The 48,379-nt window shown below is 41.9% G+C and carries 47 protein-coding genes and 2 pseudogenes; 28 read left to right on the top strand and 21 right to left on the bottom strand.

Going from position 1 to position 48,379, the window contains the following annotated elements; all coding sequences use genetic code 11:
- From AB5706_RS20415 to AB5706_RS20295, 25 genes are all read left to right on the top strand, one after another.
- Positions 1 to 468: DUF7666 domain-containing protein (locus tag AB5706_RS20415; protein WP_368366296.1), on the top strand; the 468-nt coding region annotated here is incomplete at its 5' end.
- The gene (locus AB5706_RS20410) at positions 465 to 1,514 is read left to right on the top strand and encodes a DUF5688 family protein (protein WP_173772408.1); all 1,050 of its coding nucleotides are present in this window, start codon (positions 465 to 467) and stop codon (positions 1,512 to 1,514) included. The genes AB5706_RS20415 and AB5706_RS20410, both read left to right, overlap by 4 nt.
- 85 nt (positions 1,515 to 1,599) lie before the next feature.
- Positions 1,600 to 2,592 (top strand): DUF5688 family protein, encoded by a 993-nt coding sequence (locus tag AB5706_RS20405; RefSeq protein ID WP_173772409.1) that lies wholly within the window; start codon positions 1,600 to 1,602, stop codon positions 2,590 to 2,592.
- A 45-nt stretch (positions 2,593 to 2,637) separates the two neighbouring features.
- Positions 2,638 to 3,618 carry a DUF5688 family protein gene (locus AB5706_RS20400; RefSeq protein WP_173772411.1) on the top strand — a complete coding sequence of 327 codons (981 nt, stop codon included), beginning with the start codon at positions 2,638 to 2,640 and terminating at the stop codon, positions 3,616 to 3,618.
- Between the two features lie 62 nt (positions 3,619 to 3,680).
- Positions 3,681 to 4,820: a hypothetical protein gene (locus tag AB5706_RS20395; RefSeq protein ID WP_173772413.1), complete on the top strand. Its 1,140-nt coding sequence runs from the start codon at positions 3,681 to 3,683 to the stop codon at positions 4,818 to 4,820.
- A 25-nt stretch (positions 4,821 to 4,845) separates the two neighbouring features.
- Entirely contained in the window at positions 4,846 to 7,008 is a 2,163-nt protein-coding gene (locus AB5706_RS20390) for a PcfJ domain-containing protein (RefSeq protein WP_173772415.1), read from the top strand.
- A 33-nt stretch (positions 7,009 to 7,041) separates the two neighbouring features.
- Positions 7,042 to 7,344 (top strand): hypothetical protein, encoded by a 303-nt coding sequence (locus AB5706_RS20385; protein ID WP_173772417.1) that lies wholly within the window; start codon positions 7,042 to 7,044, stop codon positions 7,342 to 7,344.
- Between the two features lie 292 nt (positions 7,345 to 7,636).
- Positions 7,637 to 9,349: a hypothetical protein gene (locus AB5706_RS20380; RefSeq protein ID WP_173772342.1), complete on the top strand. Its 1,713-nt coding sequence runs from the start codon at positions 7,637 to 7,639 to the stop codon at positions 9,347 to 9,349.
- A gap of 34 nt (positions 9,350 to 9,383) precedes the next feature.
- Positions 9,384 to 9,581, top strand: a complete 198-nt coding sequence (locus AB5706_RS20375; protein ID WP_118580248.1) for a helix-turn-helix domain-containing protein — start codon at positions 9,384 to 9,386, stop codon at positions 9,579 to 9,581.
- Between the two features lie 67 nt (positions 9,582 to 9,648).
- Entirely contained in the window at positions 9,649 to 10,938 is a 1,290-nt protein-coding gene (locus tag AB5706_RS20370) for a tyrosine-type recombinase/integrase (protein ID WP_173772344.1), read from the top strand.
- A gap of 120 nt (positions 10,939 to 11,058) precedes the next feature.
- Complete coding sequence (gene mutS / locus AB5706_RS20365; protein ID WP_243881964.1) at positions 11,059 to 13,683, top strand: DNA mismatch repair protein MutS; 2,625 nt, start codon at positions 11,059 to 11,061, stop codon at positions 13,681 to 13,683.
- A gap of 98 nt (positions 13,684 to 13,781) precedes the next feature.
- On the top strand, positions 13,782 to 15,959 hold the full coding sequence (mutL, locus tag AB5706_RS20360; RefSeq protein WP_173772346.1) for a DNA mismatch repair endonuclease MutL: 2,178 nt from the start codon (positions 13,782 to 13,784) through the stop codon (positions 15,957 to 15,959).
- A gap of 12 nt (positions 15,960 to 15,971) precedes the next feature.
- Entirely contained in the window at positions 15,972 to 16,922 is a 951-nt protein-coding gene (gene miaA, locus AB5706_RS20355) for a tRNA (adenosine(37)-N6)-dimethylallyltransferase MiaA (protein WP_368366295.1), read from the top strand.
- A 95-nt stretch (positions 16,923 to 17,017) separates the two neighbouring features.
- Positions 17,018 to 18,295, top strand: coding sequence for a methionine gamma-lyase family protein (locus AB5706_RS20350; protein WP_173772350.1), 1,278 nt, complete (start codon positions 17,018 to 17,020; stop codon positions 18,293 to 18,295).
- 105 nt (positions 18,296 to 18,400) lie between these two features.
- Positions 18,401 to 19,591: a BaiN/RdsA family NAD(P)/FAD-dependent oxidoreductase gene (locus AB5706_RS20345; protein WP_173718921.1), complete on the top strand. Its 1,191-nt coding sequence runs from the start codon at positions 18,401 to 18,403 to the stop codon at positions 19,589 to 19,591.
- 14 nt (positions 19,592 to 19,605) lie between these two features.
- Positions 19,606 to 21,204 carry an NAD(P)/FAD-dependent oxidoreductase gene (locus AB5706_RS20340; RefSeq protein WP_173772353.1) on the top strand — a complete coding sequence of 533 codons (1,599 nt, stop codon included), beginning with the start codon at positions 19,606 to 19,608 and terminating at the stop codon, positions 21,202 to 21,204.
- Between the two features lie 220 nt (positions 21,205 to 21,424).
- Complete coding sequence (radC, locus tag AB5706_RS20335) at positions 21,425 to 22,138, top strand: RadC family protein (protein ID WP_330602712.1); 714 nt, start codon at positions 21,425 to 21,427, stop codon at positions 22,136 to 22,138.
- An 84-nt stretch (positions 22,139 to 22,222) separates the two neighbouring features.
- Positions 22,223 to 23,236 carry a rod shape-determining protein gene (locus AB5706_RS20330; RefSeq protein WP_148463010.1) on the top strand — a complete coding sequence of 338 codons (1,014 nt, stop codon included), beginning with the start codon at positions 22,223 to 22,225 and terminating at the stop codon, positions 23,234 to 23,236.
- Between the two features lie 55 nt (positions 23,237 to 23,291).
- Entirely contained in the window at positions 23,292 to 24,290 is a 999-nt protein-coding gene (mreC, locus tag AB5706_RS20325; RefSeq protein ID WP_173772354.1) for a rod shape-determining protein MreC, read from the top strand.
- Entirely contained in the window at positions 24,280 to 24,807 is a 528-nt protein-coding gene (gene mreD, locus AB5706_RS20320) for a rod shape-determining protein MreD (RefSeq protein ID WP_173772356.1), read from the top strand. Before mreC ends, mreD begins: the two co-directional genes overlap by 11 nt.
- Positions 24,808 to 24,863: 56 nt before the next feature.
- Entirely contained in the window at positions 24,864 to 27,689 is a 2,826-nt protein-coding gene (locus AB5706_RS20315; protein ID WP_368366298.1) for a penicillin-binding transpeptidase domain-containing protein, read from the top strand.
- Positions 27,690 to 27,819: 130 nt separating this feature from the next.
- Positions 27,820 to 28,602 carry a septum site-determining protein MinD gene (gene minD, locus AB5706_RS20310; protein WP_118580227.1) on the top strand — a complete coding sequence of 261 codons (783 nt, stop codon included), beginning with the start codon at positions 27,820 to 27,822 and terminating at the stop codon, positions 28,600 to 28,602.
- Positions 28,603 to 28,693: 91 nt separating this feature from the next.
- Positions 28,694 to 28,936 carry a cell division topological specificity factor MinE gene (gene minE, locus AB5706_RS20305; protein ID WP_118580224.1) on the top strand — a complete coding sequence of 81 codons (243 nt, stop codon included), beginning with the start codon at positions 28,694 to 28,696 and terminating at the stop codon, positions 28,934 to 28,936.
- A 4-nt stretch (positions 28,937 to 28,940) separates the two neighbouring features.
- Positions 28,941 to 30,101: an FtsW/RodA/SpoVE family cell cycle protein gene (locus tag AB5706_RS20300; RefSeq protein WP_148463016.1), complete on the top strand. Its 1,161-nt coding sequence runs from the start codon at positions 28,941 to 28,943 to the stop codon at positions 30,099 to 30,101.
- The gene (locus AB5706_RS20295) at positions 30,098 to 31,153 is read left to right on the top strand and encodes a D-alanyl-D-alanine carboxypeptidase family protein (protein ID WP_173772358.1); all 1,056 of its coding nucleotides are present in this window, start codon (positions 30,098 to 30,100) and stop codon (positions 31,151 to 31,153) included. The genes AB5706_RS20300 and AB5706_RS20295 overlap by 4 nt, the downstream gene beginning before the upstream one ends.
- A 40-nt stretch (positions 31,154 to 31,193) precedes the next feature.
- On the opposite strand, the pseudogene AB5706_RS20290 reads toward AB5706_RS20295, so the two are convergent.
- Positions 31,194 to 31,244: pseudogene (locus tag AB5706_RS20290) on the bottom strand (DUF6783 domain-containing protein); the annotation flags it as partial.
- Here AB5706_RS20290 and AB5706_RS20285 point away from each other — a divergent pair.
- Positions 31,221 to 31,334, top strand: a pseudogene (locus tag AB5706_RS20285) (DUF6783 domain-containing protein); the annotation flags it as partial. The pseudogenes AB5706_RS20290 and AB5706_RS20285 sit on opposite strands and share 24 nt — an antisense overlap.
- Positions 31,335 to 31,558: 224 nt before the next feature.
- Positions 31,559 to 31,978: a twitching motility protein PilT gene (locus tag AB5706_RS20280; RefSeq protein ID WP_118580215.1), complete on the top strand. Its 420-nt coding sequence runs from the start codon at positions 31,559 to 31,561 to the stop codon at positions 31,976 to 31,978.
- Between the two features lie 45 nt (positions 31,979 to 32,023).
- Here AB5706_RS20280 and AB5706_RS20275 read toward each other — a convergent pair whose 3' ends face one another.
- The 12 genes from AB5706_RS20275 to AB5706_RS20220 all read right to left on the bottom strand — a co-directional run bounded on the left by AB5706_RS20275 (position 32,024) and on the right by AB5706_RS20220 (position 42,672).
- Entirely contained in the window at positions 32,024 to 32,161 is a 138-nt protein-coding gene (locus tag AB5706_RS20275; protein WP_368357286.1) for a DUF6783 domain-containing protein, read from the bottom strand.
- Between the two features lie 65 nt (positions 32,162 to 32,226).
- Positions 32,227 to 33,282, bottom strand: coding sequence for a tyrosine-type recombinase/integrase (locus AB5706_RS20270; protein WP_148463018.1), 1,056 nt, complete (start codon positions 33,280 to 33,282; stop codon positions 32,227 to 32,229).
- Between the two features lie 286 nt (positions 33,283 to 33,568).
- Positions 33,569 to 34,015, bottom strand: coding sequence for a D-aminoacyl-tRNA deacylase (gene dtd, locus AB5706_RS20265; protein WP_148463019.1), 447 nt, complete (start codon positions 34,013 to 34,015; stop codon positions 33,569 to 33,571).
- 1 nt (position 34,016) lies between these two features.
- Entirely contained in the window at positions 34,017 to 35,456 is a 1,440-nt protein-coding gene (locus AB5706_RS20260) for an AI-2E family transporter (RefSeq protein ID WP_368366294.1), read from the bottom strand.
- Positions 35,457 to 35,721: 265 nt separating this feature from the next.
- Complete coding sequence (locus tag AB5706_RS20255) at positions 35,722 to 36,360, bottom strand: cytidylate kinase-like family protein (RefSeq protein WP_118580203.1); 639 nt, start codon at positions 36,358 to 36,360, stop codon at positions 35,722 to 35,724.
- Between the two features lie 106 nt (positions 36,361 to 36,466).
- Positions 36,467 to 37,381, bottom strand: a complete 915-nt coding sequence (locus tag AB5706_RS20250; protein ID WP_368366293.1) for an RluA family pseudouridine synthase — start codon at positions 37,379 to 37,381, stop codon at positions 36,467 to 36,469.
- Between the two features lie 57 nt (positions 37,382 to 37,438).
- Positions 37,439 to 37,987: a signal peptidase II gene (gene lspA / locus AB5706_RS20245; RefSeq protein WP_368366292.1), complete on the bottom strand. Its 549-nt coding sequence runs from the start codon at positions 37,985 to 37,987 to the stop codon at positions 37,439 to 37,441.
- A gap of 6 nt (positions 37,988 to 37,993) precedes the next feature.
- Positions 37,994 to 39,085: a 3-dehydroquinate synthase gene (aroB, locus tag AB5706_RS20240; protein ID WP_368366291.1), complete on the bottom strand. Its 1,092-nt coding sequence runs from the start codon at positions 39,083 to 39,085 to the stop codon at positions 37,994 to 37,996.
- A 29-nt stretch (positions 39,086 to 39,114) separates the two neighbouring features.
- On the bottom strand, positions 39,115 to 39,867 hold the full coding sequence (locus AB5706_RS20235; RefSeq protein ID WP_368366297.1) for an RNA-binding protein: 753 nt from the start codon (positions 39,865 to 39,867) through the stop codon (positions 39,115 to 39,117).
- 5 nt (positions 39,868 to 39,872) lie between these two features.
- Positions 39,873 to 40,502, bottom strand: a complete 630-nt coding sequence (locus tag AB5706_RS20230) for a cell division protein SepF (RefSeq protein WP_195379840.1) — start codon at positions 40,500 to 40,502, stop codon at positions 39,873 to 39,875.
- Positions 40,503 to 40,517: 15 nt separating this feature from the next.
- Positions 40,518 to 41,222, bottom strand: a complete 705-nt coding sequence (locus tag AB5706_RS20225; protein WP_173718929.1) for a YggS family pyridoxal phosphate-dependent enzyme — start codon at positions 41,220 to 41,222, stop codon at positions 40,518 to 40,520.
- Between the two features lie 34 nt (positions 41,223 to 41,256).
- The gene (locus tag AB5706_RS20220) at positions 41,257 to 42,672 is read right to left on the bottom strand and encodes an HlyD family efflux transporter periplasmic adaptor subunit (RefSeq protein WP_368366290.1); all 1,416 of its coding nucleotides are present in this window, start codon (positions 42,670 to 42,672) and stop codon (positions 41,257 to 41,259) included.
- Positions 42,673 to 43,065: 393 nt separating this feature from the next.
- Here AB5706_RS20220 and lexA point away from each other — a divergent pair, with 393 nt between their 5' ends.
- Positions 43,066 to 43,686 carry a transcriptional repressor LexA gene (gene lexA, locus AB5706_RS20215; RefSeq protein ID WP_173718930.1) on the top strand — a complete coding sequence of 207 codons (621 nt, stop codon included), beginning with the start codon at positions 43,066 to 43,068 and terminating at the stop codon, positions 43,684 to 43,686.
- Between the two features lie 68 nt (positions 43,687 to 43,754).
- On the opposite strand, the gene rsfS is transcribed toward lexA, so the two are convergent.
- From rsfS to rplU, 8 genes are all read right to left on the bottom strand, one after another.
- Positions 43,755 to 44,123 carry a ribosome silencing factor gene (rsfS, locus tag AB5706_RS20210; RefSeq protein WP_118580185.1) on the bottom strand — a complete coding sequence of 123 codons (369 nt, stop codon included), beginning with the start codon at positions 44,121 to 44,123 and terminating at the stop codon, positions 43,755 to 43,757.
- Positions 44,124 to 44,317: 194 nt separating this feature from the next.
- The gene (gene yqeK, locus AB5706_RS20205; protein WP_118580182.1) at positions 44,318 to 44,923 is read right to left on the bottom strand and encodes a bis(5'-nucleosyl)-tetraphosphatase (symmetrical) YqeK; all 606 of its coding nucleotides are present in this window, start codon (positions 44,921 to 44,923) and stop codon (positions 44,318 to 44,320) included.
- 2 nt (positions 44,924 to 44,925) lie between these two features.
- Positions 44,926 to 45,561 (bottom strand): nicotinate-nucleotide adenylyltransferase, encoded by a 636-nt coding sequence (gene nadD / locus AB5706_RS20200; protein ID WP_226815140.1) that lies wholly within the window; start codon positions 45,559 to 45,561, stop codon positions 44,926 to 44,928.
- Positions 45,545 to 45,838 carry a ribosome assembly RNA-binding protein YhbY gene (gene yhbY, locus AB5706_RS20195; protein WP_118580179.1) on the bottom strand — a complete coding sequence of 98 codons (294 nt, stop codon included), beginning with the start codon at positions 45,836 to 45,838 and terminating at the stop codon, positions 45,545 to 45,547. The genes nadD and yhbY overlap by 17 nt, the downstream gene beginning before the upstream one ends.
- Before the next feature lie 36 nt (positions 45,839 to 45,874).
- Positions 45,875 to 47,167: a GTPase ObgE gene (obgE, locus tag AB5706_RS20190; RefSeq protein WP_118580176.1), complete on the bottom strand. Its 1,293-nt coding sequence runs from the start codon at positions 47,165 to 47,167 to the stop codon at positions 45,875 to 45,877.
- A 63-nt stretch (positions 47,168 to 47,230) separates the two neighbouring features.
- Positions 47,231 to 47,518 carry a 50S ribosomal protein L27 gene (rpmA, locus tag AB5706_RS20185; protein ID WP_015542711.1) on the bottom strand — a complete coding sequence of 96 codons (288 nt, stop codon included), beginning with the start codon at positions 47,516 to 47,518 and terminating at the stop codon, positions 47,231 to 47,233.
- 5 nt (positions 47,519 to 47,523) lie between these two features.
- Positions 47,524 to 47,847: a ribosomal-processing cysteine protease Prp gene (locus AB5706_RS20180; RefSeq protein WP_173735552.1), complete on the bottom strand. Its 324-nt coding sequence runs from the start codon at positions 47,845 to 47,847 to the stop codon at positions 47,524 to 47,526.
- Between the two features lie 12 nt (positions 47,848 to 47,859).
- On the bottom strand, positions 47,860 to 48,165 hold the full coding sequence (rplU, locus tag AB5706_RS20175; RefSeq protein WP_118580170.1) for a 50S ribosomal protein L21: 306 nt from the start codon (positions 48,163 to 48,165) through the stop codon (positions 47,860 to 47,862).
- Positions 48,166 to 48,379: the final 214 nt, after the last annotated feature.

Raw genomic sequence — 48,379 nt, 5'->3', positions numbered from 1 at the left:
TATGGGATCAATGAGACAACGGAAGCAAATTGCAGACAGAATGGATTCCATTGTGCGGAAAATCCGCTGGATTGTCTTGTTCACTATCCGAATTGGAGGAACTCCAGGTATTTTGTAGTGAAAGCATTTGGAGATCTGGATGAAGATGACAGGGATACGAAAATTTCATGCACCAAGATAGAACTGATAAAAGAATTGGATTTTCCAACACTTTTACTACGGGGAGCAGCGTATATGGCAATACATCCGGACCGCCCATGGTGCAGCCTGGTTTGTAAAGAAACAGGTGTGGGCAATAATGGATTTGTAATTGTACGCGGCAAACAACCAAAAGCAAAAGGAAGGAAAAATGACCTTCTTATTCTTGTCCAGGAAGAACCTGACAGCAATGAGATTATATATGTAAACCAGCTCTGTGTGGATGGCACAAGATATAAGGAAAATCAATGGTACGGAATTGCAGATTGAAAATTGAATGCTGGATCAGCGGTCATAGAGAAGCCGCAGAAAGGATTATTACGATGAAGTTAGGATATTTGGAATTTGTTGAGGTATTAAGAAAACAGCTTTTGAATGCTTTGAACTTACAGGAACAGCAAATATTTTTTAAAAAGAAAGCCATAGATAATAAGGATCGCTTATTTGTGGAGGCATTTGAAAATTCAAGTGGAAAACAACTGTGCGGTATTGACGTGAAAGATTTATATGAGCGTTGTATGGAAGGGAGTTCGATGGAGTCAATTTTATATTCTGTACAGGAGGAAATCGAGAAACTAAAAATGGTTAGCATGTTAGAGGGCAAGATGACTCCTGACAGTTATCAAAAAATCAAAAAATACCTTTTTGTAAAACCTCTTAACAAGAAAGAGCATTCGCTTGAGATGGAAGATGCCGTGCATGAGGATGTTGGCGATATCGCTTGTGTCCTGTATATGATGCTTAGTAACACGAACGAGTATTTTACAGACATAAAGATAAAAAATCAGCATTTGGAACAATGGGAAATGACAAAAGAGGCTGTTATGGAAGAGGCACTTAAAAATACCTGCCAGATGGCACCCCCTCTCATTTGTACTAATGATGAGAACAAGTGGGGAGGATCCTTTATGGAGAATGGAGCATTCTGCTTATCGAAAAGTGATAAAGTTATGGGGGTTCGACTTTCCACAAATACAAAAGAATATGGAGCGATTTCCGTATTTTACCCTGGTGTCCTTCAAAGACTGGCACAGCTTATGGGAAGTGATTTGTACATTTTATTTACAAGTGGGAATGAAAGTACAATTTACAGTGCAAATGAGAGTAATTTAGAAGATATTAAGACTGAACTCAATGAAATGGTGATTGAGTATAGGAATGCTATGGTGTTTAAGTGTAGGAATGGTATGGTGTTTGAAGAAAAATTATTGTCAGAAGAACTCTACTACTATAGCAGAATCGAAGATAAGATTTCTGTATATATGGAAAAAGTAAAGGTTAACTTTACTACGGTTAATTTAAAGGAAGTGCACTGATTATTAGAAAAGGTAGATAAGGCTGCGTAATAGTTAAGTGGTAAGCAGTATCTGTATAATCCTAACGAAAGGAAATGAAAAAATTATGAGTGAAATTTTAAGTTATGAGAAGTTTGTCGAAAACTTAAGAGCGTATCTGTTAGATGCTTTAAATCTGCAAGAAGAGCGAATTTATTTTAAAGTAAAAGATGAAGCGGGAATGACTCCAGAGGGAGACCGCTTATTTGTTGAGTGCAATGTAAGCCCAGAAGGTAAAGAAGTGTGTGGAATCCATACGGAAGAGTTATATGAGGATTATCTGGATGGTATTTCCATAAAAAGAATTGGAGATACTGTTACAGATGAAATCCTGAAATTAAAAGATGCAGGGTTTTTCAAAAAAGTACAGGATGTAAATAATTATCCCAAAGTAAAGGGAGACCTGTTTATACGGCTTTTAAACAAAAAGAAACATGAAAAGGCACTGGAAAATGCCGTGTATAAAGAAGTGGATGGCATAGCCTGTGTTTTGTATATGAAAGTTGGACAGAGGGATGGATGTATCTCCAGCATGAAAATCCACAAATCCAGTCTGGCAGACTGGGGAATGGATGAGGACGAAGCTTACGAGAATGCTTTGTCGAATACATATTCCCTTACTCCCCCAAGAATTTATAAGTGGGAACGACTGCTTTTTAATCCTGCTTATGAGGGCGAAGACTTTATGGACATGAATTATGAAGAAAATATTGTGGAAAGAAATGCTGGTAGCTGTCTTTCTACAAGTATTCGTACCAATGGGGCTGTGGCTGTTTTTCTGCCGGATGTGGCACAAAGGATCGCAGACCTTATGGATGATGATTTCTACATTGTATTTACAAGCGTCCATGAGGCAATGATTCATCCTAAGAGGATGTTCTGTCCGGAAGATCTTGAAAGAATTTTAAAAGAGACACTTAAAGAGGCTACCCCGGACGAAGATTATCTGTCAGATGAAATATATTACTATGACAGAGGTGCCCGGAAAATAATGAAATGGAAAAAGGTGGTATCAAAGGTAACTTTACCGGCAAGCTGTGTTGAAAGGCTTCCGTTGTAAATAGCAATGATAAGGTTTTACGGATTATAAGAAAGGAAACTTTATATGTGTCAGGGTTTAACGTATGAAGAATTTGTCCAGAAATTACGGAAATGGATCATAAAAGCTGCTCATCTTCCAGAGGACTATGTTTTCTTTAAGAAAAAAGAAAAGACCGGAATAACCGCAAATGGGGACCGGTTATTTGTAGTCTGCGCTGAAACGGATTCCGGAAAAGACATCTGCGGGATTTTTGTGGAAGAACTTTACCAGGATTATGTAGAAGGAACTTCTATGGAAAACATAGAAGCAAGGGTGAAGTGTGACCTGGATAGAGCAGGAAATATGGAAAATACCAGATATCTGAATGACTATGAAAAAGTCAGGGAACATCTCTTTCTGGGGCTTTTGAACCTGGAAAAACACAGGCATGAACTGAAAAATGCCGTATATAAAACAATGGGGGACATTGCAATCACGTTATATGTGCATGCAGGAACCTTGAAGAATGGGATTACATATTTGAAAGTCAGATCGGAATATTTGGAGACATGGGGCTTGGAAAAAGACGATGTTTTACACGATGCTCTTTTAAACAGTTATCGTATATTGTCTCCAAGAATCTATGATTTCAAAAAAATAATGTACACTCCGGGGTATGCTGGTGATGACTTCATGAATGTGGATCCCTATTTTATTTCAGATAAAAAAAAGAAGGAGGGAATCTGTCTTAGCGTAAAAGGACTCACAAATGGAGCTGTGGCAGTCCTGTATCCAGAAGTGATAAAAAAACTGGTGGAATTAATGGATGGGGATTTTTATGTGGTATTTAGCAGTGTGCATGAAGCCCTGATACACAGCTCAAAACTTTGCAGCTTAGAAGAACTTGAGAATTTATTAAGAACTTCCAATTCGAGAATGACATTCCAAAAGGAGTTTTTAACAGATAAGGTCTATTATTACTGCAGGGAAAAGGATAAATTTATTATGCTTCAAGGCAGTCTGAAAATGTTAGTTACAACAATCCGTATGGATGAGGAAAATTAAATGATAAGGAACGAGATGCGGCAGGAATTTCCTGCCGTATCTTTTGTTAAGAGGAGAAGAAAATGTCCGAGGGATACGAATACAATTTGTTGACACAGGAGCTGCTTCTTCAAGGATATACGGCGGAACACTATCCGGACTATGTTCGAATCGGAAACGGAAGGCTGGGAAAGTCACCACTTGAAAATTCATGCGGCGGTTTTATATATACCAAAGATTATCTGGAAAAGAAAGCATTTATGTCTGGCTGTGGTCTATACGTGAGTTGGGAAAAATGTATTAACGATATAGATTACCTGGAGGAAACATTCTGCTTTGAAAATGATAATGTCGTTTTTCGGTGTCCATGGCATAAGAAAAATTGTGAACAGAATCATCCCTTATTAAGGGAAGATAACTTCGGCTTCTGTGCCTGCCATATGGTATCAGATTACCAGTATGAAAAAAGTGCAGAATATTTGGAAGACCAGGCAGATCGGAAAAAGGAAGAATTGTTTCAGAAATTTAAGGAACAGCATAAAAACTGTATTTGTAAGATGCATATGTCTTATAACTACGAGAAGCAGGAATGGAGCCTGCAATATAATCCGATGAGGTGCATGTGCGGACCAGGAGAGTATTGTATGCTGCGGGGCAGACCTCTTTCCAAAAAGACAGGGAATATATACTACGATTTAAAGGTATCTACAATCCGAAAAGATGATACCTTTTTTGCCGGGGAGCCTGTAGTGACGATCACAAGGGGAAAGAAATTTTTGCAAAGCAAGGTTTCGGTCGATATCTGTGAGGAAATTGTAAAAAGAAAACAGGAGGATATTTTTGATAAGGAATGGTGGAATGGCTATTCTATGCAGGCCTTGTACGATCCGGATTTGAAGGTGGAAATTCTGAATGTTAGAGTTGCTACGCGATTGACGCGAGATAAGGCACAGGATACTGAGGATAAAAAAGCCGGAATATACATTGGCTATGAAGCAGACTTTGCGAAAGCGAAGAAGAAGTGGAAACAGAAACGAAAAGAGAAACGCTTGGAGCAGACAAAAAGAAAGATTGTGCAAAAGGGCTGGGAGTCTCTGAATGATACAGAACAAAGATTTATGAAGAAGAGACTTTCTGCCGAACAGATTGAAGCTTTGCAACAGGAGTGGGTTACGGCAAATGAGCATAAGGATGAGGCTGAGCAGTTAACCCTGGATTTATAAAATAACTTCGGAAAGGACAAATTAGATGGAAAAACGAAAGCTTAAAAAAATGAAGGTATTGGAACCATCGGAGGAGATGGTTCTGGCGGCAGAAAGTGATATTCCAGCTATCGGAAATATGGCTTATGAGAGAATGGAATATCCAATTGGTTTGTTCATTCAGGCAGAAATGGACGAAAATATCTTAAAAATTGGTTTTTTTGTTACAGATATTTTGACTGCTGGCGGAAGAAGACCTTTATATACCCTGTTCATTGATAAGGAAAATGATTGCTTCATAGGATATGATTACCGGCTGAAGAAATGGACCAATAAAATGCTGGATAAAATTGAACTGCCTAAAGGGGTAAAGGGAGATCATACCTGGTGTGATCTAAACAGCCGCAGTCAAATATGGGAAAACCTGGGTGAGGAATATAAAAAAGATAATGTATGTTATGGCCTTTTTCATTTTGAAGAACAGGTACGGGAAAGGCAAAAGATACAGAAACATTTAAAACGAACAACCGCCTGGGACCAGGTTATGAAATACGTCAGGGAAACTCCGAAGGACTGGGAGAAATGGCTGAAAAGAGTGGGAATTACACAGAATTACATTTTTTATGAATACTCCCGGAAGAAAAATATCACAGGCTACTGTACATGGTGTGAAAAGAATGTGGTGGTGAATGGCGTAAAACACAACAGGACGGGAAAATGTCCTAACTGCAGGCATAAGATCCAATATAAGGCAGTGGGAAGACAGCGCATGGTAAAGTCAAAAGAAGAAACTGCATATCTTTTGCAGACATGCGGTGATAATTTTGTTATTCGTGAATTCAGGGCAGATGTGAAATATGACATGGTTGCTTATACAAAACCAGTTTATAACTGGAGAGAGCTGCGACGATATGTATTTGATAAAGACCTTAACGAAAAAAAATTTTACTGGGGCTATTATCATGGGACAGAAGAGAACAGATGGATCCATGGGTCATTGAATACATACAACCCTTATTGCTGGGGGAATTGGGGATATGAACCCCGCTATCCGGGGCATATCTACAAAAAGTCACTTCATGGAATAAAAAATAATCAGCTTAAAAGAAGCGGATTCCATGAGTTGGTCAGAAAAAGTGAAACAGTAGAGCCGGTAGCCTATTTTCATCGGTTAAAGCAATATCCTTATCTGGAGCAGCTGATAAAAGCCGGGCTGAATGAGCTTGCAAAGGAAATCATAGAAAACAATACTTCTGTTTTTTATAAGGAAGCAGATTCGCTTGGACATGCTCTTGGGATTGATAAGTTCCGCCTGAACCGCCTTCGCAATAATCATGGTGGAAAAGTATTTCTGCAATGGTTGACTTATGAAAAGGGATTTGAAAAAGTGATAAAAGATAACGTGATTGCCTGGTTCTCGAAATGGCAGATCTGTCCGGAAGACCTTTTGTTTGTACTGGATCGGATGAGCCCGGAACAGATAAAAAATTATTTGGAAAAACAGGCAAAAGAAAGCGAAAAAAAGCCAAAGGAGCTTATTGGTACCTGGCAAGACTATCTTGACATGGCGTTAAAGCTTGGTATGGACGTGAAGGATCCAATTATATACCGTGTGAGAAAACTGGAAAAACGGCATAACGAACTGGTTCAATTGATGATAGAGAAGAAAATGGATATAAAAGCCGAAGAGATTGCAGAAAAATTTCCTGGTATAGAAAACGTCTGTGAGAACCTGAGAAAATATGAATATAGCGATCATACTTTCCAAATTGTGGCACCGCGGAAAATCAAGGATATTCTGGAAGAAGGAGAAGAACTGCAGCACTGCATCATCGGAAAAGATACTTATTTTGCGCGTATGGTAAAACAGGAGTCTTATCTTTTGTTCCTGAGAAAAAAGAATGCACCCCAAAAGCCATATTATACATTGGAAGTGGAACCAGATGGGACAGTACGCCAGAAACGGACATATTTTAACAGGCAGAACCCGGATATTAAGCAGGCCGAGAAATTTTTATTGCGTTGGCAGAAACAGCTTTCGCGTAAACTAAATAAGGAAGATAAGATGCTTTCGATAAAAAGCCGTGATCTTCGAAAGAGAGAAATTGAGGATCTGCGGGAAAAGAAAGTAAAGGTGAACGGATTTGGCTTTACTGGAAAGCTGCTTGCGGATATTCTGGAAGAGGATTTGATGGAAAATGCAGCATAAACCAGAAAACAAAAGAAAGATGATAAAGATACTATGAAAAATGGAAATAATCAAGTTACCCTGACAGGGAGGATTGCAACGGAATTTAAGCTTTGTTATCAATATGGTAGTGAAAAATTCTATAAAATGGAAATCGTTGTAAAAAGGTTTCGCGAAAATGTGGATTGGATCCCAGTGGTGGTATCTGATTGGCTGGTGGATATAACACAGGATTATACGGAGCAATTTGTAGAGATCCATGGAGAGTTTCGCTCACATAATTGTTATGAAGAAATGCGCAATCGTTTGGAACTCTTTGCAATGAGGTACAGAAGAAAATGGTTTGTAAAGAATTAGAATGGTGGAATTAAAATACTACAGATATGAAACTATAGTGGAATTGACACAAAATTGTTGGATGGTATAATAAAAATGGCATTTGGCAGCAGATACTGCAGATATTTTATCTTGATGGAGATCAAGATGTTAAGAGCTTAATATAGTGTGATTAGTACACCCTAAAATCATAAGGATAATGGTTTTAGGGTGTTTTTTATATTACTTCTGCTAATGCCGTGAATAAAATAACGAAAGGGGGGATATTGCCTGTTTTGTGTCAATTCGGAATCAAGGAAAGGATCATGTTCAAATGCATAAACCGAAACGAAAATCGAAATATTGGGAACAATTTAGTTATGAATATGATGGTGTTACATATTCGGGAAAAAAGAATTGCTGCGAAAAACTTGGATTAAGATATTTGGGAGTATTGCAGCATGCACACGACTATAACTGTACGTTTGAGGAAGCTATAAGCCAGATGTTAGAGAATAAACAGAAAAAGGAGTTTGTTTTTCGTAATAGGAAATGGCTTAGCTTAGATACCTGTTGCGATTTTTATAAAATAAACAAATATAGCGTTCAGCAATTACAGTATCAATGCGGGTATACAGTTCAGGAAGCTCTTGAGCGCTCAATTAATCATACAAATCTTTTGCGCTTCAAGTATAAAGGCAAAAATTATGCATCATTTCGTGAGTGTTGTAAAGAGCTGGGAATACCTGAATGCACTGTGAGACGTTGTATGAGAGAAACAGGAAGATCAAAAACTGTAGCACTAAATTATTGTTTGAAAAAAGCTGAAAACAGGGCCGGAAATCAAAAAGTATATAATCCTTCTCCTTTTTTTTACAAAGGAAAAAAATACGATTCATTTGTGAAGTGCTGTTGGAATTACAATTTAGAAGCAGACAAAGTACGCCAAAAATGTATTGCAGAGGATATTTCATTAGCTGAAGCTCTTAACTATTACCTCATACAGCATCCTGTAAGAAGAAAAAATGATTATGATAGCACCATTTGCCATAAGTCCATTGCAGAACAGTGCAGACAGTACGGAATAAAGTATTATGATGTTTACAATTATTCTTCAAGATATAATTGTTCAAAAGAGGAAGCCATCAAACACTGCTTGGAAGTTAAGCAAAAACTAGGAACAGATGTTATAGAATTTGATGGAGTAAAATATGCGGATCTGCATGAATGTTGTAGGATGTTGAAATTTCCATATAGACGAGTTTTGGCAAAAATTATGAACAGTGATTGCAGTGTGCAGGAAACGTTACAAAACCTAAAGCAAAAAAAAGAAAGGCTTTTTGGCACCGGAGATATTGAAAACATAACATTGGAAAATGGTAAATGCTATGAAAATATAAAGGAATTATGTTCTGATCTTCGAATCCGAGAAGGAACTCTTTATGGATATGCACTTCGCAATGAATGCTCGATTACGGAAGCTGCCGATTATTATGCCAAAAGAGAAGAAGTGTTTCAAAATGTGGCACTGAAAGTCGGTGATCAATTTTATAATGATCTTCGCCAGTGCTGTGAAGAACAGGGGATACGGTATAAGGATGTTTATAGAAGAATGGTAGAAAAAATGGTTTCTGCCGAAGAAGCTGTGGAATACTTTTTAAAAAGAAAGGATCGGAAAGCAAAAGAAAAGCAATTTAAAAGACAGACGAATTTTGAACCGGGAGTCCCTAAAAAAGTCGTTATAATGGGAAAAGAATATCCTTCTAAAACCAGTTGCTATGATGATTTAAAAATACAAAAAAAATTGGTACTTAAGCGCATGAGAGATACTAACTGTTCTTTTGAAGAGGCTGTTATTGCTACTTATCAAGCGAGGATAGAAAAAGAATTCCATTTCCATGGAGAAGTGTACAAAAGCTTTGTGGCTTGCTGTAAAGCATATGGTGTAGCGCAAGAGTATATTGCAATAAAAGCCAAAAGAGAAGGCATAACAAGACAGGAAGCAATAGAAAAAATATTGGCATTACGGGAGAAAGGTACATTGTAGTAGTTGAATTTGATATGTGAAAGGAAATGTAGGTATGAGAAAAAAGAACGATACAAAGGAGGAAAATGGGAAACTTCTTCTTTCAGTAAAAGAAACCTGTGAATTAACTGGGTTATCTGAAAAAACAGTTCGTACTATAATGGCTGAAAATGATTTCTGCGTCCGAATTGGGCGCAGAACACTTGTACACAGAAAAAAATTCGAACACTGGTTGGAGGAACAGGACACTTGAATATTTTTTAAGAACGTGTTAATATTCTGATGTACTTGAAATCTGGCCTGGAAAGGATGAACACAGTATGGGAAAATCTTTGAAAGGCAAAGAATTAGGAAGTGGACTTTCGCAAAGGAAGGACGGACGTTATCAAGCCAAATATTATATACCAGGTTCCCCGAAACCCAAATATTTATATGATAGAAATTTGGCAAAACTAAAGAAAAAACGTGATCTTGAAAAAGCAAAATACATTCTGGGTTATAATGATAAAGCGAAAAAATATAAAGTTTCTGAATGGTTTGATGTATGGATGAAACTTTACAAAATTGGGCGAATTAAAGCAAATACGGTTCGTGGATATGTAGATGGATTTGAGCGGGGTGCAGATTTTATTGGCTCTGTGAGGCTTGATTGCCTCACACCCTCTCATATCTACAATATGGTTGAAGGAATGCAAAGCGATGGCTATGCGGAATCATCAGTTGTCCATACTTTATCAATTGTAAAGCAATTACTTCAAAGTGCGGTAGATAATCAAATGATTCCAATGAATCCCTGTAAAGGGATTGCAATAGAAAAATCCGAAAAAGTAACAGTTGATCCAATATTGGAGGATGAAAGCAAAATACTTCAACCAGAGGAAATTAAAACATTTCTTGATGCAGCAAAAAACACGAGATATTATGAACTATTTTATATTATTTTGAATACTGGAATGCGTATTGGCGAAATTACAGCACTTTGCTGGTCTGATATTGATTTTGAATGTCGTCGAATTCGTGTATATAAAACACTGAATAGAACGACGATTTATTTTGATGAAGGAAAAAATCGATTAGAAAAACCAGAGTCAGTTAATCAGATAACGACGCCTAAGAAAAAGGCAAGTTATCGTTGGATTCCTATGACAGAGGGTGTTGAATTGGCATTTCACTCATGGGAGAAAAAGCAGATTGCGGATAAAGAAAAAAGCGGATCATCATGGGGAAAGGAAAATCCTTTCCTCAAAGATTTTCCGGATCTTGTATTCACAACACAACCAGGAGGGGTTTTTCTTCCTCAATATGCAAACGCGGAATGTTCACGTATTATAAGCATAATTGAAAAAAAAGAGATCGAATTAGCTGAAAAAGAAAATAGGGAACCTCGTCTTTATGAGGTATATCCCCATAAATTTCGGCATACGTTCGTCACCAAACTGAATGAGTCTAATATGTCTCCATTTACGGTGAGTAAGATTGCGGGACATGCAAGCGTAAATATGACGAACTATTATACACATCTGGAACAGGATTATGTGGCAGATGAATTTAGAAAATTTGCTGCAAAATACGATGAGGGAAAAGTTCCGGCGGTGCCAGAAAAAGAATAAAGGAAAATTATGAAGAATACTACTGATAACATACAAAATACTAACCGGGGGTCAAATGGGGGTCAAACTACTATTTCAGGTGCTTCAAACCCGCATAAATTAAGGAATTCAGCGCAAACCATGAAACTGTCACCCATGATGCAGGAATACTGCAAAACCAAAGAAGAATACAAAGACTGCATCTTATTTTACCGTCTCGGGGATTTCTACGAGATGTTTTTTGATGATGCACTTCTGGTATCCAAGGAACTGGAACTGACGCTCACTGGTAAGGATTGTGGTCTGGAAGAGCGGGCACCTATGTGCGGAATCCCGTTCCATGCGGCAGATACTTATATCAACCGTTTGATCGAGCGTGGGCATAAAGTTGCAATCTGCGAACAGGTAGAGGATCCGAAAAAAGCAAAAGGACTTGTAAAGCGTGCTGTTATCCGTGTGGTTACTCCCGGAACTACTTTAGATGCAACTTCTTTGGATGAGTCAAAGAACAATTATCTGATGTCAATTGTCTCCATAGCAGACCGCTTTGGTTGTGCAATAGCGGATATTACCACAGGTGACTGTTTCCTTACAGAAGTACCAAATAGCCAGAAACTGGTTGATGAGATCAACAAATTCAGTCCGGCTGAAATCATATGTAATGATTCCTTTTTTATGAGTGGGGTTGACACAGACGATTTGAAAGAACGTCTTGGAATTTGTATTTTTTCCCTGGATGCCTGGTATTTCGATGATGATACCTGCAGAAAAGAATTAAGGGAACATTTTCACGTAACCAATCTGGAAGGCCTTGGAATCAGCGATTATGACAGTGGAATCATAGCTGCCGGAGCGCTGTTTTTGTATCTTAAGGAAACGCAGAAGACTGCACTTTCTCAGATGACTACCATCCGTCCTTATACGGCAGAGCGTTATATGCTGATTGACAGCTCCAGCCGACGAAATCTGGAGTTGGTGGAGACCCTCCGTGAAAAGCAGAAAAGAGGTTCTCTTCTCTGGGTACTGGATAAGACTAAAACAGCCATGGGTGCCCGTACTCTTCGCTCCTTTGTGGAACAGCCACTGATCGATGCAGAAGAGATCAATCGCAGACTGGAAGCTCTTGAAGAGCTGAATGAGAAACCGATGCTCCGCGATGAGATCCGGGAATATCTCAATCCAGTGTATGACTTGGAGCGTCTGGTCAGCCGCATCAGCTTTAAGTCTGCAAATCCAAGAGATATGGTAGCATTTGCGTCCTCTCTGGAAATGATTCCTTATATTAAACAGGTTCTCAAGGACTTTCAGGCACCGATTCTGAAAGAAATCTACGAGGACATGGACAGTCTTGAAGATATTACAGATCTGATCAAGCACGCCATTGTAGATGAACCGCCCCTTGCCCAGAAGGATGGAGGCATTATTCGTGAAGGCTTTAACGAAGATGTGGATAAATTCCGCAGTGCCCGCACAGATGGAAAAAAATGGCTTACAGAGCTGGAAACAAAGGAACGTGAGCGTACCGGAATCAAATCCCTGAAGATCAAATATAACCGTGTATTCGGCTATGCCCTTGAGGTAACCAATACGTTTAAAGAACTGGTGCCGGAGAACTACATCCGTAAACAGACTCTTGCAAATGCAGAACGTTATATTACCGAGGAGTTGAAAAACCTTGAAAATATGATCCTTGGCGCTGAAGATAAACTTTATGCCCTGGAATACGAGCTGTTTTCCAATGTCCGTGATAAAGTTGGCCAGGAAGTGATAAGAATCCAGCGTACAGCCAAGGCAATTGCAGGTCTGGATGTGTTTGCATCCCTGGCGCTTGTTGCTGAGCGCAATCATTATGTACGCCCGAAGGTAAATGAAGGCGGAATTATAGATATCAAAGGTGGCCGTCATCCGGTTGTAGAGCAGATGATCGATAATGATATGTTCATTGCCAACGATACATACCTTGACAATACTAAAAAAAGAGTTTCCATTATTACAGGTCCAAATATGGCAGGTAAATCCACATACATGCGCCAGACTGCGTTGATCGTACTTATGGCACAGATTGGAAGCTTTGTTCCGGCAGATAAGGCTGTAATTGGAATTGTGGACAGAATCTTTACTCGTGTAGGTGCATCAGATGACCTTGCCAGCGGACAGAGTACTTTCATGGTGGAAATGACTGAGGTTGCCAATATCCTTCGAAATGCCACTGCCAAGAGCCTTCTGATCCTGGATGAGATTGGCCGTGGAACCAGTACCTTTGATGGTCTTGCCATTGCCTGGGCAGTGATTGAACATATCAGCAATACAAAGCTCTGTGGAGCCAAGACACTATTTGCCACACATTATCATGAACTGACAGAACTGGAAGGGAAGCTTTCCGGCGTTACCAACTACTGCATTGCAGTTAAGGAAAAAGGTGATGATATTGTTTTTCTCCGTAAGATCGTGAAAGGCGGCGCAGACAAGAGCTATGGAATTCAGGTCGCCAAGCTGGCAGGTGTTCCGGATTCTGTTATTAACCGTGCAAAAGAGCTGGTCGAGGAATTAAGCGATGCAGACATTACTGCTGCTGTAAAAGATCTGGCTTCACCGAAGAAGAAGCCGAAGGTAGAAATGGATATGGCGCAGATGTCATTATTTGACACTGTACAAGACAATGACATTATTGAAGAATTAAAAGGCATTGACATTGGAAATCTGACTCCCATGGAAGCCTTAAATACGTTATACAATCTTCAGAATAAGATAAAGAACAGATGGTAACTGACAGCTGACTTTCATATATGGTGCTGTCACCGGCAGGCGACATGTCCGTATTGTGAACCGAAGCGGTCAACCTGCTTTTATATGGAGAGAAAAACTTGAGAAAAATAGCAGTTTTAGATAAACATACCATTGATAAAATTGCAGCAGGTGAGGTGGTAGAGCGCCCTTCTTCTGTTGTAAAGGAGCTTGTAGAAAATTCCATTGATGCTGGTGCTACTGCTGTAACAGTAGAGATTACAGATGGAGGAAAGAAGCTGATCCGTATTACAGACAACGGAGGGGGAATCGAGGCTGCTCAGGTACCTACGGCATTCTTAAGTCATGCTACCAGCAAAATTGAAAAAGTAGAAGATCTGGAAAACATAGCCTCACTGGGATTTCGTGGTGAGGCTTTATCCAGTATTGCCGCAGTTTCCCAGGTGGAGCTGATCACAAAAACTCCTTCTGCTATCAGCGGCGTGCGTTACGTGATCGAAGGCGGCGTAGAACAAAGCCTTGAGGAAATGGGAGCTCCAGATGGAACTACTTTCCTGGTTCGGAATCTCTTTTACAACACACCGGCCCGGAGCAAGTTCCTGAAATCTGATTCTTCAGAAGCAAATTATATTGGAACTATGATGGAACAGCTTGCTCTTTCCCATCCGGAGATTTCTTTTAAATATATTCAGAACAAACAGGTGAAACTGCATACTTCCGGCAATTATAATGTGAAGGATGTTATTTATAATGTATATGGCCGGGATATGGCGAAAGCACTTCTGGAAGTCTCCTACGAAAATGATTTTATGAAAATTGAGGGATACGCCGGCAAACCGGAGGTTTCCAGAGGAAACCGAAGCTTTGAGAACTACTATGTAAATGGCAGATTTGTGAAAAACAATATTATTACGAAGGCCATTGAGGATGCATATAAGGGCTTTGTCATGCAGCATAAATTTCCTTTTGTGTCATTGCAGATCCAGATGACAGGAAATGATCTGGATGTAAATGTTCATCCCCGGAAACTGGAGGTTCGTTTTGCAAGAGGGGCGGAGGTGTATGATGCCATTTACGAGGCTGTTCACAATGCGCTTCTTCACAGAGAACTGATACCGGTTGTTCCAGTGGGAAAAGAGGAGCGGGAATCAAAGGTGGCAGCAGTAAGCCGCGGAGCAGTTCCGGAGCCATTTGAGAAAAGTCGCAGGACGGAACTTCATTGTGAAGGTGCTGCTGAAAAAGCTGGTCGAAGCAGCGCAGGGAATAATGAAAGCTGCTATTCACAGGCTGCTGAAAAAACAGTTCTAACTGGAAAAACAGCTCTAACTGAAAAAACAGCTCCAACTGGAAAAATAAATTCATCTGGAAGCCTTGTAAACAGCTCTGGCTGTCAGGCCAGCAGTGTGCTTCGTGAGCAGGCAATTTATCAGGCGAAGCCATTTAGCAAGGAAGAGGAAGCTCTTTTTTCAGGAACTTTAAAAGAGGCTGTGGAAGCAGAAGAAAAAGCGGATAAAAGTGTAGATGAAAAAGCGGCAGAAGATAACATATCGGCTGAGGAAATGAATGATGCAGATAATCAGGCAGAGACTGCTGTATCCGTGAATTATGAGATACCAGATAAATCTGAACTTGGACAGAGTGATCCAGGCACAGAATATCCATCCGTTGGGGGAAAGCAGCTTGAGCTTTTCCAGGAGAAACTTCTGGCACCAGAATCCCGAAGCCGCCATAAGCTGATTGGTCAGTTATTTGATACCTACTGGCTGGTGGAATTTGAAAACCAGTTTTACATTATCGACCAGCATGCAGCTCACGAAAAGGTAAATTATGAGCGCTTTGTAAAACGTTTTAAAGAACAGTCCATTGAATCGCAATATCTGAATCCTCCGCTTGTGGTGACCTTGAACACGGATGAACAGGCGAAATTAAAAGCCAACGAAGAATATTTCAGGAAATACGGTTTTGAGATTGAACCCTTTGGTGGAAGGGAATACTGTATCAGTGCAGTTCCGACAAATTTGTACGGATTCCATGAAGAAGAACTCTTTCTGGAAATGCTTGACAATCTGGGAGGAGAAGGTGCAAAGGATGCTTTTGACCTTTTCACAGCAAGACTTGCCACAATGGCATGCAAATCTGCTGTCAAAGGAAATCATCAGATGTCTGCTCTGGAGGCAGATAAGCTGATCGACGAGCTTCTTACTCTGGACAATCCATATAATTGTCCTCATGGCCGTCCCACTATCATTGCGATGACAAAGACAGAAATTGAAAAGAAATTTAAGCGAATTGTATAAACAGGAGAGATTATGAAAAAACCTCTTATTGTCCTTACCGGTCCCACTGCAGTTGGAAAAACCAGGCTGTCTATTTCTCTGGCAAAAGCCATTGGCGGCGAGATCATATCTGCAGATTCCATGCAGGTTTATAAATATATGGATATTGGCTCTGCGAAGATCATGCCAGAAGAAATGCAGGGAGTTCCCCATTACCTGGTGGATGAGCTGACGCCAGAGGATGAATTTCACATTGTGCGTTTTCAACAGATGGCAAAGGATGCCATGGAAAAGATTTACACCAGGGGACATATTCCCATTCTGGTGGGGGGAACCGGCTTTTATATTCAGACGGTGACCAGAGACATTGATTTTACCCAGGCTGAGCAGGACGATGGATACCGGGCCGATCTGGAGGCGATTGTCCAGGAAAAAGGTGCTGCATATCTTCATCAGATGCTGGCAGAGGTGGATCCCAAAAGCGCCGAAGTGATCCACGAAAACAACACGAAGCGTGTAATCCGCGCACTGGAATTTTATCATCAGAACCATAGCCCTATTTCCGCACACAATGAGGAGCAGCAGGAACGAACCAGCCCCTATAATCTGGCATACTTTGTGCTGAATGCACCACGGGAGCTTTTATATAAACGCATTGATAAGCGGGTGGATGAAATGATGACCAGCGGTCTTGTGGCAGAAGTCCAGAAGCTGAAGGACATGGGCTATCACAGAGGTATGGTTTCCATGCAGGGTCTTGGATATAAAGAAATCCTGGCCTATCTGGATGGAGAAATGCCGCTGGAAGAGGCTGTGCGGATCTTGAAGCGCGACACCCGGCACTTTGCCAAACGCCAGCTCACCTGGTTCCGCAGAGAGCCGGAAACAGTGTGGGTGAATAAAGATGAGTTCGGGTATAACGAGGATAAAATGCTGGAGTATATGCTGAGCGTTTGCCATGAAAGAGGAATAACTGGAGAATAGTTACTTCAATAATCAGATTTTTCCCAGGGGGGATCGCCCGCCTTGAAAATAACAAAAAATGGAGGAATACCGTCAGACAGACGGAAAGAATTATTATGAAAGAATTATACGAGCAGCTGGGAATTTCTTCCCAGGTTTACGATTTTTGCCATGAAATAGAAGAATCCTTAAAGGAGCGTTTTGAACAATTTGACAAAACTGCAGAATATAACCAGATGAAAGTTCTTCTGGCTATGCAGAAAAATCGCGTCAGCGAGGAGTGCTTCGGCTCTTCTTCAGGTTACGGCTACAACGATTACGGCCGTGATACTCTGGAAAAGGTTTATGCGGATACATTCCACACAGAAGCATGTCTGGTGCGTCCGCAGATTGCATGTGGAACGCATGCCCTGGCCATTGCTCTTTTTGGAAACCTGCGTCCAGGCGATGAAATGCTGGCACCAGCCGGAAAGCCATATGATACTCTTGAAGAGGTGATCGGTATCCGTCCATCCAAGGGCTCCCTGGCAGAATACGGAGTAACTTATCGTCAGGTGGATCTTCTTGAGGATGGAACTTTCGATTATGAAAATATCCGCAAAGCAATCAATGAGAAGACAAAACTGGTTGAGATTCAGCGCTCCAAAGGCTATATGACACGCCCCTCTTTTTCAGTAAAGCAGATTGGTGAGCTGATTGCATTTGTAAAGAGCATTAAGCCTGATGTGATCTGTATGGTAGACAATTGCTACGGCGAATTTGTTGACACGATTGAGCCCAGTGATGTTGGTGCAGATATGGTGGTTGGTTCTTTGATCAAAAACCCGGGCGGCGGACTTGCTCCAATTGGCGGTTACATTGCGGGAACCAAAGAGTGCGTGGAAAATGCTTCTTACCGTATGACCTGTCCGGGACTTGGTGCTGAGGTGGGAGCTTCACTTGGCGTAAACCGCTCCTTCTATCAGGGATTTTTCCTTGCACCGATGGTGACCAAGGGTGCGTTAAAGGGCGCTGTTTTTGCAGCCAATATTTATGAAAAGCTTGGATTTGACGTGGTTCCAAATTCCACAGAGCCAAGGCAGGATATTATTCAGGCAGTGACTTTAAAAAGTCCGGAGCGTCTGATCGCGTTCTGTAAGGGGATTCAGGCTGCTGCCCCGGTTGACAGTTATGTTGATCCGGAGCCATGGGATATGCCAGGTTATGACAGCCAGGTCATTATGGCGGCTGGCGCATTTGTACAGGGCTCTTCTATTGAGCTTTCCGCAGATGGACCTGTGAAAGAGCCATATGCCGTATATTTCCAGGGAGGACTCACCTGGGAGCATGCAAAACTTGGTGTTATGATGTCCTTGCAGAAACTTGTGGAGCAGGATTTGGTAAAATTACCGTGAAATCATGAAAAACATGAATTTTCGTGCAACGCCAGGCGTATAACTGTGAAGCGCTGAACCGTTACCATAAGTTCTTTCAAACAGATGTAAAAAACGGGAGTTTATATGGAGAAAAAACGTGTTATCGTTACAGGCGGCGGGGCGTCCGGGTTGATGGCTGCCATTGCAGCTGCAGAAAACGGGGCCGCTGTAACCATATTGGAACAAAATGAAAAACCAGGCAAAAAGATCTGCGCTACAGGAAACGGCAAATGTAATTTTACCAATATCCAGGTGCCGTCTGATGCATATCGAAGCGAAAATCCAGGCTTTGAACAGGCAGTTCTGAACCAGTTTCCGGTAGAAGACACGGTGAAATTTTTTACCCGGCTTGGAATTTATCCTGTAAATAAAAACGGCGGCTATCTCTATCCTCACAGCGGACAGGCAGCAAGCGTTGCCGAGGTATTGTGTATGGAAGCACGGAATCTTGGGGTAAAGATCAAGACCAACCAAAAAGTACAACGTGTTTTTAAGGAACAGGATATCTGGAAGGTTCAGGTAGAAGGCTGGATATACGAGGGTGAGGCTGTTATTCTTGCCAATGGTTCCAAAGCTTCTGCAATTTCCGGTTCAGATGGCAGCGGTTATGAGCTTGCCGCAGCACTGGGGCACAGGCTTATAGAGCCTCTCCCAGCTTTAACTGCCCTGAAATGCAGGAATACAGGCTTTTCCGGCTGGGCAGGTGTTCGAACAGAAGGCAGAATTACGCTGCTTGTGGATGGGGAAAAAGTCACAGAGGAAACAGGAGAACTACAGCTTACTGATTATGGCGTATCTGGAATTCCGGTGTTTCAGGTCAGCCGATACGGAATCCGTGCACTGAAACAGGGAAAAAATGTGACTCTGATTTTAAATTTTCTGCCAGAATTTTCCCGGGAACAGTTAAAAGCTTTTCTGAAAATACGAAAGGAAAACTGCCCCTATAAAGGAAAAAAAGACTTTTTGACCGGACTTTTCCCGGATAAGCTTGCAAAAGTGCTTTTGTCAGCAAATGATCTGGAAGAAGCAATCAGCAGCTATCCGCTTAAAGTGACTGGTTATCAGTCTTTTGAACAGGCACAGGTGTGCTCAGGCGGCGTTGATACTACGCAGGTTAACGCCCGGACCTTGGAATCCACACGAAATTCAGGCCTATATTTCGCAGGAGAACTATTGGACATTGATGGGAAATGTGGCGGTTACAATCTGCAGTGGGCCTGGTCCAGCGGTTATGTTGCAGGAGTGAATGCCAGCAAAATGTCAGAGCGTGTTTGAAAAAGGAGAATAACATGATTCGAATTACCCAGCTGAAACTTTCAATCAATCATACCCCGGAAGAGTTAAGCCAAAAGATCCGTAAGGAGCTTCGTCTGAAAAATGAAGGCTTCACTTACGAAATAGTGAAGCAGTCACTGGATTGCCGGCATAAAGAGGATAAGAAATTTGTTTATACAGTAGACGTGTCTTTGCAGGATATAAATCAGGAAAACAAGATCTTACGAAAGGTTCATGATAATAACATTATGTCAACCAAGAAAAAGGAATACATATTTCCATCTCCTGGTGAAGCGGAACTGAAATATCCGCCAGTCATTGTAGGAAGCGGACCTGCCGGAATTTTTTGTGCCTGGTATCTGGCAAGGGCAGGTTATCGGCCTCTGGTTCTGGAACGGGGAGAGGAAGCGCATGTCCGTCAGAAGACTGTCGAGAATTTCTGGAAAAATGGCGTACTGGATCCGGATTCCAATGTGCAGTTTGGTGAAGGTGGGGCTGGTACTTTTTCCGACGGAAAACTAAATACTCTGGTAAAGGACCCTTCAGGAAGAAATCATGAAGTACTGAAGCGTTTCGTGCAGGCGGGTGCACCGTCAGAAATTATCTATCAGCAGAAACCACATCTTGGTACAGACGTGCTGGTTGGTGTGGTGGAGACTCTTCGCCATGAAATTGAGGAAATGGGCGGGGAATTCCAGTTTCGTTCCAAAGTGACAGATCTTTTTTTTGAAAACAGTCAGTTAAAAGAAATTGAGATAAATGGGGAAAAAAGGATTCCGGCCCAGGTATGTGTGCTGGCAGTTGGACACAGCGCAAGAGATTCTTTTTCCATGTTTGAGAGAAAAGGAATTTATATGGAACCAAAATCTTTTGCAGTAGGTGTACGTGTGGAACATCCACAGTCCATGATCAATCTGGCTCTTTATGGGGAAGAGGAAAATGAGAAACTTGGAGCAGCTGCTTATAAAGTTACCCACACATGTGAAAATGGCCGTGGTGTTTATTCCTTTTGCATGTGTCCGGGAGGTTATGTGGTGAATGCTTCTTCGGAACCGGAGATGCTTGCTGTAAATGGTATGAGCTATCAGGCCAGAGACAGTCGCAATGCAAACAGTGCACTGATCGTATCGGTGACTCCGGCTGATTTTCCGGAAGAGGGTCCACTGGGCGGTGTAGCATTTCAGCGCAGTCTGGAACGCGCAGCGTGGAAAGCTGGAAATGGTAAGGTTCCGGTACAGTTGTTTGAAGATTATCAGAATCATAAGCCGAGTACAAGACTTAAAGATGTAGAACCTTGTATCAAGGGTGCCTGTGTTCCGGGTGATGTGCGCAGTATTTTTCCAAAAGAGATCGGTGATTCCATAGAAGAGGGTGTTCTTGCTTTTGGGAAAAAAATCAAAGGCTTTGACCGCCCTGATGCAGTGCTGTCCGGCGTGGAAAGCAGAACATCATCTCCGGTGCGTATTGTCCGTGATAAGGATTCCATGGAAGCAAACTATGAGGGGATTTACCCCTGTGGGGAAGGGGCTGGATATGCAGGCGGGATTACTTCTGCTGCTATGGATGGTATAAAAGTAGCGGAAGCTGTTTCTAAAAAGTTTAGAAATTTTTAGGAGAGAGTGTACATCTCTCCTTTTTTATGCTAAAATGAGTCTGCATTGTGAAACACAGTGCGGGGGAAACTGTCTTTGTGTCTCGGGGAATAAGAAGAATCTGCTTATTATGGCATGAAGAACAGTCCCATTACTGTTCATTGGCAAAGCTGCGCGAAGTATGCTTTGGGTATGGCGTGAGCAGTATCCTGTCAGTCCTGGAGAACTGCAGGTGAAAGATATGAATGAAATGAAACAGACCATCAGAGAACTGCCGGAGTCGTCACGTCCTTATGAGAAATGTCTGCAGTGGGGACCATCCGTGCTCAGCGACAGCGAGCTTCTGGCAGTGATCCTGAGAAGCGGTGTACAAGGCTGCAATTCTCTTGTGCTCGCCAATCAAATCTTAAGTCTTACGAAAGATACCTCCTATCCGGGACTTCTGGGACTTTTGCATATGTCCATTCCGGATCTGATGAAGGTGAACGGAATCGGGAAAGTCAAGGCCGTCCAGCTGAAATGTATCGGGGAGCTTTCCAAGCGGATGGCGTCTGCTGTTGCCAGACCAAGACTTTCTTTTAACGAACCCATCACGATAGCAAAATACTATATGGAACGTCTCAGGCACGAAGAGCAGGAAGTATTGATTCTTATGCTGCTGGATGGAAAAAACCATTTTCTTGGTGAGCAGATGCTTTCCCGGGGAACCGTGAATTCAACTCTGATCACTCCAAGGGAGGTTTTTATGGAAGCATTGAAGTTTCACGCTGTAAGTGTGATCCTGGTTCATAACCATCCAAGCGGAGATCCTACGCCCAGTGAATGTGATAAGAAAATTACAGAGCGTATTTACCGGTCTGGGGAGATTCTTGGGGTGAAGCTTCTGGATCACGTTGTGATCGGTGACCAGAGATACATTAGCTTTAAAGAACAGGGAATGATGCCGGAGGAATGATCCGCCGGAAGTGCTGACGCCGTCTGTAAACCAGTGGCGGGTATTTGTTTTTGCAGGGCATAGTAAGGATGAAGGGACAGATATATGCTGTTTGAAAAAACATATGGAATAGACCTTGGAAGCAGTTCCGTCAAGGTCTATTCCATGATTCGAAATAAAAGCTACATTGAGAAGAACATGATTGCGGCCAAGGGCCGCAAAATCATAGCCGTGGGCAACGAAGCGTATGAAATGTTTGAGAAAGCACCCTCTGATATTTCCGTAAGTTCGCCGATGGCTTTTGGTATGATAGCCAATCTGGAACTGCAGGAAATTGTACTTTACAGTATGATGAAAAAAATTGATAAAATTCTGGGAATAGGCTCTGTCATGTACTTTGCAGTTCCTCTGGACATGACTGCTATTGAAAAAAGAGCTTATTATCAGGTGGCGAATGGACATTGGCTGCGGAAGAACAGGGTTTACATGGTAGAGGCTCCTATTGCAGATGCCATAGCTATGGGTGTGGATCTGGAGAACAATGCAGGAAGCATGATCGTAAATATTGGTGCCCAGAGTACGAATTTTTCCATTATTACGGGAGGCCGTATTATCATAAACAAGAAGATTCCAATTGGCGGACGTCAGATGAATGAGGCCGTGTGCAGCGAAGTACGCAAGCGTTATAATCTTCAGATCGGTACCCGTACCGGGAAGCGGCTGAAGCTGGTAATGGGACGGCTTGCAGACCAGCATAAGCAGGCACGTAAGGTTGTAGGAATTGACAGTGTTTCCGGTCTTCCAAGGGAAGAGGTTATTTCTGCCTATGTAGTCAATGCGGGAATCATGAACTGTGTCAATGAGATCGGTGCCCAGATGAAGGTTTTTCTGGAACGTATCCCGCCGCAGATATCCTACCACATTGCGAAAGAAGGCATTTTCCTTACCGGAGGGAGCACCAGAATCCCTCATATAGATACATATCTGGCAAGTTACACAGGCTATTCTTTTAACCTGTCAGATCTTTACGAAACTTCAGCTGTCAAAGGTCTGGAGAAGATCATCCACGACAGAGAACTTCGTAAATGGGCTCAGCCCATCACACAAAGAAAATTATAGTAACTGTGAAGGTACTGAACAGTTATAAATCATAAATTTTTAGGGGTGCCATTTTATGAAAAACCTTAAGAAAAAATTTCGATTTCGCATAAATCTGAAAAGTAAACATTTGCTGGCGATTATGACACTTTTCTGTCTGAGCTGTATTGTGGCTACATTTGCTTCAGGTATTTCCACAGCTCCTTTGCAGGAAACAGCGGGAATTGTCATAGTCCCTTTTGAAAAAAGCATTGAAAAGATCGGCAGTATGGTCCGTTCTATTAGGGACAGTTTCAAGGACAAACAGGATCTGCTTTTTGAAAATGAAGAGCTGAAGGCAGAACTGGACAGTCTGACTACACAGAATAACAAACTGATCCAGGATCAGGGGGAATATCAGAGACTGAAAGAACTTTACAATCTGGATCAGACCTATGAGGACTATCCGAAGGTGGCTGCGTCTATCATTTCCAAAGATCCTGGAAACTGGTACGATACCTTTATGATCAACAAAGGTTCTGATGATGGGATAAGGGTCGATAATAATGTGATCGCAGGCAAGGGGCTTGTTGGAATTGTCACAGAAGTTGGTTCCTCCTGGGCTACTGTCCGCTCCATTATTGATGACAGCAGCAGCGTAAGTGCAATGACTGTAAGCACTTCTGATAACTGTATTGTAAACGGAGACCTGGAACTGATTGATGAAGGAAAGCTTCGCTTTGAGCAGCTTTATGATCAGGAGAACAAGGTGACTGTCGGGGAACGTATTGTTACTTCCAATATCAGTGAGAAATTTGTAGAAGGATTGTTTATCGGATATGTAAGCGAAGTGCAGGTAGACAGCAATAATCTGACTAAGACAGGAACCATTGTAACACCTGTGGATTTCCTTCATTTGAAAGATGTATTTGTTATTACTGTGAATAAGCAGGATCTGGTAGACGGAACTGCGCAGGTGGAAGGCAATTCTGACAGCGGCAGTTCTGACAGTACTTCTGGCGACCGCAGTCAGGAGAGTAGCGGCAGTACTGACAGCAGTGCGGCAGACGGACAGGAGGGCGCAGATGAAGGGTAAGATTGTCTATTTTCTTACGATCGTAATATGTTTTCTTCTGCAGTGTACGGTTATGGATCTGATTTCTATTGGCTCTGTAACTCCTAATCTGATGCTGGTTTTCTGTGTATCCATAGGGCTTATGCGCGGGCGCAAAAGCGGCCTTTGGGCAGGATTTTTTTCAGGGCTTTTTGTGGATCTGTTCTTTGGATCAGTATTTGGATTTTATGCTTTGATCTATATGTATATTGGTTATTTAAGTGGATATGCGCACAGGATTTATTACGATGATGATGTGAAGGTTCCTATGTTTCTGACTGCAGTTGCAGATCTTTTATATAATCTGTCTGTTTATGGGCTGCAGTTCCTTTTAAGAGGCAGACTGGGACTTGGGACTTATCTGTACAGGATCATTATCCCGGAAATGTTTTACACGGTATTTATTACCTTGATTGTATACCGGATTTTCCGTTACATAAACTATCACTACATGAACATAACCAGGAAAGAAAGTGAGTCAATTTGGGTACTAAAATAAAACGAATTTTCAAGAAAATCAGTTTAAAACGAACAACAGTCCTGATCTTGGTATTTGTGATAATGTCAGTTGTTCTGGTGCGTAGATTATTTGATCTGCAGATTATTCAGGGAGAGGATTACATCAGCAAATTCCAGGCCAGGACAACCAAAGAGCGTGTGCTCAAGAGCACCCGCGGAAATATTCTGGACAGAAACGGAGATATTCTTGCATCTAATGTGCTATCCTATTCTCTGACGCTGGAAGATAATGGAACTTACACTTCTACAAGGGAGAAGAATCTTACATTAAATGGTGTAGCCTATCAGGTACTTCAGATCCTTCACAGCAACGGAGATGATATTACCCATTCCTTCCATATTGTGGTAGATAAGAATGGAGAGTATGCTTTTGATGTTGTTGAGGGCTTTACCCTGAATCGCTTCCGTGCCGATATTTATGGACAGGCATTGATCGATGATCTGAAAGATGAACAGAAGACGGCGACTGCGGATCAGATGATGGAGTTTCTCACTGGTTCCGAGAAATTTTCTATTGTTCTTAGCGGTGATCGTGCTTATACAGAGGACGAGCTGATCTCCCATGGTCTGCCTCTTACTTTGACCAAGCAGGAAATGCTTGATATTGCAACTATCCGCTACGAACTGAATACCAACAGTTTTAAGAAATACATGCAGGTTACCATTGCTACCAATGTCAGTGAAAAGTCGGTAGCTGCGATCATGGAGAATAAGACCGGACTGCAGGGAATTGATGTGGTTGAGGATTCCATCCGCCAGTATATTGATGATGAAAGCATGGCACCAATCCTTGGCTATACTGGTAAGGCTTCCTCCGAGGAGCTGACAGAGCTTCGGAAACAGAATCCGGATTATTCCAATGATGCGATCGTAGGTAAAGCAGGAATTGAGCAGTATATGGAACTTACCCTTCAGGGAACAGACGGTAAGGAGACGGTTTCTGTTGATAACCTTGGAAAGGTTCTAAAAATTGACGAGGACACCAAAGTAGAGCCGGTTGCAGGAGATGATGTGCAGCTTACTATTGAAACTGACTGGCAATCGGCAATCTATCAGATCCTCAAACAGCGTGTGGCTGGTGTTCTTCTGACGAAAATTGATGCGGCAAAGACTTTTGATTACACGTATGTCACAGATGCCAGTCAGATCCGTATTCCTATTTATGATGTATACAATGCCCTGATTTCCAACAGTGTGATTGATATCACCAAATTCAGCAATGAGGATGCCTCTGACATAGAAAAAAATTTATATGCCAAATTTCAACAAAAGCAGCAGAGAGTTTTTGATACAATAAGCACGAAGCTGAATGGCTCAAACCCGCCAGCCTATAAGGATGAAGATGAAGAAACACAGGAATATCTGTCTTACATCTGTAATGACCTTCTTAGAGACACGCTTGGAATTATTTCCAAAGATGCCATCGATACATCAGATGCTACTTACAAGGCCTGGACAACAGATGAAACCATCAGCCTGAAGGATTACCTGACTTATGCCACAAGCCAGGGCTGGATCGACATCAGCAGCTTTTCACCGGAAGGAGAGTATCTGGATTCTGAGGAAATTTATCAGGCACTGACAGCATATATTATCGATTATCTCAGTACGGATACTGGATTTTCCAAGCTCCTTTACAAATATATGCTGCAGGAAGATACAATTTCCGGACAGGAAATCTGCCTGGTGCTTTATGAGCAGGGAGTCCTTGACAAAAATGATGATGATTATGAGAATCTGGCTTCCGGAGCAATGGGAGCTTATGATTTTATGATCAATAAGATATACACTCTGGAGATAGAGCCTGCACAGCTGGCATTAATGCCATGCTCAGCGTCCGCTGTAGTTGTAGATGTAAAGACTGGAGATGTGGTTGCACTTGTTTCCTATCCCGGATATGACAATAATCGTCTGACCAATGATATGGATACAGATTATTACGCAAAGCTGGCACTTGACCAGTCCAGTCCGTTCTTCAATAAAGCGACCCAGCAAACCACTGCACCAGGTTCCACACTGAAGCTTCTTTCAACAATTGCAGGAATGGAAGAAGGAATTATTGACGAAGGTACATATATTGAATGTACCGGAACTTTTGACTATGTAGATCCGCCTATTAATTGCTGGTATAAGAATGGTCATGGAAGTCTGGATATCCGTACTGCAATCGAGCAGTCCTGTAACTATTTCTTTAACATGATCGGTTTTCAGCTAGGAAAAGTTGGGGATAATGAGTTCTCCGAGGTGCAGAGTCTGAATAAGCTTCAGGAATATGCCTCTTTGATCGGTCTGGACCGGAAGACTGGAATCGAGCTTTCAGAGGCAACTCCGAAGGTTTCCGATGCCAAAGCAGTTCCATCTTATATGGGACAGGGAAATAACCTGTTTACCACATCAGAACTGGCTCGTTATGCTACTGTTATGGCTACTTCCGGAAATGTATTTAAACTGACCCTTCTGGACAAAGTAATGAACCCGAAGGGAGAAGTGATCCAGGAGTATGAGCCGGAAATTGAGGATGTGGTAAATATATCTTCAAATATCTGGGATGTGATCCATGATGGTATGCGTCGTGTGATCCAGACTCATTCCCAGTTTGATGGTCTTGGAGTAGAAGTGGCAGGTAAAACCGGTACAGCAGAGCTGGATCTTCGTCATCCAAACCATGGTCTGTTTATCGGTTATGCGCCGGCCTCTGATCCGGAGTATGCAGTGGCAATCCGTATTGCCAATGGTTACAGCTCCGGTAATGCATGTCTGATTGCTAATGATATTTTTAAATATATGTACAATCTTGCAGATAAAGATTCTATTCTCACAGGTATTGCTTCTACAGATACCAGTGATACATCGAATGACTAAAAACGATTTTGCTGCTGTTCATAGTCTGATCAGCAGTACTGGATATGCCTGCCGGGAGTGTTCCGGCAGGCATATCCATAAGAGAAATACCAGGATTTTGGAACATTTTGTTTAGGAGGAATCAGAAGAAATGGGTGAAGTCATTGTCATTACATCCGGAAAAGGCGGTGTAGGAAAAACCACTACAGTTGCCAATATAGGAACTGGTCTGGCTATGATGGGAAAGAAAACCGTGGTTGTGGATACGGATATTGGTCTTCGTAATCTGGATGTTGTGCTTGGGTTGGAGAACCGGATCGTATATAATCTGGTAGATGTGGTGAATGGAAGCTGCCGTCTGAAACAGGCTCTGATCAAAGACAAGCGGCATCCGGAGCTCTATCTGCTGCCATCTGCGCAAACTAAGGATAAAACCGCCGTATCACCGGAACAGATGATCAAACTGACGGATGATCTGCGGGAGGAGTTTGATTATATATTGCTGGACTGTCCGGCTGGAATTGAGCAGGGATTTAAGAATGCCATTGCAGGTGCAGATAAAGCTCTTGTAGTGACGACCCCGGAGGTATCTGCAATTCGCGATGCGGATCGTATCATTGGTCTTCTGGAAGCAAATGATCTGCGGGATATCCATCTGATCATCAACCGTCTTCGTCCGGACATGATCGCCAGGGGAGATATGATGTCTGTGGATGATGTGACAGAGATTCTGGCTGTAGATCTGATTGGAACTCTTTTAGATGACGAGCAGATTGTGATAGCAACCAATCAGGGAGAGCCTCTTTCTGGTAAAAATTCTCAGGCAGAGGAGGAATACCGGAATATTTGTAAACGGCTTATGGGCGAGGAAGTTCCCTTTGCAGAACTCAGACAGAAGAAAGGTATGTTTTCACGACTGTTTAAAAGACATTGATATTCAGGTAATAATTAGTTACGCAAAATAGCATGTTGGTTGTTTGTAATAATGTTATGTCAACTAATGCTCTGAAATGGAGGGATTTTGCATGAAGACCTTTTTAAATGAAAGAAGGCGTTCAGCAGGATATGCTCGCGACAGGATGAAACTTCTTCTTATCTCAGAACGCATAGAATGCTCTCCACAGATGATGAAAATGTTAAAAAGCGATCTGGTACATACAGTAAAGAAGTATGTGACCATAGAGGAAACTAAAGTGAAAATACAGATATCACAGGAACCGCCTGTCTTAATGGCGTATATCCCTGTGTTGACGAAAAAGGACAGATAAATTTATGATTAAACAGTATAAGCTACGTTTTTACAATTTTAAACTAGTGATCCTTCTGACTGCGATCAGTCTGTTTGGAGTGCAGCTGGTAGCAAGTGCATCGCCAGATCTTCGAAATAAACAGCTTTTGGGCGTTGTGATGGGGCTTGTGTTGCTGGTGATCTTATCGTTAATGGATTATTCCTGGATATTGAATTTCCAGTGGATCATGTATGGTTTTAATCTGCTTATGCTTATTGGTGTACGATTGTTCGGAAGTGAGGCTGGAGGTGCGTCCAGATGGCTGGATATCGGTGGTTTCCGTTTTCAGCCTACCGAGCTTTCCAAAGTTATTATTATTCTGTTTTTTGCCAAGTTTTTTATGGACCATGAAGATGATATCAATACTTTCAGGGTGTTGGCAGAATCAGTGCTCCTTCTGGCTGTTCCATTGGCTCTTATTTATGCACAACCGGATATGAAAAATACCATTACGGTAACCATTATTTTCTGTATTCTGCTGTATATAGCAGGACTGAGCTACAAGATCATCGGAGGTGCGATCCTGATCGCGGTTCCCCTTCTGATCATATTTTTGTCTATTGTTGTGCAGCCGGATCAGACTTTGATCAAGGATTATCAGAGAACACGTATTATGTCTTTCCTTTACCCGGAAAACGAGGAATACCAGGAGGATATTGAACAGCAGAATAACTCGAAGACGGCGATTGCCTCCGGAGAACTGGTTGGAAAAAAACTTACCGGGGATGACCAGGTTTCTTCTGTAAATGCCGGAAACTTTGTTGCAGAGAACCAGACCGACTTTATTTTCGCAGTTGCCGGAGAGGAGTATGGATTTATAGGATGTACAACTTTGGTCGTATTATTGCTATTGATTTCAGTTGAATGTATCAGGATGAGCCTTAGGGCCAAGGATCTGGCCGGGAAGATTATCTGCTGCGGAATTGGCAGTGTGGTAGCTATACAGAGTTTTTTGAATATCTGCGTTGCTACTGGACTGGCACCGAATACTGGTACGCCTCTTCCTTTTGTAAGTTATGGTCTGACTTCCCTGGTCAGCTTGTTTATTGGTATGGGGCTTGTGATGAATGTAGGTCTGCAGAGCAGTACTTATAATAAAGAACTTAAGAGAAAAGAAATTGATAAGAAAGAGGAATATTTATGACAGCCGCAAAAAAGAAGAACTCAAGACGTAAACAGGCAAGATTTCGAAGCTCCAGAAGAAAGAGGATCAGAAATACTGTTCTTTTACTGTTGCTTTTGGTTGTGCTTGGCGGTACTGGGATCGGTGCAATTTATGTTCTCCGAAATGGAACTGTTTTTGATAAGCTGGAGGATGCATATGTAGCTTCCAGAGAGTTTTCTGGTGGAATTACAGACTTAGACAGCCTGAGAGCTGATGGTTTTGCTGAGAACTTGTGTGTGGTCGTATCAGATGTTCCGATGGATGGTGTTTCCCTTGGGGAAAACCAGAAAGGACTTCTTCTGGATCTGGATGACAGAAAGGTGCTTTATTCCAAACAGGCACTTCAAAAGGTATACCCGGCAAGTATCACCAAGATCATGACAGCTATGCTGGCACTGAAATATGGAAATATGGATGACGTAGTAACCATTACACAGGAGAATCTGAATCTGGAGGAGGGTTCACAGGTTTGCGGCTTTTGGGCAGGTGACCAGGTGACTATGGATCAGCTTCTTCATTGTCTGCTGGTTTATTCAGGTAATGACGCAGCAGCGGCTATTGCAGAGCATGTGGGTGGTTCTACAGATGGGTTTGTGGAGATGATGAACAGTTATGCCAGAGAACTTGGCTGTACCGGAACTCATTTTACCAATCCTCATGGACTGCAGGATGAAAACCATTATACCACTCCCTATGATATCTATCTGATGCTAAAGGAAGCTTTGAATTATCCAGAGTTTACTCAAATTACACAGTCTGGATCTTATACAGTAGAATATACTCATGCGGACGGAAGCAGTGCAAGTACCACATTACTTGCCACAGACCATTATCTCACAGGAGAAGCTACCCCTCCTAAGAATGTGACTATTCTGGGTGGAAAGACCGGTACTACGGACAATGCAGGTAACTGTCTGGCGTTGCTGAGCCAGAATGCTTATGGAAAGCCGTACATTTCCATTGTAATGGGTGCCTCCACAAAAGACGATCTTTATGAGCAGATGTCGTCCCTTTTGCAGAATATAAACTAGAGCCTGTTTGAAAAATCATTCCCGCAATCTGCACGCCCCACTTTGCGGTGTATTTTGCCCGAATTCGGTTGCCGTAGCCCGCTACGGCGCCCTCATCCGGGCAAAATCTCCCACAAATCGTGACGCACATCTTGCAGAAAGCCTTTTTCAAACACGCTCTAGTACATCGTTTCGTAAATAACTACACCAATCGCGTAGGATGTGGATTCGAGTGTGCAGGCATAGTTATTTCGAAAACGATGTACTAGTCAGTCGCTTTATGAATCGTAGCCACAATTGAGAAAAATAGACAGAAATATTAAAAAAACTCTTGAAAATTTAGAAAAATTATACTATAATATGAAGCATATTAAACAAGGTTTTTGGTAAAAATTTAATATCATATTGTCTAAGGAGGAAAACATCATGGTTGAACTGATCGTAGGAAAGAAAGGCAAAGGCAAAACAAAAGTGCTCTTAGACAGAGTAAACGGTGCGGTGAAAGAAGCCAACGGAAGCATTGTTTACCTTGACAAGAGTACCAAACATATGTATGAGCTTAACAATAAGGTACGTCTTATCGACGTCTCCTCTTATCCATTGAAGAATGCAGATGAATTCGTAGGTTTCATCTGTGGTATTATTTCTCAGGATCATGATCTTGAGCAGATTTATCTGGACAGTTTCCTCAAGGTTTCCAAGTTGGAAGACGCTGATGTTACAGATACACTTGATCAGCTGGACAAGATCGGTGAGAAATATGGAATTTCAATAGTTGTAAGTATTTCGCTTGACAAAGAAGAGATTCCGGAAGCATTACAGGATAAGATTGCAGTAGCATTATAATCTCGGATAATATGATATTGCAGCTATAAATTCAGTAAAACCAAATTAGAGGTACATAAGGACATGACTCGACTGTGGGTCATGTCCTTTTTTGAGCTGCGCCTTAGAGCGTGTTTGAAAAATCATTCCTACAATCTGCACGCTCCACTTTGAGGGAGATTTTGCAGAAAGTTTTGAATTGATTTACAATAATAATATTATGTGAATTAAATGCGGTGATTACAACAATTGTACGTGTGAAGCAGATGTTAATCTTCACGCAGCTTTACAGCAGTGGCTGCCTGACGCCGTCTGGAATCGTCTAAGGCTGCATAATGCTTCTTGGTAGTATTCACGTCCTTATGGCCTAAAACGTCCGCTACAAGGTAAATATCGCCTGTTTCCTGGTAGAGGGCGGTGCCGTAGGTACTGCGGAGTTTATGAGGGGTGATTTTCTTGGTGGTGGTAACCTGGCGGGCATATTTTTTGACCAGGTTTTCAACGGCCTGGACACCAATTCGTTTGCGCTGGGTAGAGTAGAAGAGAGCGTGTTCGTGGCCTTCTACAGGAATAATGTTCTTGCGTACTTCCAGGTAGTTTTTCAGAGCTTTTTCTACTTCAGGACCGAAATATACAACCATTTCATTTCCACCTTTTCGAGTAACCTTGATTCCATTGTTTTTGAAATCTACGTCTTCTATGTCAAGACCTACACATTCAGAAACACGAACACCTGTTCCAAGCAGAAGAGTAACGAGAGCGAGGTCACGGTCTTTGTTTTTTTCATAATATACCTTTTTCTGACCGGTAAGGTCGTCCCCGCCGTGCTCAATATAATCCAGCAGCAAGGCAACTTCATCAGCTTCCAGGCGAATGATACTTTTCTGATGAATCTTTGGAACGTCCACAAGGACGGTAGGATTTGTGTGAATCATTTCACGTTTAAAATAATATGCATAAAAACTTCGCAATGAGGACATTTTTCGCTTCAGACCACGTTCGCCATTGGTTTCCGTTTTATCCCCGGCCTGGTAAACTTTCAGATATTCTTCATATTCTTCAAGATCAACAGCTGTGATCTGATCCAGGACATCCACTGTAAAGGCATCTATAGACCAGTCCCTGAAGGCTGGATTTTGTTCCAGAAGAAACTGGAAGAAAATGCGGATGTCATATGCATAGGAAATTCTGGTTTTAGTTGTGGTACGAGGTTCAATGGCACGAAAGAAATCCTTGCAAAATGGCGGCAAGGTTTTTAGAACATCACGAAGCCGCAAGGTATTTTCGACGTCAGTCTGTTCGTGGTAGGTGACTTTTTTATCCATGAAAGATTCTCCTTTAGAAGTAATAATGATACCAATCTATATGAAAAACTCGGGTTTGTCGTATAGATCTAGATGAGTGGTATAACGCCGAATCAGCCACTTCTTCTGGCTGTTTTCGGCGTTTTTCAAGGTTTCATTAAATGTTAAAATATAATTGGTTTCATTAAATGTTAAAATATAATTGATGGTTCGACTGCATTCATTATGCAGTCACAGACGATTCTGAACATCTGGCGCACCGGCTTCAATATAGCCTTGGCCGGTTTCGTTACAATTGCTGTTAATTTTACATGATCGATTCGTCCAGCATCACTGTAAACGGTCCATCGTTTTCCAGTGAAATTTTCATATCAGCGCCAAAAATACCATGCTGAACAACTGGAACAACTTTTGCAGCCTCCTTTAGCATGTATTCATAAAGTTCATTTGCCTGTTCTGGCGCACCGGCTTCAATAAAGCTTGGCCGGTTTCCTTTTTTGCAGTTGGCATATAATGTGAATTGCGAAACCATCAAAAGCTCCCCATTTACATCTGCCAGGGAAAGGTTTGTTTTGCCATTTTCATCTTCAAAAATTCGAAGTCCTAGCATTTTTTTCATATATTTGTCTGCAATTTCCCTGGTATCATTCTGACCTATGCCGACCAATACAAGAAAGCCCTTCCCAATATTTCCGATAACTTCACCATCTACTTTTACGCTTGCATGATTTACACGTTGTATTAAAAGCCGCATGTTAATTTCCGTCCTTTTTACTGTTTTGTTTCTGTCTGTACTCTTCTATCAATTGTCTGACTTTTTGATAAATTATCACAGAATATTTTTTTATAAGGGTCCAGATTGTAGTCAGAATTTTCTGGATCGTTTTTAACAAAGTAAGGGTAAATTTCAACATTGCAGTGCGTCTGGGCGTCTCCCTTTTCTTCGGCTCTTCTTCCGGGAAAAGAACGGGTTCATGTGTTTCCGGATCCAGACAGTCAATGTTGGTGTATTTTTGCTCCTCATTTGGAACCTGCTTATAAATCAGGCTGATATGGACTAGTCTGCCAAGTGCTGCGTAAAGTACTGCAAAAACAGGAACGCCAATAATCATACCTGGGATTCCAAAGATTCCACCGCCAATAAGGATGGCGACAATGACCAGAAAACTGGAAAGTCCTGTGGAATCACCAAGAATCTTCGGTCCAAGAATATTGCCGTCAAATTGCTGGAGAACAAGAATAAAAATTGCAAAATAAATAGCCTGCAGCGGATCCACCAACAAGATGAGAAAAATACTTGGGATTGCTCCGAGGTAAGGTCCAAAAAATGGAATTACGTTGGTTACACCAATGATCACACTGATCAAAAGTATATATGGCATATTTAAAAAGTTCATACCAATATAACACAATACGCCAATGATGGCAGAATCCAAAATCTTACCACTGAAAAATCCGATAAAGGTTCTATTGGTAAAACGCATGGAATGGATGATAAAATTCGCATGCTGGGTATTAAAAATTGCGTAGGTGAGCATTTTTGCCTTGGCAATGAATCCCTCTTTATCTGCCATCAGGTACAGTGAAACGATAGCTCCGATGAGGAAATTTTTCAGAAAATTAATTAATTCAAACACACCCGCGGAAATATTTTTTAGCATTTCCTGCATCTGCGGAAGGATATTCGTAGTCAGGTAGTCCTGAGCTGTGGTGATGGACTGATTCAAAGTGTCCAGTGCATCACTGTTCAGATTCCATTTCTCAATGAAAGACTGCAGCCATTTCTGAATAACCTTCACATAGGCTGGAAAACTGTAGATCAGCCCCATAATACTTCGGATCAGTTCTGGCAGAACCATCATAATAAGGGCATAAATAAGAGCAAGGAAGAGAAACATACATAAAATTACGCATGCCCAACGAATTGCCTTGCGCCCCTTCTTTCCTACTGATACTTCTTTCCTGGCAAGAAGCGGATAAATAATTTTTTTCTCCAGAAAATTTAATACAGGGGTCAGTAAAAAGGCGATCACGACACCATAAACAATAGGTGTGAGAATCCCAAGAAATGTCTGGATTCCTGTAATCAGTGTTTTCATATGGAAAACACCATAATAAAAGAGCATACTGGCTGCGATTACAAGGAAAGAAGTTACTCCCCAGCGAACATGTTGATTGTCCCAGCGTAATTTCATATTCTAATATCGTCCTCCTGAAACATGAATGCAAAATATGTGTTACTGTCTGCTGTTTGCACAGTAACCAATAAGTGTCTGCGCTGTTATTTGTTAAACAGCGATTTCCATCTATTATAACACAGTTTTGTCTCAATGTCTTATTAAAAAAATATAAAGTGGCGATGGCGTTTGAAAATAGGAACCGAAAACAGGAATTGAGATGCAACAAATTACAAAAGGAGCTCTCTTTCGAGAACTCCTTATTTTCACATGATTCTGTATATTATTTCTTAAGGTCATCAAAAATATGTATGGTATTGATAATCGCCTGGGCAGCACCTTCGATACCAAGCACACTGCTGTCAACGCTTAAGCTGTAGCCCGCTGCTGCACCCCATTTCTTATTGGTGTAGTAATTATAGTAGCTTGCACGGCTCTTATCTGTTTTGGTGATCATATCTTTGGCTTCTTTAGGTGTCTTATTGTATTTGCCTGCAATACGCTTGATCCTCCAGTCCAGATCAGCATGAACAAAAACACTGAAACAGTCTTTATTATCTGCAAGAGCATAATCTGCACAGCGCCCTACCATAACACAGGGGCCTTCTGCAGCTAATTTCTTGATGGCTTCGAACTGTGCCAGGAAAACCTTGTGGTTCATAGGCATGTCTGTAAATCCAGCAGAAGAATATCCAAAAGAATAAGTATCCATTACAAGAGAATACAGAAAGCTGTTAGTTGGCCTCTCATCATGATTCTCAAATAATTCCTTGCAAATACCGCTGTCGTTTGCAGCATGCTCCAGAAGTTCTTTGTCGTAACACTTGATTCCAAAATATCTGGCTACTTCCTGACCAATCTGCCTGCCGGCGCTTCCATATTCACGTCCGATGGTAATAATTGAACTTGTTGTATTGTTCATATCTGCCACTCCCTTCTGCAATTCCTTTGTTACTGTTCACTTCGTGACTGGCAATTCATAGGAATTTTGTAAGATTATTATACACTACATCAGGGTAAACTGACAACTATTTTCTTAATTTTTCTAACAAATTGAGAAAATATTCTGGCAAAGGTGCGGAAAATTCCATATACTCTCCTGTTCTTGGGTGAACAAAGCCCAAAACCATGGCATGAAGAGTCTGTCCCTGGAGATGATAAGGATTTTTGCCTGAGCCATAGATCTCATCGCCAAGAAGAGGATGTCCAAGGCTGGTCATATGTACACGAATCTGATGGGTACGACCGGTTTCAAGGCGGCACTCGATATAAGTCGCATTCCCGAAACGTTCCAGGACTTTATAATGGGTGACAGCGTCTTTTCCATTTTTGTAGTTGATCGCCATTTTTTTCCGGTCAATTGGGTGACGGCCGATCGGGCCTTCTACAGTACCTTCATCTTCCTTAAGATTACCTGCCACAATAGCCCGGTAACGCCGCTTGATAGTATGCGCTTTCAGTTGCTGGGCCAGATCACGGTGAGCCGTGTCATTCTTGCATACAAGAAGAGCTCCTGTAGTGTCCTTATCAATACGGTGGACGATTCCAGGACGCATAACCCCGTTAATACCGGACAGATTGCCCTGACAGTGGTACATAATAGCATTTACCAAAGTTCCGCTGGTGTGGCCATTTGCAGGATGGACTACCATTCCTTTGGGCTTATTTATCACCAGTACATCATCATCTTCGTATAAAATGTCCAAAGGGATATTTTCCGGAAGAATATCCGGTTCAGTCAGATCAGGCAGGGTTGTCTGAACCAGATCCCCTGCCTGTATTTTGTAGTTTGCTTTTACTGCTTTCCCATTGACGGTAACACCTTGTTCTTTCAGAAGCTTCTGAAGATAAGAACGGGAAAGTTCCTTATATTTATCGGAAAGACAGCGGTCTATGCGCACTCCTGCTTCATCTTCGGTTGCTGTAAATTCCAATTGCTCCATGTATCAGTAAAACTCCTCTCTCAATTACGCGGTATATGAAAAATCAGACAAATCAATTTACCTGGCAGATCTGTTCCCCGGTTTCAGAAAGTCAAAATCATTTTCTTCTGTATAACGGAAAAACATAAGAAATACCATCACTGTGATCCCACAGGTCACGTAAATATCTGCCACATTAAACGTGGGAAAATCAATCAGGGAAAAATAAATAAAATCTACCACATATCCACGGAAAACACGGTCTATAAAATTCCCCATTGCTCCAGCGAACACAATTGCCGCTGTATAAAGCAGTGGTCTGTAATAAACAGTTGCAGGTGCTTTTATAAAAAGATATATAATAGCCACAAAAAACACAATACAGGTAAGCACCAGAAAAAGAATCTTATTCTGGAGAAGGCCAAATGCCATGCCTCTGTTTTCAAGGTAACGAAGGTTTAACACATCATCAATAAGAGTAATCCCGGAGGTTCCTCTCAGATACCTGATTGCAAAATACTTTGTTCCCTGATCCAGAAGAACCAGAAAAAGGATAAGCAGAATTGCTTTTAATTTAGGTGCTTTTAGTGGAAGATCATTGTAGTTTGAAGCTGTTTTATTTTCCATAATAGATTACCTGCAGATGGCGTGAATTCCCACAAGAAGCTCCTGATCTGTAACTGTTTTGTCAATAAAACTCTTTCCAAGACCATCCATAAGAATAAATTTAATCTGTCCCTGTTCCATTTTTTTGTCCTTTTTGGTAGCTGCAAGAATGTCTCTGGGAGAAAGTCCTTCCACGTACAAAGGCAGGTCGTAAAGCTTAAGGCTATGGCAGATCTGTTCATATTCAGCATTTGTGAGGAGACCTCTTTCCCTGGAAATGGCAGCTGCGGCAACAAGTCCGATTCCCACACACTGACCATGGAGAAGGTTAAAGTTCATCAGCTTTTCGACTGCATGTCCTATGGTGTGGCCAAGATTAAGAAGAGCACGCTCTCCCTGTTCCTTGGGATCCCGCTCTACAACCCCGGCTTTGATGGCACAGCATTTTCGGATCATAACGGCAAGCATTTCTGGATCCATAGTGCGGATAATCTTGTAATTTGCGCATACAAAGTCGAAAAAGTCTTTATCGCAAATTAGTCCGGTCTTTAGAATTTCACCCATTCCACAGCCAAATTCGCGCTCAGGGAGGGATTGTAAGGTGGCCATATTCATATAAACCAGGCGGGGCTGATGAAAAGCGCCTACCATATTTTTAAACTGTCTGAAATCAACGCCAGTTTTACCGCCTACGCTGCTGTCAACCTGCGCCAGAAGCGTGGTAGGGATCTGGATAAAATCAATTCCCCGAAGATAGGCTGCAGCACCGAAGCCGGATAAGTCTCCTGTTACTCCGCCTCCAAGAGCAACCACCAGACTTTTGCGGTCAAGCCCATTCTTAATAAGGCACTGGAAAAGATCCTGTACGGTATCAAGATTCTTGTGTGCTTCTCCGGCGGGGAAAGTGAACTGGCATACATGATCGGTCACTTTCAAAAGCTCTGCCTTCACCTGGTCTGCATAGAGAGGTGCTACTGTAGAATCTGAAACAATACACATGCTTTTCCCGGCAAGACCTTCGTCTGTTAAGGCCTGTGAAAGAAAAGAAAAGTCATTTTCAAAATAAATGGGATAACAGAACTCCCCGTCACGTTTTACAAGTAATTTTTCTTCTGCCATAGTTAAATCCTCTCCAAATGTATTATTGTTTATACGTATTTTCGAATGCGGACACCAAGGCGTCCTTTCTTTGTCTGTCTGGATACACCATCATAGATAAATCGTCCTTTGCCGCGAACGGAAATAATATCTCCTTCTTTTGGCTCATATCCATTGGAGGTGATCAGTTTGCCGTTTACAAACACAAGACCGCTTTCAATAAAAGAAACCATGCTGCTTCTGGACGTCTGAAAAGCCAGCCCGATGAGAGCATCCAGCCTTACAGAAGCGCAGGTACCATTTATCATTTTAAATTCAGGTTCCGGAATCTCTTCTGCCTGCTCTACTTTGGAAACCAGCACGGTAGTATGTTTTACCCGAATAAGATTATCGATAAAAAAGTCAGACATTTTATGAAGGCAGAAAAACCAGGCTTCTTTATCCTTGATGAGGATATCACCAACTACACTGCGGTCAACTCCAAGATTCAAGAGCGCTCCAAGATAATCTCTATGTCCAAGCTCCTCAGAAAAACGAAGAGCCTTGGGCTCTATTTTCAGGCAGTCAATAGGATAATCCCAGGTAAAACCAAGGCCTCCGGGGAAAAAAGCTGCCATCTGCCGTTCTGCATGCTCATAGCCACCGAAAAGCTTTACCTCTACGCCCATCTGATGAAGCTTAAGGGAAGCAAGCATATTTTGTTCGTTTAAGTTAAGAAAATCCGTAAAGGTGACAATATCTCTCTGGTAAGAGAGATTTGCCAGCTCCCGGATTCTCTTAAGTAAAAATTCATCCTTATCCATAAAAATCAATAACCGGCTCTTACAGAAGGTGTAGCGCCGCCAAGAATATTCTGAAGATCACCAGTGATATCTACAGAAGAGGGACCAAGTACGAAGATGTAGCTGGAAATCTTCTGAAGGGAACCATTCAGGGAATAACATGCGCCAGATGCAAAATCAATAATACGCTGTGCAAGTTCTACATCAATACCCTCCAGATTCAGAATTACAGTTGCATTGTCAAGAAGTGTGTCTGCAATCTCCCGGGTGTCCTCCATGGAAGCTGGTTTGATCACACAAACCTCCATAGAAGAAGCCTGATTAGCACGACGGCTGCTTCTCATCGGAGTGATTTTGGAAGAAGCTACAGGGCGTTGCTTCTCAGCTGGCTGTTTCACAGGAGCCTTGGCAGCAGTCTTTGGTGCTGCTGTATGTACAGGTTCTTCGTCAAAGGAAGTATCTTCGTCAGCCAAATCATCCTCTTTCTTACGACCGAATTTCTCGAAGAATTTCTTCTTAGGCTTGTCATCCATGGGATCGTCATCCAAGAAATCCCCCTCGTCATCATCCATCAGATCCTCATCTAAATAATTATCTTCATCATAATCGTCATCATTCAGTTTAATAGAATCTAATAATTTATCAAAAACGCTCATTTTCAATCTCCAATCTTAATCTTCTTGCCGTGTGGCATAATTTCGTTCACCAAAAATACCGGTTCCCACACGTACCATGGTTGAGCCTTCCTGGACAGCAACCTGATAATCTCCGGTCATACCCATACTCAGAACACTCATGTTAACATTATTAATGTTTTTTGCACTAATGTCAACACTTAATTTCTTCAATGTGCGAAAAACTTCACGATTTTCTTCTGGATTTTTCACAAATGGGGCAATGGTCATAAGTCCCATCACTTTTATATGGGAAAATATGCTGATTTTCTCAAGAAGAGGAAGCACCTCATTCGTCGTTAATCCGAATTTGCTTTCTTCCTCTGCTACATTAACTTCCAGCAGAATTGGCATAACAAGATCTTTCTTTGCAGCTTCCTGCTCAATGGTCTGGGCAAGGCGAAGGGAATCTACCGAGTGAATCATGGCAACCTTGTCAATAATATATTTTACTTTATTGCGCTGCAGATGACCGATCATGTGCCACTGGATATCTGATGGCAGCTGGTCATATTTATCCATGATCTCCTGAACTTTATTTTCTCCAAAAACACGCGCACCGGCATCATACGCCTCCTGAAGCATGGAGACCGGTTTGGTCTTACTTACTGCCACCAATGTGACTTCACCTGGGTCACGGGAAACAGCAGCACAGGCTTTTTCAATATTTGCATTTACCTGCTGTAAATTTTCAGCTAACATTTATAAGCCTCCTTAAAAATAGTATATGTTAAACTTAGTAGAGAATATCCTGTTCTTTTACCTGGGAGGAGTCTCTGGCAATGCGGTCATAGCGGGAAAGTCCGTAGGATGTATTACTGGAAATAATGGCATATTCTTCATTCTGATCCAGTATATCTACCTGACGGAATACCGCATACCCTTGATTGATGCAGTAAACGCCTTCCAGAGAATCTGTTTCGCCCACAATAAAGCGCTGGTTAGAGTCATCTTTTACAATAGCATCTCCTTCCCTAAAAGCGCTTCTATCCACGTAATAATTGTAAGCTTCATCAGCAGAATCATCATCTGATTCAATTTTAACTTTACCGTAGATTGTAGCATTGATAAAGGTTCTTACGTTATTTCCGCTGGAATCTTTGGAAATCTTGTTAAAGCCTACACTTCCGCTGTCAGGATCAGTCGTGGCATATTCTGCCGGAATTACGTAAAAATCCTTGGATTCAATAGCGGAAAGGGGAATCTTAAGACCGGTTACTGTATTGGTAACCAGCTCAATATCCAGAAAACGGTCAGATGCATAGCGGATCAGACCGCGGCTGAAGTCAATTTTTCCATATTTGTTACCATCGATTTTTATGATGGAAAAATCGCCGCTCTGTGTCATATCATCCTTGAGAAATTTCACACGAATGGTGGAACGTCCTTCCAGCTTGGCGACCTGTTTGTCGCTTAATGGAATGATCAGGCTCCATAATTCGCTGGTAATATTTGTATAAATGTTATCTCCGGCCTGCACCTTTTCGGATGTCTTCAGATCCGTTTCATGGTAAGAAGTCTGGTCAAAATCTGCTGCTGTAATGTTCTCCACAGTCTTATTCTCATAGCCGTCCATAGAATAGAGGATAATGCCGTCTTCCTGGGCTTTACAGATATTCTGTCCACCGATGGTCACTACTTGTGAATCTGCATTCCCGTCAGTGGAAATTCCCTCATACTGAAGGATGCTTCCCTCCAGCTGGTTCTTAAAACTGTAGGTGTTGTTAAATTTACTTCCGGAAAATCCTTTGGAAAAGCTGAGCATAGAACTGCGGATCTTCTCCAGTTCATCAGCAGTCAATGCAGACTTGGTTTCTGCAATTTTTCCGGAACTTAATCCGTAAACAGCACCGTTGGCATTGATCTTACTTCCCTCCCGGGCATAATAATTCACATAACCGGAGGATTCTGCCTTAAAAACACTCTCTTCCCGAAGAGAAATACCAGTGTAGGTTTCGTTTCGTGACAAAGGACCTGTGGTAACCTGGTAAGATTCGATATGTGTGGAGGTTACAAGTAAAAAGGCAGTAAAAATCATATATAATAACAATACACCAAAAGCAACGGTGGCAATATTCAGTCCGAATATGTTCTTTAACTGGACAAAAAGTCCTGTCATTTTGCCAGGCTTGTTAGATTTCTTCTCGGACAAGCGGATTCCCCCTTTGTTTTTGAGTCGGGCTCTGAATTTTCATACCAAACAATTGTACCATTTTTTGCCGGTGAACACAAGGAAAAGAAAACGAAAAGTGTGTGAAAGTGTATGAACAAGTTACTGTTCACTGGTAACGTTCCGCGAGGTGTTTTTGTGAACAAAGTTCACAGAAAACCCGAGAGTTGTGGCGCGAAATCATGCAAAGCATGATTTCTGTGCATCGCGAAGCGCGTTACTGTGAACGGAGTGAACAGTAACGTGAACAAAGCTGGAAGCTGTGAACAGCCTGCATATCAAAAAACGAACATATTTTCAGAATATCTGTTTGCTTAATTAAGAAAAATATGGTATGATAAGAAAAAGTTGAATGAATTTCGGAGGAAAACTCTTATGACATATGGTAAAATCAGCAAAAAACAGCAGGAAATTTTAGAATATATTAAAAGTGAGATTCTGAACCGCGGATTCCCGCCAGCAGTTCGTGAGATTTGTGAAGCTGTAAATCTGAAGTCTACATCATCTGTTCATGCCCATCTGGAAGCTCTTGAGAAGAACGGATACATCCGCCGCGACGCCACGAAGCCGAGAGCTATAGAGATCATAGATGACAATTTCAATCTTGTCCGCCGTGAAGTGGTCAATGTTCCGATTGTAGGCACCGTAGCCGCCGGACAGCCTATTCTGGCTGTAGAGAATGTAGATGGCTATTTTCCCATCCCGGCAGAATTTATGCCCAATGAACAGAGCTTCATGCTGAAGGTAAAAGGCGACAGCATGATCAATGCAGGAATCTTTGATGGTGATCAGGTCCTGGTAAAGCAGCAGCCTACTGCCGATAATGGCGACATTGTAGTTGCCCTGGTAGAGGACTCTGCCACAGTGAAGACCTTCTATAAGGAGAAGGGCTACTACCGCCTTCAGCCAGAGAATGACACTATGGATCCCATTATCATTACAGGAGAAATCCAGATTCTGGGTAAAGTATTTGGTGTCATGCGTTTTTACCAATAGTCATAAAAAATTTCCCCTTTAGCAAACAATTGCTGTTTCCAGACAATTGTTTACCAAAGGGGACTTTTTTATTTCTCTAAAAACGCATCCATCTCCAGAACCTTTCCATCTCTCCAGATTCTCTCCAGATCATAGAAAAGTCGGTTTTCCTCATCAAACACATGCACGATCACATCGCCGTAATCCATGAGAATCCAGCTGGAATTGCGGTTTCCCTCAATCTGCTTCGCCTCAAAGCCAGCGCGTCCAAGCTGCTCCTCCACATTATCGACGATCGCCTGAACCTGATTGGAGTTTGTACCGCTTGCGATTACGAAATAATCTGCAATTACAGAAACATTATGAATATCAATTATCTTAATATCCTGTCCCTTTTTATCATCAATTGCCTTGCAGGCAATCTGTGCCATCATTTTCTCTGTACTTACTGTACTCATTCTGATCTGCTCCTTTCTTAATAATGCTTATACTGACCTAATATTATTTTAAATTCCTGCGAGAACAAAAGGCTTTAAAAGTGAAATAATATCCTCTGTCAGGTGGTACCTGGCCTTCGCTCGTGCGAAATATCTCGCATCTCGTAGAATGTTAATTGTAAATAGTAAAAATATTCGCCAGTATATGCGGAGTATTAATTATCAGATACGTTATTACGCTTATTATGCAATTCTTTATAATAAATATAAGCCTCCTTGGAAGTTGGCTCAATATCATCGGCAGAATCTTCTTCCAGATACTCCAGGGTATCTTTTAGGATCTCATACATACACTCATCCAGGTCTTCAAACGCAAGTTTGCGAATTTCCGGTAAACGGCTTGCTTTATAACGCATGGGCTCAATATAATCTGCAATATAAATAATCTTTTCAAGAAGACTCATTTCACGTCTGCCAGTTGTGTGATAATTGATGGCAGAAAGAATCTCCTGATCGTCAATCCCATATTTCTCGTGAGCAATATAAGCTCCAAGACGGGAGTGGAGAAGAAACGGGTGACTTCTCTCAAAATCGGAAACCGGAATATTGTGTTCGCTGCACATCTTCAGTTTTTTCTTATTGGGAATGCATTTGGCGCAATCGTGAAGAAGACCGGACACCTGTGCATCTTTGATATCATATCCATGGACCATAGCCAGACATGCGCTGGTGTACATAACGCCCATGGTATGCTGGAAACGATCCTCATCCAGGTATTTGGAAAGTTTTTTTTCAATTTTTGCAAAATCGTAATCTGCCATGGTCAGACTTCCTTCTTTCTGTAAATTCCATTCTCTTTCATGTAAGAAATCACCTTATCCGGGACGTAATATTTCAGACTTTTTTCTTCTGAAATCCACTGACGGATCTGATGACTGGACACATCAATATTCATAGTATCCAAAAGGGCAAAATTTCCGTTGTACCTTGCAGAAAGACGCTGGATTTCCCGATTCAGTTCAGCGTAGGACGCATGATCCCGGACAGCCACCACAAGAGTACAGGCCCGACAGATCCGCTCTGGTTCCATCCATTCGTCAAAAGCAAAAAGAGAATCTGCACCAATGATAAAATAATAGTCTGTGTCCGGATTGTATTCTTTTAGCTCTTCCAGAGTGCGATAGGTATAGGTATACCCGGTCTCGTGCATTTCTGCAAGAGACAACTCAAAATGGGGATTATCTTCAATTGCAAGCCGGACCATATCCACACGCTGGTTATCAGAGGCTCTGCCAGCACGGTCCCGTTTATGAGGCGGGTTGCCGGAAGGCATAAACAGAACCTTATCCAGCTGGAATTGCTCATAGCTCTGCTCACCCAGGATCAGATGTCCCATATGGATGGGATCAAAGGTACCGCCCATGATCCCGATTTTTTTTCGATTATTTTGGCAGTTCAATTTTCTTTTTCTCTTTTTTACCTTCGCGGTATAATACGATCTTCTTACCGATCACCTGTACAACCTGGGAATGGGTGCGCTCTGCAAGAACCTGTGCCATTTCCTTAGGATCCTCCAGACAGTTCTGAAGCACACTGATTTTAATCAGCTCTCTCGCTGCAAGTGCTTCGTCAACAGCCTTGGTGTTTTCTGGTGTAAGACCGCCCTTGCCAAGCTGGATAATGGCATCCATTTTCATTGCCAGACTTTTTAAATATGCTCTTTGCTTACTTGTCATAATTTATCTCCTGAATACCTGCTGAATAGCTGCTATTTATTTATAATAATCAAATTCAAATCCATACATACGAACCGTATCACCCTCCTGAATACCGGCGTTTTCCAGTTCATCCAGAATGCCGCCCTCTTTCAGGAAACGCTGGAAAAAGGCGAAGCCTTTCTCAGAATCCAGATTGGTATAACCAAGCATTTTCTCGATACGTGGTCCTTCTACGATAAATACAGAGGGATCTTCCTCATCAACCTGTACGGTAAATGGAAGGCTCTCATTGATCAGCATATCTTCTGGGAAGAATTCCTGCTCGAATACGATTGCTTTCTTCGGACAACTGTCCAGAAGTTCCTTGATATGGAAAAGAAGCTCGCGTACACCCTGTCCGGTAACTGCAGAAATGGGATATACTTTGATACCTTTTGGTTCAAATTCTTTGCGAAGTCTGTCTACAGGATTCTCTTGACCGTCGTCAAAAATACAGTCCACTTTATTGGCTGCAATTACCTGAGGACGCTTTGCAATTTCCGGATTGTATTTCTCCAGTTCTTTGGTAATCTTATAAATATCATCAATAGGATCTCGTCCCTCTGTGGAAGCTGCATCCACAATGTGCACCAGAACTCTGGTACGCTCAATATGGCGAAGGAACTCATGACCAAGACCGACTCCTTCAGAAGCACCTTCGATCAGTCCAGGGATATCTGCGATGATAAAACCGCCATTCTCAGTATCTACAACACCAAGGTTCGGGCTTAAGGTTGTGAAATGATAGTTGGCAATTTTCGGTTTCGCATTTGTAACACGTGAGAGAAATGTAGATTTACCAACATTAGGAAAACCTACCAGTCCTACATCTGCAATCACCTTTAGCTCCAGAAGCACTTCAAGCTCCTGAAAAGGCTGTCCAGGCTGGGCATATTTGGGAACCTGCATGGTAGGGGTTGCATAATGCTGATTTCCCTTACCGCCGCGTCCACCGCGCAGAACAATCTGACGACGATTGTCACCGGACATGTCTGCAATTACCTTACGGGATTCAGCCTCCATGATAACAGTACCTTCCGGTACCTTTAATATAATGTCGGCACCGTCGGCACCGTGGCAGCGCTTTTTGCCGCCCTCCTGACCGTCTTCTGCCTTATATTTTCTTTTATGACGGTAATCACCGAGGGTATTCTGTCCCTCGTCAACTTCAAAAATGACGTCTCCGCCCTTGCCGCCGTCGCCGCCATCCGGACCGCCGTCAGGTACATATTTTTCCCTGCGGAAGCTTACATGGCCGTCGCCGCCCTTACCGGAACGGATATATATGGTAGCTCTGTCTGCGAACATTAAATCTCCTTTATAAGAAAAGGCTCCAAACCTTTATAGATTTGAAGCCTCCTGCTCTACGAATTACTCTGCCTCTACTGGTACGATAGAAACCTGTTTCTTATCGCGGCCTTTTCTGGTGAATCTTACAACACCATCGGTCAGTGCAAATAATGTATAGTCTTTTCCGCATCCTACGTTCTCGCCTGCATGGATCTTAGTTCCGCGCTGTCTGTAAAGGATGTTGCCGGCTTTAACAAACTGTCCGTCTGCTCTCTTCGCACCTAATCTCTTGGACTCGGAATCACGACCGTTCTTTGTGGAACCAACTCCTTTTTTATGTGCGAATAACTGAAGGTTCATCTTCATCATTGTTGTTACACCTCCTTGACTCTTACTGTCAAATATCGATTGTTATAACTATGCTCAATTTCTGTTAATCCAAGAATCAGGGAATCCATAAGCAGTTTCCCGCGCTCAGTATTCGGATTTGTTTTAAAATGGATGGATACATATCCCTCATCCGCTTCCGCTTCAAGTTGCTCTTCCGTAAATTTCTCAAGAGAATTCACAGTAGTAATGATCAAGGCTGATACGGCAGCACATACAATATCCTGTCCCTCTTCGGCATAGCCTGCATGTCCTTTGGACAGAAAATCCAGATAAGAGCCTTTTCTCTTCTTAACTGTAATATTGATCATAACAGCACCTGATTAAGCGTTGATCTTTTCGATTTTAACTTTGGTGTACTGCTGTCTGTGACCGTTTTTCTTGTGATATCCAGTTTTTCTCTTGTACTTGTAAACGATGACTTTTTTAGCCTTTCCGTTCTCAACTACAGAAGCGGTAACACTGGCATCCTTAACGTCTTCTCCAACCTTTAATCCGTCATTGCTAACTGCAATTACAGAATCAAAAGTAACGGTTTCACCAGCTTCAACTCCGAGCTTCTCAACTCTGATTACGTCGCCTTCAGCAACTTTGTACTGTTTACCACCTGTTGCAATAATTGCGTACATTTGTGGCACCTCCTATAGACTTTACTCGCCAAATATGGTGGTCTCTCGACTCTTAAACCTCTTTGTGCGGCATACTCGATTATAATAACAGGGAGATTTGGTTTCGTCAAGAGGTTTTGTGAAAAAAATTGTAAAAATATGAACCATTTATGATAATGTCCTAATATACCACAAAGGAAAATGTCCCAATGTAGTATAATGCTTCCATCAACAG

Source organism: Ruminococcus sp. RTP21484sp1_RTP21277st1_D2_RTP21277_210401 (assembly GCF_040924225.1).
Classification (GTDB): domain Bacteria; phylum Bacillota; class Clostridia; order Lachnospirales; family Lachnospiraceae; genus Blautia_A; species Blautia_A faecis.
The sequence above is the reverse complement of the archived record's forward strand: the minus strand, read 5'-3'. Positions and strand labels throughout refer to the sequence as shown.

Excerpts from the sequence above, each read along its gene's own strand:
- mreC (WP_173772354.1), top strand. The coding sequence starts at position 23,292 with ATGAAAAACCTTAAGAAAAAATTTCGATTTCGCATAAATCTGAAAAGT.
- AB5706_RS20340 (WP_173772353.1), top strand. The coding sequence starts at position 19,606 with ATGATTCGAATTACCCAGCTGAAACTTTCAATCAATCATACCCCGGAA.
- rplU (WP_118580170.1), bottom strand. The coding sequence starts at position 48,165 with ATGTACGCAATTATTGCAACAGGTGGTAAACAGTACAAAGTTGCTGAA.
- AB5706_RS20370 (WP_173772344.1), top strand. The coding sequence starts at position 9,649 with ATGGGAAAATCTTTGAAAGGCAAAGAATTAGGAAGTGGACTTTCGCAA.
- minD (WP_118580227.1), top strand. The coding sequence starts at position 27,820 with ATGGGTGAAGTCATTGTCATTACATCCGGAAAAGGCGGTGTAGGAAAA.
- AB5706_RS20225 (WP_173718929.1), bottom strand. The coding sequence starts at position 41,222 with ATGTTAGCTGAAAATTTACAGCAGGTAAATGCAAATATTGAAAAAGCC.
- AB5706_RS20250 (WP_368366293.1), bottom strand. The coding sequence starts at position 37,381 with ATGGAGCAATTGGAATTTACAGCAACCGAAGATGAAGCAGGAGTGCGC.
- AB5706_RS20345 (WP_173718921.1), top strand. The coding sequence starts at position 18,401 with ATGGAGAAAAAACGTGTTATCGTTACAGGCGGCGGGGCGTCCGGGTTG.
- AB5706_RS20330 (WP_148463010.1), top strand. The coding sequence starts at position 22,223 with ATGCTGTTTGAAAAAACATATGGAATAGACCTTGGAAGCAGTTCCGTC.
- rpmA (WP_015542711.1), bottom strand. The coding sequence starts at position 47,518 with ATGATGAAGATGAACCTTCAGTTATTCGCACATAAAAAAGGAGTTGGT.
- AB5706_RS20235 (WP_368366297.1), bottom strand. The coding sequence starts at position 39,867 with ATGGATAAGGATGAATTTTTACTTAAGAGAATCCGGGAGCTGGCAAAT.
- AB5706_RS20350 (WP_173772350.1), top strand. The coding sequence starts at position 17,018 with ATGAAAGAATTATACGAGCAGCTGGGAATTTCTTCCCAGGTTTACGAT.
- radC (WP_330602712.1), top strand. The coding sequence starts at position 21,425 with ATGAATGAAATGAAACAGACCATCAGAGAACTGCCGGAGTCGTCACGT.
- lspA (WP_368366292.1), bottom strand. The coding sequence starts at position 37,987 with ATGGAAAATAAAACAGCTTCAAACTACAATGATCTTCCACTAAAAGCA.
- AB5706_RS20395 (WP_173772413.1), top strand. The coding sequence starts at position 3,681 with ATGTCCGAGGGATACGAATACAATTTGTTGACACAGGAGCTGCTTCTT.
- rsfS (WP_118580185.1), bottom strand. The coding sequence starts at position 44,123 with ATGAGTACAGTAAGTACAGAGAAAATGATGGCACAGATTGCCTGCAAG.
- mreD (WP_173772356.1), top strand. The coding sequence starts at position 24,280 with ATGAAGGGTAAGATTGTCTATTTTCTTACGATCGTAATATGTTTTCTT.
- dtd (WP_148463019.1), bottom strand. The coding sequence starts at position 34,015 with ATGCGGCTTTTAATACAACGTGTAAATCATGCAAGCGTAAAAGTAGAT.
- obgE (WP_118580176.1), bottom strand. The coding sequence starts at position 47,167 with ATGTTCGCAGACAGAGCTACCATATATATCCGTTCCGGTAAGGGCGGC.
- AB5706_RS20270 (WP_148463018.1), bottom strand. The coding sequence starts at position 33,282 with ATGGATAAAAAAGTCACCTACCACGAACAGACTGACGTCGAAAATACC.
- AB5706_RS20375 (WP_118580248.1), top strand. The coding sequence starts at position 9,384 with ATGAGAAAAAAGAACGATACAAAGGAGGAAAATGGGAAACTTCTTCTT.
- AB5706_RS20300 (WP_148463016.1), top strand. The coding sequence starts at position 28,941 with ATGATTAAACAGTATAAGCTACGTTTTTACAATTTTAAACTAGTGATC.
- mutS (WP_243881964.1), top strand. The coding sequence starts at position 11,059 with ATGAAACTGTCACCCATGATGCAGGAATACTGCAAAACCAAAGAAGAA.
- AB5706_RS20180 (WP_173735552.1), bottom strand. The coding sequence starts at position 47,847 with ATGATCAATATTACAGTTAAGAAGAGAAAAGGCTCTTATCTGGATTTT.
- yqeK (WP_118580182.1), bottom strand. The coding sequence starts at position 44,923 with ATGGCAGATTACGATTTTGCAAAAATTGAAAAAAAACTTTCCAAATAC.
- AB5706_RS20380 (WP_173772342.1), top strand. The coding sequence starts at position 7,637 with ATGCATAAACCGAAACGAAAATCGAAATATTGGGAACAATTTAGTTAT.
- AB5706_RS20390 (WP_173772415.1), top strand. The coding sequence starts at position 4,846 with ATGGAAAAACGAAAGCTTAAAAAAATGAAGGTATTGGAACCATCGGAG.
- yhbY (WP_118580179.1), bottom strand. The coding sequence starts at position 45,838 with ATGACAAGTAAGCAAAGAGCATATTTAAAAAGTCTGGCAATGAAAATG.
- aroB (WP_368366291.1), bottom strand. The coding sequence starts at position 39,085 with ATGGCAGAAGAAAAATTACTTGTAAAACGTGACGGGGAGTTCTGTTAT.
- miaA (WP_368366295.1), top strand. The coding sequence starts at position 15,972 with ATGAAAAAACCTCTTATTGTCCTTACCGGTCCCACTGCAGTTGGAAAA.
- minE (WP_118580224.1), top strand. The coding sequence starts at position 28,694 with ATGAAGACCTTTTTAAATGAAAGAAGGCGTTCAGCAGGATATGCTCGC.
- AB5706_RS20260 (WP_368366294.1), bottom strand. The coding sequence starts at position 35,456 with ATGAAATTACGCTGGGACAATCAACATGTTCGCTGGGGAGTAACTTCT.
- AB5706_RS20295 (WP_173772358.1), top strand. The coding sequence starts at position 30,098 with ATGACAGCCGCAAAAAAGAAGAACTCAAGACGTAAACAGGCAAGATTT.
- AB5706_RS20255 (WP_118580203.1), bottom strand. The coding sequence starts at position 36,360 with ATGAACAATACAACAAGTTCAATTATTACCATCGGACGTGAATATGGA.
- AB5706_RS20230 (WP_195379840.1), bottom strand. The coding sequence starts at position 40,502 with ATGAGCGTTTTTGATAAATTATTAGATTCTATTAAACTGAATGATGAC.
- AB5706_RS20280 (WP_118580215.1), top strand. The coding sequence starts at position 31,559 with ATGGTTGAACTGATCGTAGGAAAGAAAGGCAAAGGCAAAACAAAAGTG.
- lexA (WP_173718930.1), top strand. The coding sequence starts at position 43,066 with ATGACATATGGTAAAATCAGCAAAAAACAGCAGGAAATTTTAGAATAT.
- AB5706_RS20400 (WP_173772411.1), top strand. The coding sequence starts at position 2,638 with ATGTGTCAGGGTTTAACGTATGAAGAATTTGTCCAGAAATTACGGAAA.
- AB5706_RS20385 (WP_173772417.1), top strand. The coding sequence starts at position 7,042 with ATGAAAAATGGAAATAATCAAGTTACCCTGACAGGGAGGATTGCAACG.
- AB5706_RS20405 (WP_173772409.1), top strand. The coding sequence starts at position 1,600 with ATGAGTGAAATTTTAAGTTATGAGAAGTTTGTCGAAAACTTAAGAGCG.